Source organism: Oceanobacillus profundus (genome assembly GCF_003515705.1).
Classification (GTDB): domain Bacteria; phylum Bacillota; class Bacilli; order Bacillales; family Amphibacillaceae; genus Oceanobacillus; species Oceanobacillus profundus.
In genome coordinates this window covers 402537-460207 of record NZ_QWEH01000002.1, presented here as the reverse complement: position 1 = coordinate 460207, position 57671 = coordinate 402537, and the positions used below count along the sequence as shown (strand labels likewise).

Sequence of the window (57671 nt, the reverse complement as noted above, 5' to 3'; positions counted from 1 at the left end):
TGATTACCAATGTTATTCCTTTTCTCGGTCCGTATCTAGCTGTTATTCCCGCATTAATCGTAGGTGGATTTCAGGATCCGATGAATCTTATTTGGATTTCGTTAATTATGTTCATCGCCCAGCAAATTGAGAGTTCAGTCATCTCACCTAATGTAATGGGACAAGTATTGCAATTGCACCCGTTAACGGTGATAACAGTTATCCTTGCTGCCGGAAGCATTGCAGGCTTCCTCGGTATTTTGTTCGCGGTACCGTTCTATGCATTACTACGGACAATCATTATGCACTTCTATAATACGTATCGGGATTCTAAGAAAGATAAGGAAGATGCATTGATATAACGTTTCACTTCCACAAAACCGCAGAGAAATTTAATTTTCTCTGCGGTTTTTTTATGGATTCCGGTCACATGAAAGGTCACCAACAGACAATTTGATCGCTGCATGGATGCGCGGGCTATTTTTGTTGCTCTTCATTGCTGGTTTATCAGTTTTAGATTTATTAAAACTCTGATTTGTACTTACCTGCTCTAAATTAAGATTAATCAAAAATCAATTTGATAGTAATTCATGATGCTCCGCTATTCCTGGACATTTGGACTCGACTTCAGTGAACGAATAACACCACTCCTTCTATAATCAGGTCTTCATGCTGACTTTGAGTTACCGTATAAATTGAATATCTCTTCGCCCGGCTACTCATCACTACACCTGGTTTAAAATACTTATAGTTGTTGAACAAGATAATCAAGTACTTCTAGTTTTTAATAAATCGACAATAACACTTGCATTACAAGGTAATAAAACATATACTAAGCATATACCTTGTAATACAAGACTAATATTCCAGAAAACAAATATCTTGTTATACAAGATAAGGGAGGTTTGATTATTGTGTCGACAACCCAAATGATGAAAGGGATCTTAGATGGTTGCATACTCGCCATCATTAAAAACAAAGAAGTCTACGGCTATGAGCTAGCTGAAAAATTGGAAGGATATGGTTTCTCTAACTTCAGTGAAGGTACAATCTACCCATTATTATTACGCATGCAAAAAGAAAAATTAGTAACCTCTACATTAAAGAAGTCCACAGCAGGACCGAAACGAAAATATTATCGCCTGACAGAAAACGGAGAACAAGAATTGCAAGATTTTATAGAAAGATGGGAGAACTTACAGACGAACGTTAACCATGTCTTAAAACATGAAACGAAAAAGGAAAAGGAGATTAAACATGATGCCTAAAAACGTACCGCTATCCAAAAAAAGCAAACAATTTTTAGAAAACCTTCGCGTTTACCTTTTTTCAACTGGGAAAAAGGAAAAAGAAATTGATGAAATCGTCGAGGAATTAGAGAATCATTTAATGCAAGCAGAGAAAGATGGGAAATCAATTGAACATATTATTGGTCAATCGCCTAGAGCATACATGGAACAACTTGCTAGCGAAATGCCAATTGACCTTAAAGCTTGGATGAAGTATATTCCAATGATTCTATTTGGTGCTTTTTCGTTCACAGTTGTCAGAGATTTATTTGAAGGAACGCTTGCTTACTCCCTTTTAGAGATTATCGGATTTCTTATCATAGCCATCTTATTCTTAACAAGCATTTCACTTACATTTCGGTATGTTGCTGGAAAAAACCTGTCTACCGGAAAACAATTTGCTATACTTTATCCAGTTGCACTGTTACCGATGGCCCTTTTTATCGGTCTGATTTTCCTTAACCAGCATGTTACGACACCAGTCATTAGCTTTGGCATGATTGGAACCATTATCATTGCAATCGTAACATTGATTTTTATAATTGGGATTTCCATTTGGTCTAAAACCTGGGTACTTCCAATTGTTTTAACTTTCGTTTCCCTGCCAGATTATCTGCTCGGCTTTACATCATTAACAGAATCTGCCCGATTAATTACAGGCACTTGTATTACATTTGGCGGCATTTTCATTTATCTTTGGATCTCAAGTAAACTGGCAAAAGCCTAACACACATGAAGGGGATTACCGATTATTCTCTGACTTGGTAATTCCCTTCTTTATGTTACGCATCTTCCCCTGCTTCATTTGGATATTTCTCCTGTAAAAACTCCACAGATTGATTGATCAATGCTTTCAAAACATCCACATTAATATCAGCAAGTTTATTAATATACACACAAGCTTTTCCGGTTGTATGCTTTCCGAAATCTGTCAGCAGATCCTCTCTTCTGTCATCACCGGCTGCAAAATATAAACTATGCTTTGCCCTGCGTGGCGAGAATCCGACTAATGGCGCATCTCCTTCATGACCAGATGCATATTTATAATGATAGGAACCAAATCCAATAATGGTTGTTCCCCACATTTTAGCCGGATATCCAGTTGTTTCTGTAAAAATTTCAAGCAGCTTATAAGCATCCTCTCGCTTTTTGGCATTGTCAATATCCTCAATAAATGCCACAACATCTCGATCATTTTCTTTCATTTTTTGCTCATACATCTTTCATTTCCCCTCTCTTTCCCTCTGCTTTATAATACATACGAATATTCCAATTAAACATTTTAGCAGTAACTCCTCCGGCTTGCAGCAAAGCCTTTCGCATTTTATCACTATATGGAATTGTTTTTACTTTTTTATCACCTAAGTATAGGCCAATTAAGCCTTGATGGATCATTTCATGAAATTTCCGATCTGGCAAACCGCGTACATCTGTTTTTGTCTGTTTAATAAAATAAAGGAAACGCTCTTTCATTTTATTCCAATCCTCATAATAACTACAAAAGTTAAGATCTCCTTCGTCACGATCCTCTTGTTGATCAATATAGTAATCAAGCAAGATATGCAGCCCCTGCATGTAAGGAAAATAGCCATCATAAATAGCTTGCGCTGTATTTGATTTGAGTTTTCCGCCAAGTCCGTAAGATACAAGACAAAAAATTCCCAAGGTTGAACCACTCGCAGCAGAAAATTCATACCATGAGAGATTTTCATTCGTATCTTTATTTTTTTCAAACCATGACGTTAACCGTGGAATTCTTTCTCTTAACTGTACATGCTTATGAACCTGTAAATCTGCGTATAATCCTTGGAGTTTGAGAAGCTGATTCTGGATTTGTTCAAAGGATGCTACATCTCTTAATGTTTCTTGACATGTTTGAACTAACTCCGCAAGATAGCCTCCATCAGCTTGATCATCTCGCAGTTCATAATAATTTTTCATTGGATTCATAGGCGTTAAAGCATCCTTCATCGCTTCATGCAACATACGGAAATCCTTAGGATCAAGCGAAGTGCTTCGATCACAAAGATTATCCAAATAATCACTAATTGTTTGATACGCAACAATAAAACGAACTGCTTTTTTCTCTCTTTCTCCAGCAAGCAGTGCATAAACACTTCCACCTTGACAGTGAAATCGTTTATCTTTTATGCTAGCAAGAGCTTGGGTGCGCAACTCATCATTCGGTATCTGCTCTGCTCTACGCTTCCAGTAATTCATTTCCTCATCAACCATTGGAAAGATTCGTTTAAACACGATTCTTAGTAATGTAATCGCATTTTTTGGTACCTTTGTCAATCTATTTCCTCCATTCCAATTGATGAAATTTGCTATACTAATTATAGCATCATATACAATAGGAAAACAAAAAACAAGGGGTTGTAAACATGATTGAGCCTTACAAAAATATTTATCCAACCATTCACGAAACTGCTTTTATTGCAAAAGATGCTGTAATAAATGGAGACGTTACGATTGATGAGGAATCTAGTGTTTGGTTTAAAGCAATTATCCGCGGTGATGTTGCGCCAACTCGAATTGGGAAACGGGTTAACATCCAGGATTTTTGTATGCTGCATCAAAGCCCAAATAAGACACTTCTCATTGAAGATGATGTCACAATCGGTCATCAAGTTACCTTACACTCTGCTATCGTTCGGAAAAATGCCTTAATTGGAATGGGATCGATTATCTTGGATGGTGCGGAAATCGGAGAAAATGCATTCGTTGGTGCAGGAAGTCTTGTGCCACCCGGAAAGAAAGTACCTCCTAACACGTTAGTGATGGGGAGACCGGCAAAGGTTGTACGCGAGCTATCTGAAAAAGATTATGCGGAAATGGAACGGGTTCGTACATCTTATGTAGAAAAAGGTAAATATTATAAGGAAAATACAAATATGGGACATTAATCAGTTAGGGGCTTGAAATAATAGATCAAGCTCCTCTGTTTATCACCCTAAAAGACCAAAGAACCCAGACCTCAACGCTACAATGACAAGTGTGGAAATAAATATAACTTGACTGAGCGTAAATAGATAATCATTTTTCCCTTCTAGGTATTTCCACTCCATGTATGCTCGAAACAATTCCTGTATACCAGTGAAGATCATGCCAAGTAAAAATAAATACAGCGTAACATCAGAACTCGAGGAAATAGTTGTATAAATGAAATAAAATCCAGCACCTATGTATGCAATGACAGCTATTAATCGTAACCTTTTATCATACTTTTCATGTATATCGTTCACATAATTATTAGAAAACCATTTTGGACGCTTCACGTGCAATAATATTCTCATGATCGAATTAAATATAAAAATAATAAGTGAAAGCACACCTATTAATATGACAATATCCAGTAGTAGACCACTATTATCTTCATAATAGTACATGAGCATTCCTCTCTTTCTAGATTATAAATCGTATGCTAGCCCAAACTCCATCAGCTAAACAAAAAGCTGCACAACTCAATAAGAGCTGTACAGCTATAATATTATTTTGTCAATGCGATTAACTCATCAACTTTATCTGTTTTTTCCCATGAAAATGCAACATCCGTTCTACCAAAATGACCATATGCTGCTGTGTTTTTAAATATTGGCTGACGAAGGTCGAGCATCCGAATAATTCCTGCTGGGCGAAGATCGAATAATTTACGAACCGCAGCTACAAGTGTTTCCTCGCTTACCTTTCCAGTACCAAATGTATTAATCGCAATGGATACAGGCTCTGCTACACCAATTGCATACGCCAATTGAACCTCACATGACTTCGCAAGACCTGCAGCAACGATGTTTTTTGCAACATAGCGAGCTGCATATGCAGCAGAGCGATCTACTTTCGTTGCATCCTTTCCACTAAATGCTCCACCGCCATGTCGTGCATACCCACCGTATGTGTCTACGATGATTTTACGACCAGTAAGTCCTACATCCCCCTGTGGTCCCCCAATTACAAAACGACCAGTTGGGTTAATGAAATACTTTGTGTTTTCATCCAAGAGATCAGTAGGTACAACGGCACGAACCACATGCTCAATCATATCTTTTTCAATTTGTTCAGTAGTGGTATCTTGGTGATGCTGTGTAGATATAACGATTGTGTCGATTCCGATAGGCTGATCATTTTCATCATATTCTACAGTAACCTGTGTTTTCCCATCCGGGCGCAGGTAATCTACAATTTTTTCTTTTCTTACATCAGCAAGGCGCTTCGCTAATTTATGCGCTAATGAAATCGGTAGTGGCATAAGCTCTTCGGTTTCATCACAAGCAAAACCAAACATTAACCCTTGATCTCCAGCACCTATTGCATCAATTTCATCCTCGCTCATTTTTCCTTGGCGTGCTTCTAGTGCGGTGTCAACACCGCCAGCAATATCTGCTGACTGCTCATCAATTGCCGTCATTACAGCACATGTTTCCGAGTCAAAACCATATTTAGCTCGAGTATAGCCAATTCCTTTTATCGTTTCTCTTACAATAGCAGGAATATCTACATATGTGCTTGTCGAAATTTCCCCCGCTACTAACACTAATCCAGTTGTTACAGTTGTTTCACACGCAACTCGTGCATTCGGATCCTTTTTTAAAATTTCATCTAGGATAGCATCTGAAATTTGGTCTGACATTTTGTCTGGATGACCTTCTGTTACTGATTCTGAAGTAAATAAACGTCGATTTACAGCCATTAGGCTAAACTCTCCTTTATTGTATGTTACGGAACTCTAATTTAAATGTTCTACATATATTATTCAAAGTACCTTCAAAAGGTAAAACTTTTCCCACTGACCAGGTCAATCGCTTTTCTATGAATATCATTTTATATATAACTTCTCTATAAAAAACAAAAAAGCCTTTCCTTCAAAGACATGAGGAAAGGGTATACTGGCCTTTCGCTCTTATTGTTCAAGGAAGTGTTCCTTGCATCAGGTTAGCACCAATTCACATCATGTGATGGTTGCTGGGTTTCATCGGGTCTGTCCCTCCACCAACTCTGAATAAGAGTATCCGTTCAACCTTTAGATTAACGAAAGTAGCTGTAGGTGTCAACTATTTTCGGATGGTGGGCTATTATATATTTTTTATAATTTATTTTTAAATAGTATGGACTAATAATATAAATGTGTTATACTAATAAGCATCTTAAGAAAATAAAAGTTGTCATAAACGTATAAAATCCTTAAAAAGGCAGGAGATAATGACATGAAAACGGTGGAGAGATCATTAATTAAAGAGTTAAATGAACACAATAATATGCATATTAATTTGTCGGTAGCACAATTAGTAGAAAAAATTTTACGTTATCAAGAAGGAAGTCTTACTTCTACGGGTGCAATTCGAGCAACTACTGGAAAATATACTGGGCGTTCTCCCGAAGATAAATTTATTGTAAAAGATGAGGTTTGTGCAGATTTTGTTGACTGGGGAAAGGTAAACCGTCCAATCGAAGAAAAAGTATTTGATAATCTTTACAGAAAAGTAATAGATTATTTAAAAGAAAAAGATGAACTTTATCAGTTTCAAGGGTTTGCTGGTGCGGATAAAAATTATCGCCTGCCAATTCAAGTCATCAATGAATATGCATGGCATAATCTTTTCTCACGTCAATTGTTTATCACGCCAACAGATGAAGAGTTAGAAAATCACCAAGCAGAGTTTACTGTTGTTTCTGCTCCAAATTTCAAAGCAGATCCAGCTGTCGATGGAACAAATTCGGAAACATTTATCTTAATCTCCTTTAAGAAACGTGTTGTTTTAATTGGAGGTACTGAATATGCCGGTGAAATAAAAAAATCTATCTTCTCAGTGATGAACTACTTGCTGCCAAAGCGAGATGTTTTGTCCATGCATTGCTCAGCAAATGTTGGTCTAGAAGGTGATGTAGCCCTGTTCTTCGGCCTTTCCGGCACAGGAAAAACAACATTATCCGCTGATCCTTACCGCCGTCTAATTGGAGATGATGAGCATGGCTGGAGCCCGAATGGCGTGTTCAATATTGAAGGTGGATGCTATGCAAAATGTATTAACCTATCGGAGGAAAAAGAACCCCAAATTTTCAATGCCATTCGCTATGGTTCTGTACTCGAAAATGTCGTTTTAAATGAAAAATCACGAATTCCTGATTATGATGATACGACATTAACAGAGAATACGCGTGCTGCATACCCGCTTGAGAATATTGATAACATTGTGTCACCAAGCGTTGCTGGCCATCCAAATACAATCATCTTTTTAACAGCAGATGCTTCTGGGACACTGCCGCCAATCAGTAAATTAACGAAAGAGCAAGCAATGTATCATTTCCTAAGCGGCTATACGAGCAAACTTGCAGGTACAGAGCGCGGAGTAACAGAACCGCAAGCAACTTTCTCAGCATGCTTTGGTTCTCCTTTTCTACCTTTGGCACCAGCAAAATATGCTGAAATGCTAGGTGAAAAAATTGATATGTACAATTCAAATGTGTTCTTAGTTAATACTGGCTGGACTGGCGGATCTTACGGTGTTGGAAACCGTATGAAGCTATCCTATACGCGTGCAATGATTCACTCTGCTCTAGAAGGCGAGCTGAATTCAATGGAAACTGTAAAAGATGAAATTTTCGGATTAGAAATTCCAATGCATGTTCCAGGAGTTCCAGATGAAGTACTCATTCCGAAAAAAACATGGAATGATCAAACAGCATATGAGGAGACGGCAAAATCACTAGCATTAAAATTCCATGAGAATTTCAAGAAATTCAATAATGCAAGTGATCCAATTAAAGAAGCCGGCCCGGTTTACCAAGGGTAATAATTCTGTTTACTCATCCCAAAAGGATTTTATTTATATGAGTGGAGTCAGTATCAGCATCATGCTGATAGCCAGCCTGTTTTTATGGGCTGGCTTTTTATGTTCCTCCCTCCAATTTTTACTTATAACCGATAGATCGATTTCCCCCTTTGACTATCGGATTTTTGCTCCATTTTACACACGCTATTCTATTGCCCAGGTTATTAGTCCAGACCCATGCACTAAGGCTCTGTAACCTTAAATTCCCGCACCACTATACTTAAATCTGCAGTTTCAAAACCTTTACTATTCCCTCTCGCCCTCACCTCAACTAGGCATTCACACATTTTCCAGTTTCGCATAAACTGTGTTGATAAATGATCACGTATTCTGAAAGGAACGAAACGCATGAGAAAAATTAAATTGATTGCTGTTGTAACAGTTGTTTTCCTCATTTTCCTTTCTGCTTGTAATTCAGCGCAGACAACTAAAATCAGCTTAGCAGAGGTCACTCGCTCCCTCTTTTATGCACCACAATATGTAGCGCTCGAGAAAGGTTTTTTTGAGGAAGAAGGACTGGAGGTAGAACTTCAGACAACATGGGGTGGAGATACGACAATGACGGCACTTCTTTCTGGTGGAGCGGATATCGCGCTCGTCGGATCGGAGACTTCCATCTATGTGTATGCACAGGACTCTAAAGATTATGCGATTAACTTTGCACAGTTAACCCAGACAGACGGGACATTTTTAGTGGCAAAGGAGCCACAACCTGATTTTGAGTGGGAAGATTTAGAGGGTAGTAACTTTTTAGGACAGCGTGTTGGCGGGATGCCACAGATGGTTGGTGAATTTGTATTAAAGAATCATGGCATTGATCCACATGCGGATTTAGATCTCGTACAGAATATTGATTTTGCCAATATCCCTGGAGCATTTTCATCTGGTGATTATGAGTATGTCCAGCTATTTGAACCGACCGCTAGTATTTTAGAGAAAGAAGGTCAGGGACATATTGTTGCATCCTTTGGAGAAGAATCCGGTACAGTTCCATACACGGTATTCATGACGAAACAGAGCTTCATGGAAGAAAATGACGAGGCAGTTGAGAAATTCACCCGTGCGATTTATAAAGCTCAAGACTGGGTCGCGGAAAACAGTGCAGAAGAAATTGCTGAAGTTATTGAGCCTTATTTTGAAGACACAGATCTGGATATGCTTGCTGCATCGATTGATCGTTATAAAAGCCAGGATTCCTTCGCGGTCGATCCAATTTTAGATGAAGAAGAATGGGAAAATTTAAAATCAATTATGGATGAAGCTGGTGAGCTTCCAGCAGATGTTCCATACACTGATTTAGTGAACACAGATTACGCTGAAAGAGTTATGTCTGATTAAAGGAGGAGATTTTGTGTCATTTCTGACGTTGGACCATGTCTCCCATCATTACTTTTCTAAAGAAAGCTATACAAAAGCAATTGACAACATTTCCATAGCGGTTAAAGAAGGTGAGTTTATTTCCCTGCTTGGTCCGAGTGGCTGTGGTAAATCCACGCTCTTATCCATTATTGCAGGGATTATCCAACAAACAGAAGGTACGGTTTCACTTCAAGGGAAATCAACTGCCGAATCTGAGATGGAAATTGGCTATATGCTTCAGCAGGATTATTTATTCCCATGGAAAACAATCCTGGATAATGTCTTACTTGGACCGAAAGTCAATCATACGCTGTCAGATGAACTGAAGAAAAAGGCGATTCAGCTATTAAAAGAGGTTGGACTGAAGGATGTTGAGATGAAATATCCGAGTGAGCTTTCTGGGGGAATGCGTCAACGTGTAGCATTAGTCCGCACTCTGATTAATAATCCAAAGATTCTGTTGCTTGACGAACCATTTTCTGCACTGGACTACCAGACAAAGCTTAACTTAGAGGATTTAGTTTCCGATTTGTTAAAAAGCTATCATAAAACAGCGATACTCGTTACCCATGATATTGGCGAAGCAATTGCAATGAGTGATCGAATCTTTATGATGAATGCCAATCCTGGATCCATCGCAAAAACTTATGAAGTTCCAATCGAGCTTCGCAATGAAGTACCATTTCTAGTAAGAAGACATCCAAAATATCAACTTATCTTTGATAAAATATGGGATGCTCTTGAATCAAAAGAATCACAGCAAAAGGTGGTGGATATTCCAGATGAATGATCACCACTTATTTGAAAATTACAAACGTGGATTAAAACGAGAGAAAAAGATAGTGCTCTTTTGGCAGCTTACCATTCTCCTTTCATTTTTCTCACTTTGGGAAATTGCTAGTCGCCTGTACTGGATTGATCCGCTTCTTTTCAGTTCACCAAGCAGCGTATTTGAATTACTTGTCACACGATTTGCAAATGGTTCGATTTTCAATCACTTACAAGTAACCTTGTTTGAAACCATTCTCGGGTTTATTATAGGGACAATAGGTGGAATTCTCATTGCAATCTCACTATGGTCATCTGCACGATTTGCTAAAATTATGGGTCCCTATCTCGTCGTACTAAATGCAATGCCTAAGGTTGCATTGGGACCAATCCTCATTGTTGCACTTGGTCCTGGTTATTTATCCATTATTGCAATGGGATTTATTATTTCTGTTATTGTCACTACACTCGTCGTCTACTCTGCATTTAACGAAGTGGATCCAAATTATGAGAAAGTGCTCCGAAGCTTTGGAGCAACAAGATGGCAATGTTTTAAGGAAGCAATTTTTCCAGCGGCAATGCCAGCAATGATTTCTACCCTTAAAGTAAATGTGGGACTTTCTTGGGTAGGTGTTATTGTTGGGGAATATCTTGTTTCCAAGCAAGGACTTGGCTATTTGATTATTTACGGATTCCAAGTATTTGATTTCACCCTTGTTATGTCAAGTCTCGTTATTATTGCGATACTGGCAGCTATTATGTATAAGGTTGTGGAGAATTTAGAGCGATGGTTAATTCGCAATCGAAACACATAGCAAGTTTTGCTGTGTGTTTCTTATTTTTCGGAAAACTTGACGTTCGTTAAAGGGATTCTTAGAAAGTGTATTTTGCTTTCTAAGAATCCCTTTATATTTTGGCGTGCAAAGCTTTAGGCGAATGTCTTAGTTGCACTAATGCAGATAAGATCTGCCTATAAAAAGAAGATCAAACCATCAGATTTAATCTTCTTTTACTTGACTTTATGATGTTTCAAATAATCCATACAGTTTTCCAGTACGCCATCCTTCATTATAAAACTATATTTCTTCATTTGCTTTACTCTATTCGGGATAAATTTTAACAAAACTGGCCCTTCTGTTTCATAGTAGGTTTCTTGCTTTTTAAGCTCGTCCACAATCGCATAATAGACATTTTTTACGACAATATCTTTCCGACCATTCACCTTATATTGACCAATATAGCTTATCTCCTGAACTTTACCACCAGTTTCTTCCCTTACTTCTCGAATAGCAGCATCACACGCTGTTTCTCCTTCTTCTACCTTTCCACCCGGGAATTCCAATCCTCGTTCCCGATGCTTCGTCAGCAACCAATTTCCCTTGTATTTACAAATTACCCACACATGCTTAGGCTCCTGAGAAAAAGGATGATCGTCAAAGGAAAGCTTCACTTCATTGTTGTAGTAGTCTCTAAATGTTATCAAGTCATTCAACTGCCTTCTATTGTACGAAGTTCAAAAGTCCGGTAAAAATGACACATCGAGAACAGAGGACTCTCGACTAAAAACCGACACGTTCTGTGTTGTGTCGAACGCTGAAGTCAAAACATCCTGTGTAAGCCCGGTACGGATACTTCGTCTCCTCGAATTTCGAGGCATAGGATGTGCTAGCGCCAGCATTGCAACACAGCTTTTCAATGGGGCGAGTAATTACAGTCCCAAGACGAGACTATACCCGACCCCGGTCTTTTTATCCTTCTTTTGAACACGTTTATACGTAAAACTGATGATAGTTAACATCTGTTATTTTCCAACCGTTATCATAGGTAAATTCAAACTCCACCTTATAATCACCATAAAGTTCTGTTGTGTTCTCCTGTATAACCTTAACGGTCGAAGCATCTACTGGTATCATATCATAATCATTTTCTTCTATAAACCATGGTGGTGTTTCAGTTGGTAAAATATACATCCCATCCGATTCTTCCAAGTAATAAAATTCAACATAGTCTTGGGCTACTTCTTTTGTAGTAACTTGCTCAAATGCCCCTAATAACTCATCTTTTGTCTGGAACCCGATAACTCTATAATCGTTATCCACATCTTGAACGAGAATATCCATAAATGTATTGGTCAGCGAAACGACATTCTCATGTGTTAAGGTCGGTTCCTGCTGGGCAATAGGTTTCTCCTTCATTTGATAGGATATCATTTTCTGTTGGTTTTCAGCATTTACATGCTCTACTTCTATTGGATTACCGAACATAATAATACATGTAAGGATTGCAATGGTTAAGCTCCACTTTAATACGCTATGCCGCTTTTTTCTCATATAAAAAGCCTCCCTGTTTTATGAATAGATAAGTTATGAAAAAATGTTTCGTGGTAAACTATTCCTTTTTTTCAAGAGGCCTAAACACATTTATTGGATTGTTCAAAAAATCTGTTGAAAAGGACACTTTTTAAAATTATATTCCATTGCTTGTCTACATATGATTATCTCCTAAAACTCCCATTCCTTCAATATGAGAGCGGCTTTGTTCATCTCCAAGCTTATAAATCATTTCAAAAACCTTTGTCATGCTATCATCATAAGCGTCATTCGATTTATCATTGTGATAAAGCATGATTGGTACATGTGCACGTACATACGTATCCAATCCAGCCTTATCCATATTATCTAGCTTTGCTCGCAGCATTGTTACTTCCTCTGTTGTAGCATAAATTGTATAGTCATCATTATTCCCATAACGTACTTGTGAAATTTCACCTGCTGGTATACATACATAATACTTTTGTTTTTCCATAAGACACCTCCTACCATTAATTTGTCTCATCTAAAGAAAATTAAACAAAAAAAGAACATCTCCAATACGTGCAGATGTTCTCTTCGAAATCCAGCTTATGGTCGCTCCGGATCGGCGTCATCAATCGTTCCTTCTGTATATTTTGTTGGATTAACTTCTGTATCTACGATGTCATCCTCTGCTTGACGATTGCTTTTTTCTTTTACAATCGTTTCATCAATAGTTTTATCAAACTTGCGCAAGTACTTAGCAGCAAAGTCTTTTCCCCCTAAACCAAATGCAAGTCCGAATGCCAACGCAAGGCCACCAAGAATAAGGATAAACGCTGCATTCACAATCGCTGAGGCAATCCCTAATTGTGTTAATGCCATAAATCCTGCGAGCACAAGAATCGAATACTTCGCAAACGCAGCAAGCAGGTTAGCAGCTGGACCATCAAGTAGATTAACCAGCACTTTTTGAACGATGTTCGCTAAGATAACCGAAACACCTAATACGAGAACTGCTGCAAGCACATTCGGTAAATACGCTGTTATTGCTGCTGCAATTCCCACTAGGAAATGAAGCTCTATCAGATTTAGTGCTTGGACCGTTAAGAAAAAGACAATTAAAATTTGTACGATATACCCTGCAATTGCTGAAGGTGTCATTCTGTTGTCAGAAATGCTTTTTCCACCAATATGCAGTTGTGAAGCTAGCCGGTTGAAACCTAGACGTTGTAAGTAATTTTCAACAAATCCACCAATTAGTTTTCCTAACCAGATACCTACAAGAATGAGGGCAATGGCTATCAATATACTCGGAATCATCGTCATAACCGTATGCAGCATAGCAATTGCTGGGTCCGTAATACCTCTTAGCTCTAATTGTTCCAATGCAGCAATCGCAATTGGAATCATAATGACAATAAATACGACTTGCCCTACAAATGCTGCAAAGCTTGTTCCTTCAAAAAGCCTGGAAAGTTTTAAACGATTCATTAGCTTCTCTGAACCAACAGCTAGAAAGAGATTTGTAACAATGTTTTTCACTATTTTTGCGACAAACCAACCAACAGCAAAAATAATTGCAGCAGCAACTAACTTTGGAATGAATACAAGAATGGAAGATAGCAGCCCACTAAACGGCTCTGCAACTCCTTGAATATTTAGTGCATCCAGTACACCTGGAATGAAAAGTAATAGTAATAAGTAAAAGGCAATATTGCCGAGTGTATCTATATATTTTTTAATTTCCGATTCTGTTTTTGCGATTTTCAACTTGAAAAACAGATGCTGCAAGTTAAGCTTTTTACTGCCCTGAACAATAAGCCATCTAGCAATGCTAGCAATAATCCACGCAAACAGAAGAATTAACGCTGCAGCTAAAACTGCTGGGATTATACTCAGGAACGTGGATATCAAGTCAGAAAGTGGATTTGCAATCATATTCAGATTAAGCACATTAAAGAACAAGATAAATACAATCAAGAGAAGTATGTAATATACGACTTTCCCAATTACCTTCTCTGATTTTATTTCTTTATCACTCATACGAAACTTATGAATTAATTTATCGTCCCAATCGGTTTTGGAACATGCTTTTTCAACGGCATTTCCGATTGCTTTAGCAATAAGCCAACCGACCAGCAATATAATAAGAGCTACAACAAAATTTTGAAAACCCTGCATAAAGCTTGATGTAACATACTGATCCATAAAGTTATCCATAAAACAAATGCTCCCTTCCAGAATTTAATAATATATACCATAAGGGAGCAATCTTTAAACCTAATCTTTTATTAGTAAATTAATGGTTTAACTTGTTACGTACTAGTTTATTGCTTGCATTCCTTGGGAGATCATTGACAAAATAAAACTCCTTCGGTTGCTTATATTTAGCTAGACGTGTTTGGAGGTATTCTTTAATTTCTTCAATAGTTACATCCATCTCTTTCACGATAAAAGCAATCGGGACCTGTCCCCACTTGTCGTCCGATTTTCCAGTAACACCGGCTTCTTTAATTTGCTTCATCCCACTTAAAACACCTTCAATTTCCGAGGGGTAAATATTTTCCCCACCCGAAATAATTAAGTCCTTTCTACGATCCACGACATATAAATAGCCGTCTTCATCTAAATAGCCTAAATCACCTGTCGCTAGCCATCCCGCTTGAAACGATTCTTCATTTGCAGATTGCTTATGATAATATCCTTTGGTCACCATTGGACCTTTTACAAGAATCTCCCCAATTGAATCATCTGCTTGTGTTTCAATTTTAAGCTGGGCTGGAAATAATGCCTTCCCTGCAGAACCGAGCTTTTCCAGAGCATCCGTTGGACTCAGTGTAACGATTTGGGAAGCCGTTTCCGTCATGCCATAAGACTGAAAAACTGGCACGTTTTTTTCCTTTGCTCGCTCTAATAAAGCTTTTGGCGCTGGACCACCACCAAGCAGTATACAACGTAATTCCTTCGGATAGCTTGCTTTGCCAAGCACATCGAGGAGTCGTTGAACCATCATTGTAACGACCGAAACAATTGTCACACCCTTTTCCATTAATGCGTAGTGAACTGCCTTCACATCAAATTTTTCTAGTAAGTAAATCGGCATCCCGTATATTACACTCTTTATCGAGGTTGATAAACCACTCACATGAAAAATCGGCAGTGGAATTAACCATTTATCACGCTTGTCAAGGCCAAGATTTAGAGCAGAGCCCATTGCACTCCACCAATGATTCCCATATGTATGTACAACACCTTTCGGAAACCCGGTCGTTCCTGATGTATACATAATTGTAAAAATAGCATCTAAATTCAGTTCGGTCTCTAATATCGCCTTCTTCTCTGGCAATACATCAATATCGGAAAAGGAATGGATTTTTTCTACTTGCAGCATGGAAGCTTGCTCTTTTAACGAATCTGCTGTTAAAAGGAAAGTAGCATTTGCATCCTTCAGCTGATAATTTAATTCATCATTCGTCAGTCTTGTATTGAGTAGAACACCAACTGCACCAAGATAGCTTAATGCATGAATCGCATTCAACATCGGAATTTGATTCGTGGACAGGATCCCAACATGACTTCCTTTTTCAATTCCAAGATATGTTAATTTTCGAGCAAAACGCTGACTGCTTTCTCTTAGCTCATTAAATGTAACCATCGTACCGTCGTTCATTTCAATTGCTGGATGGTCTGGTGATAAGTCTGCTTGTTTCGTTAACCAATGCGGAATCGTATCCGTCATTTTTCATTCTCCTTAACTACATTATTTCAGCATGTTTCGCTCTCTGAACAACCTCTATCACATAAAGTGAAAAACCTTTGCCATTAGAAGCAAAGGTTTTGTACGATTAAACACCGATCAAGGGAAACGCGGGAACTGTTTGAAGTTTGGCTTTCTTTTTTCTTTGAAAGCATCGCGTCCTTCTTTTGCTTCATCTGTTGTGTAATAAAGCAATGTAGCATCTCCACCAAGCTGTTGTAATCCAGCAAGTCCATCTGTATCTGCGTTAAAGGATGCTTTTAGGAAGCGTAGTGCTGTCGGTGATTTTTCTAAAATTTCTTCACACCATTGTAATGTTTCTTCTTCTAACTTTTCAAGTGGTACGACAGTATTCACCATCCCCATTTCATATGCTTCTTCTGCATTATACTGGCGACATAGGTACCAGATTTCACGAGCACGCTTATGACCAACCATACGCGCAAGGTAGCCTGCGCCATATCCTGCATCAAAGCTTCCTACTTTCGGACCAGTTTGGCCGAAGATTGCATTGTCTGCAGCGATTGTTAAATCACATACAACGTGCAATACATGTCCGCCACCGATTGCATACCCTGAAACCATAGCAATTACCGGCTTTGGAATCGTACGAATTAAACGTTGTAAATCAAGCACATTTAATCGTGGAATTGTATCTGTTCCAACGTAACCGCCATGTCCACGAACGGATTGGTCTCCTCCTGAACAAAATGCTTTATCTCCTTCACCAGCTAAAAGTATAACGCCAATTTCAGAATCATCACGAGCATCCGAAAATGCATGAATCATTTCCTGTACGGTTAATGGTGTAAATGCATTACGCTTATGCGGGCGATTAATCGAGACCTTCGCAATTCCATTATATTTTTCATAAATAATTTCTTCGTATTCTCTTACTTTTTCCCACTGCACTGTCATATTAAATCCTCCTTGAAAATTACTGCTAAAAGTGTTTATCCCTTCCTTTTAATCTGTAACCGAATCGATAAAGTGAACCTTCATTCAGTAAGGACCCTTCACCTACTAAATGCTAGGTACGACCTAAAGATCCTTGAACAGAGCCAGGAATTTACGGGCTGTTTTACCACCATTTTTACGCTTTGTCTCTCCAACACTTAAAGTTGGCGTATTACAGTCTGTTATGCGCGATAAACTTCCTTACTAGTTTACCAAAGATTTCAGGTTTTTCCACATGAACTGCATGTCCAGCATTATCACATATATTCATCTTACTTGATTTTAAGTGCTTCTGCATCTTTTTATTCATTGCAATAAACTTTGGATCAAGTTCTCCAACAATCAGTTTCACTGGACATTCAAAGCTTTCTAGATGACTCCACCACGGTTCTTGAGCCCCTGTTCCCATTGCACGCAATGATTGCGCCAAACCTTCTGTTGTTTGTGAAAGACGCTCACGCCGAATATCTTCCTGCACTTTGGACGGGAGGCTTTTTTGAGATACAAATAATGGGATATCCTGCCAATAATCAACAAATGCTTGTACGCCATCCCGCTCAATTCGTTCGGCTAACTTTTCATCAGCCTCCATTCGCAGACGTCGCTCTGATTCGTCTGCTATGCCTGGTGAAGCACTTTCCAATATTAACGATTGAATCATTGCAGGGTAGTTTAATGCATAGGATAATGCCGTTCGTCCTCCCATTGAATAACCAACTAAATGGATTTTTTCTAATCCAAGAAATTGAAATAACGCATGTAGATCTGTACAGCACATTTCCATTGTTCTAACGTGGGAAGCCTGTGTCTTTCCATGCCCTGGCAGATCAATGGCGATAATTTGATAGCCTGTTCCGAAGGCGCTTTTCACATGCTGCCATGTCTTTGTGCTCCCTGTAAATCCATGAAGCATGACGATCGGGGTCCCTTCTCCATCTACTTCATACCAATACGTTGCTTGACCAATCGTGTGATACAATTTACCCATCCCAATCCTGCAAGATTTCCTTTTCAATTGCATTCCATTTTTCTCGATGCCATGTCACATTTTCTGTACGATCTGTTTTAATTTCAATAACAGAAAGTCCTTCATGCAGGTAACTTGCAGCAAGCAGCTCCTTCAAGTGGTCTTCTGTCATTGCTTGCATATATTCACCACCATACATTTCAATCGCCTTTTTAAATTCAATATCGACTGGTGTTCCAAATAACGCTTCAAAATGCCGCTTATCATTGGACTGTGGTAAAAACGAGAAAATGCCGCCACCATTATTGTTAACAAGTAAAATCGTTATATTTAATTTGTAGTGCTTCGCTGCAAGCAACCCGTTCATGTCATGGAAGAACGAAAGATCACCAATTAAGAGTGTCACTGTTCTCCCTGTTGCAGCAGCTCCAACACCACTAGATACGACTCCATCGATTCCATTCGCGCCTCGGTTAGCGAGAACCTGCACCTGCTTCGGTGTTGTCATAAAAAAGGTGTCAACATCGCGTATTGCCATGCTGTTTCCTACATATAGCGTGCTTTGATCCGGTATAACTTCACAAAGACCACGTACGGCCTCTCCCTCTGTTACCTGTGACTCCTTGCCGCTTAAAAGATGTTTCTTTGAAATTTGATTCATTTCCTGCCAACGATTTAGCCAGCTCAACTCCACCTCATTTATAGATGAAGTTGCTTGTATTGCACGACAAAGCATTACTGGATCAGCAAAGATAAACTCCGTCCTATTTCCCGCAGGCTCTCGATAACCGCTGCTTCCCTCAACAATGTATTGTTTCACATGTGCATGCTCTTTCACATAAAAAAGATATGCCTTCGAAACTGGCATTGCACCGAAACGGATAATATAATCAGGTTCCAACTGTTCTCGTATCGTTTTGTTTCTTAGAAAAGCATCATATGCTTCAATCACATGATCCTTCTCATGGCTGCCAGCGCGGACTTGAGACAATGGATCGGCTAAAACCGGAAGCCTCCATTTCAATGCGAGTTCCGTAATCACTTGAGCAAATCGCTTATCTGTTTGTGGACCACAGACAATAAGTCCTTTTTTTCCATCAGCCAGTTTCTGAACAAGCTGTTCTATCTGCTGCTCGGATAAACGCTTCTCACCGTCCATAAAAGTATTAACGGTTTGCATTTCATCTGTCGCATTAGGGTTTTCCCATATGTTTTCCAATGAAAAGTCGGGTGTAAGCGGCTCACGAAACGGAAAATTCAAGTGGACAGGGCCTGGGTTTCCCTCGTTTGCCATATACACTGCACGAGCCGCTTTATTACGTGCGTAACTGAGCATATTTGGTGTTGCTTCAGGAAGTGCCATCTCATGAAACCACTTTGGATAGTCTCCGTAAAGCTTTAATTGCTCAATTGCTTGTGGTGCCCCAACATCACGCAACTCATGGGGGCGATCTGCTGTTAAAACAATTAATGGCACCCTACTATAGTAAGCTTCAACAATTGCTGGAAAATAATTCGCTGCTGCTGTACCGGACGTACAGACAAGCGCAACCGGTCGATCCAATTGTTTCGCAATTCCCATTGCAAAGAAAGCAGCTGACCGTTCATCAACGATAACCCATTCTTTGATATCAGGATGCTCTGTAAAGGTTAATGCAAGCGGAGTAGAACGCGATCCCGGCGAAATAACCACATCGATTACTCCACTTTTTACAATTTCATCAACTACATTAGCTGTATAACGTGTTAATTTTTCAATATGATCCATTGACTTTTATCCTCCTAAAACGGTAAGCATAGGAAGAAGCTTAATTTTTGTTTCTTCATACTCACTTTGTGGATCTGAATCTTTCACTACTCCACAACCTGCAAAAAGCGATGCCTGATTCTTTTGGATTAGTGCCGAACGAATTGCAACCGCAAATTCTCCATTATTAGAGCTGTCCATCCAACCGATTGGCGCGCCATACCAGCCACGGTCGAGTAATTCATGCTCCCTAATAAATGCAAGTGACTCTGCTTTTGGACTTCCGCCAAGCGCTGGAGTCGGGTGCAGTTGCTTAATAATATCTAATATTGTAAAGCCATCCCTTAGTTGTGCGGTAACCGGAGTATAAAGATGTTGTAAGTTTTTAAAAGGGCGAACAACTGGAACTTCCGGAATCGTCATCTCTGTACAATAGTCTTTTATTCCATGCTTAATCATCTGCACAACAAAATCATGCTCCTGACGATTTTTTTCATCATTCAGCAGCGCTTCACTAATTTTCATGTCTTCTTCTTCCGTTTTGCCACGTGGTGCAGTTCCTGCCAGACAAGTTGATAAAAGCTTGTTTTTCTCCACTTTAACAAGTCTTTCTGGGGTAGCACCAACAAAGCAATCATCCCCGATTTCATACGCAAAAATATAACTATTTGGCTGTGTCTTTAATAAATTATTTAAAATCGATGAAATCTCAGCGTGACGGTTGAATGTAAGGCGTAATTCACGAGCAAGCACGATTTTTTCCACGTGTTGGTTACGAATCTCATCTGTGGCCTGTCGAACAATATCCATCCATTTTTCAGGGTCCATTTCGCTTTCATCTACAATATGCAGTATATCATCTGGAACCTTCTGCCCCAGAAGCAATTTTTGTTCAATCTGCCTTAGTTCTTCAGCTAGTTGTTTCGCATGATCATTTTTTCTTACACATACATTTATCGTTAAATAGTACGAACTATTATATTTTGTAAGTAAAAATTCAGGAACTCTAAATTGACTGGGTCGAAATTTCTTCCATAATTCTGTCTGCGCATTTATTGGGTCAAAGGACATGCCACCAAGGGCAACAATCCCGGTTCCAGGAACCTCATATGGATTATGGATATATGCTTCGTTTAGCATCTTGTTCCAAGCTGCTTCAATCACTTCAAATCGAGATTTATCTGCTCCCATTTCAAACGCATTGCCAACGCCTGTAAGCCAAAGCATTTGCGATGAGCTTGTCCAAAACGTACGATTTTCAAAAATATGCTTTGCCGCTTCAAAAAACTGCAGCGGATTTGTGGTCGCTATTTTTTTAGTAAAACTAACAAGTCTACGATCATCTTCTGCCTGAAGCTGCTCGATTGCTCCATTAAGCAATGATGCAAGTTGATCCTCTTTTATTTCAATCATTTATATAAACCTCCACAATGATGCTTTAAAGGTGTCATCCTTTCTATTTTATGCTATGCTCGCCAGTTTCTCAAGGAAAGCATCTAGATTTAGTTAGAAAACTTGACTTTCACCAAGCTTTAATGAATGCCTTTATACAAGACGTATAGGAATAAATCCTCCCCATCTTGCCAATATATGACACGAATAACAACTAGATGACATTGACACCCTTCTTTTATTTGCTAAAATTAGTATGATATCTATTGATAATTTGCAGGGGGAACTATTTGATGCAATCTACAGAAAAAACAACGATTAAACATGCTTTAAATGAACGTGAAGGATTTCACGTCTGGTGGAGACTTATGCGTCCACATACACTGACAGCCTCATTTGTCCCAGTATTTGTCGGAACAATGATTGCTTTTAATGAAGGTGCGATCAATTGGCTGTTATTTTCAGCAATGCTTATTGCATCCTTGCTTATTCAAGCTGCGACGAATATGTTTAATGAATATTACGATTTTGTACGAGGGCTAGATAACGACAATTCTGTTGGTATTGGCGGGACGATCGTTCGTGATGGTATTGCTCCCAAAAAAATACGCAACTTAGCTTTCATCTTTTATGGGATATCCATTCTTATCGGAGTTTATATTTGCATCGCTTCCAGCTGGTGGATTGCCGTTATTGGTTTAATATGTATGGCTTTCGGTTATTTATATACAGGAGGACCTATTCCAATATCCTATACACCATTTGGTGAATTATTTTCTGGTGTTCTAATGGGCATGGTTATTATTGGTATTACCTATTTCATTCAAACGGGAACAGTATCACTATCCATGATTTGGATTTCAATTCCCATTACGATATTAATCGGAAACATTAATTTTTCCAATAATATTCGTGATCGTGATGGCGATAAGCTTGGCGGCAGAAAAACAATAGCAGTTCTTATCGGCAGGGAAAAATCAATCACATTGCTTGCTACATTAATGCTCGTTGCATATGGTGTTACAGCATTGCTCCTTATTACGGGTATCTTACCATTATGGTCATTATTAACATTTTTAAGTGGCTTGAAGGCGCGTGAAGCAATCCGTAAATTCCGTGGAAAACAGACAGCAATTGAAATGATGCCTGCGATGGCAGCAACTGCGAAAACAAATACCATTTATGGATTTTTATTAGGAATCTCACTGCTTCTTGCAGAGCTCATCTAACTTAACCCGTAACCATCCCATCTAGAAAACTTGGTAGCCATAAGCTCTCAGGCTGATACCATGGTTAAACTTACACAGATAGGAATGGGATATACTTGCCTCTCTGCCAACGAAAGGAAGGATGTACATGAGTAACCCACTAAGCAAAGAGAAATTGAGTTATTTTAAAGAACAGCTATTACAGCTAAAGAAAGAAACAGAAGAAGAAATTAAAGCCGAAAATAATACCGGTCCGAATGAATCGGTCGGGGAACTGGCAAATTATGATAATCACCCAGCAGATATGGGTACAGAGCAATTTGAACAACAGCTTGATGCCGGATTCGACCTCATGCTTAGAGATCGCCTCCAGGAAATTAATGATGCACTTCGTCGAATTAAAGATGGAACATATGGAATTAGTGAAAAATCAGGAAAACCGATCCCTGTTGAACGATTAGAGGCAATGCCGACTGCACGGAATTTAGTGGAGGAAGAATAATCACCCTCACCCTTCAGATATAATATCCATTAAAAGGCTCAGAGATAAAGTTCTCTGAGCCTTTTTATTTCGTTCGTCACTTCCAACTTTCCTCTCTAACATCCAGTCATCCGATGTATACACTTTCACATGTTCCAGGTGCTGGTTCATAAAAACAATGTAATTTAAACTGTCCAGAAAAAGGCTGATCGTACCATGTTGGAGGGCATGGACCATATGGGTTAAAATACCACAGCGCATATTTCGCCGGGTGTTGTCTCCAATGCTTCAGATTTTGTTCCGCTAACCGTCTTTCAGAATCTCTTGCTCTTTGATAAAACATATTCCCTTTTTGAACGGCTTCAAAAGAATAATTACCACCTTGCACTTGAAAAATAACATCCTCAACGTTTCTTAAATCGTTAAAATCCGGACAATCTGCCACAACACGGTTAACGATAACATTCCCTACATAGAGCATTCCCTGTTTTCCTTCACCTTCAGCCTCTGCTCTCATCATCCTTGCCATTAAGTCAACGTCTGCATCCCGGTAAGCGATTCTTGCCATTTTACCACCTCTAGAATAAAGTATGATAGAAATGCTTGTATTAATGTCATTGTTTTGAAGAATGTTTAGGAAAATGAGGGTCATTCTGTAAAAGCAACGAATGTAATATTCAAATCATGTGGACATACTGATCGCTTTTTTGTAGATAATAAGACTATTTCACAATATAATTAGGAGGCTCAATATGCCACAAGATCAACAAGCTAATAAGACGTTGCATTCTAGTACGAAACCAGGTTTTGCCGGGACTGACACTAAAAAAGTAAAACAAGAAATCCAAAAGGATTTGAGCGAAGGACAAGGTGCAATGACTGCCCGTGAGGCCGGAGCGATGAGAGATTAAACGTAAGTGTCGTCTCTTCTACTAATATGATTGTCCTGCAAATAATTTGCTGCTGTTTTTAGATTGTCTGTCTCCCCCTAGCGATTTTACTCGTTTGCAATCAAATATACCGGGACGATGAGGCACCACTTTTCCTTATTTTTAGGTTCACCTATTTCTCAAACCTTCTAGCATGTTCTGTAAAACAATCATTGCTTCTTCTATCACGTCTTTCTGATTAAGGTGGTCCGAAATCCACAATACCACTTCATTCATTGCTCCAGAAAGACAATGCGACATTGCCTCTACAGAAAAAGGCTTTATTAGATCCTGCTTCTGCATAAACTGTAATTGTTCCTTCAGTGATTTCATCGAATATTTTTCGTCCATTATTCTAAAGGTATCCCAGCCTAAAACGGCCGGGCCATCAATTAAAAGAATGCGTTGATTATGCGATTGTACTGCCCCTTCCAGAAAAGCCCGGCACCCGTTGATTAATTGCTGCCAGCTATCATTATTTTTTGCTGCCTCAGATTCTACATACTCCCTTATCTCTATTTGAACCATTTCAAATACGGCAAGAAAAATCCCTTTTTTATTTTTAAAATGATGATATAAGGCACCCCTCGTTACATTTGCTTCTTTTGCAATCTCTTCTAAGGTAACGTTCGCATATCCACACGCTATAAAATGCTGTCTTGCTATTTCCAATAAATTTTGTATTGTTTGTTCTGTTTCCGTTTTATTTTTTCTCATGCTGTCTACACTCCTCACTCCACCTGACGCAATAACTCCAACGCATGTTCATCCTTTGATTTTATCAATGTTCTTAATCCGTTTTTAATAATTTTAGGGTTTATACCATTACTATCTGATATAAGCCTTTGTATCCATTTGAGGACTGCTTCGGGATTTTCTTTTGTTAAATCATTCATATGGTTTGCTACAGATTTTTGAACATAGCGGGAGCTGTCATGCATTAAATTCTCTAGCAAACGTAAATTGTATTGGACATTATCCTTTAACGGAGGAATCTTTTTAGCCCATGGGAGTCTTGGTCGAGTTCCTTCACTCACCAATCTTCTTACATGTGAATTAGGATCCTTTATCCAATCTTGAAAATAGGCCATACAGCGATCAGTATCTGCATGTAAATAAGGTCGGATAGCATACTCTGATGTATGCCGTTTTGTTATTTCATATATTGCATTTAAGGATAAGTCAAAATGCTCCAGTCCGTAGCTTTCGACAAATTTAGCGATCGGCATTAGAAAATAGCCCTTGGTAAACATGCCTTCTTCTGTATTATTTTCTGGTCCCAAAATCTTTAACAAGACAGCTAAAGCTTCTTTGTAATCAGTAGGGAGATGTTGTTTTAATGTGTCCGCAATTACCTCAACGCGAGCCTTTAATTCTATATTTTCAACTTCTATGGCTACAGTATCCACAAAAGACTTCTTGGTAAAATGAGGATACTGCGCCTGAATTAAATATGCCAGCCGAAGAGCCAATTCCCTATCAAAGTAATATTTTAATGGCGTATATCCACTCATAATGACTTCTACTCTCTCACTTCCTCTAAGTAATGATCTTGAAAGGACTGATCTGCAGTAATAACGGTAATGACATCAATCAATACCCCATTTGGGTCACTTGTAATAAAATGCCTTTGACCAAATGCCTCGTTACGTAAATCGAGATGTAATGGAAGCTGTTCTTCCTTAATCAATTGCTGATACACTTCGTCTACATTTTCTACTTCAAAATTAAGAATTAATCCTTGTACAGAATTTCCAAAAGAAGAGGGCACTGTTTCATGAGTAGACTGCAGGATTGCTAATTCATCACCAGTCTCTTCTTGCTTCAAACTCATGTACCAATCCGCTTCAAAAACACTTGAGAATCCAAAATACTGTTGATAGAATGCACTTGTTTCCTTTACTTTCTGTGTCATCAATACGGGGTAAAAACTACTTAGTCTCATTCACTTCACACCCTCATCATAAGTTAAGTTTATTTTAACATACATACAATATGTATGTAAATGTTTACATTTATAGATTATTGTAACTATAAAGTTTGATAAAAACTTCACGCGATCATTGAATCCTTATGGTTTAGCCCATATCAAATATAGGCAACCCGCCATATAACGCTCTTCCTTAATAAGTTGTAAACTAGATTTTTTTACAATTTCACTAATATTTCTGTCCTGGTGGCACCCTACAAATTTTAATGCCAACGGATCCAATGATTTTTGTAGCCATGATAATGGTTTGTTCGTACTGATTCCATGCTCCATCATAAGTATTTTCCCTCCTGGCTTACACCATTTTTGAAAGTTGTTTAAGACAATGACAGGATTTTGATACGCGCATAAAGTTGTTGAAGATACAATCGTATCAAAAATGCTTTCGTTAAATTTCACAGACTCAACATCTTCTTTTATGAATGTAGCTTTAAAAGGAAATTCTTTTGCGGCCAATTGCGCTACCTTCATCATTTCACCACTGAAATCCACCCCAGTCAATTCAACGTCTTTATTATAGAAGGGAAAATTAAGACCAGAACCAATACCAACCTCTAAAACCTTTCCTTCTACATCTTGAAAAATCCGCTCACGAAACCGATAAGCACTATCGTTTTTGCGGCGTTTGTTATACTTATTTGCTTGTTTATCAAACTTTTTAATTAAGGATTTACGCTCCATATCTTATCCCTTTCTCGTAGTAATTTATGTGAAGATACATCATAATTTGAAACTTTATAATATTCCATAATATTTTAACATATATAACCAAATGCTTTCGTTAATTTTATATCAATGCGCATCTCAGATCACAAAAAATCACACGACTGAAAAGTTTAGTTCTATCCTTGTGAAGTTATTTATTACCAAAGAAAAATCAAACCCTAAAAACTTTATGATGTTTCAATTAACCAGGGGTCAAGTTCTGTTTTCTCCGTACAAAAAAAGCTAACCCCCTAGTCAGAGATTAGCTTTTAATATTTATATAAATTTCGTTTGCTGCTGTGTGATCCAGCTATGCATTTTTATAAATAATGGCACAAATAATAGTGCTACGATAATACCTTTTATAATGTTGAATGGCAGTACACCTGCTAAAACAGATGCCCAAATCACTTGATTTGTCATTTCCCATCCCATAAACCATCCATATGCAGGGAGGATGATAAAGTAATTTAATACACTCATTCCAATCGCCATAATAAGTGTTCCGGTAACCAAACCAGAAACAATGCTTTTAACACCTTTATATTTATGATATAAAATCGAAACTGGCACGACAAACATTACTCCTGCAAGGAAATTTGCTGCAACACCAATTGGATCGCCCGCTCCAGACACCGCAAGATAAAGTAAATTTTTCACCGCTACAACAATTATACCGGCAAGTGGTGAGAAAATGAGTGAAGCCATTAATGCTGGCACATCACTAAAATCAATTTTTAAATATGGTGGTAAAAATGGCAGTGGGAAATTCAAGAAAAATAATAAAAGTGAAATTGTCCCTAGTAAAGCCAAAATAATAAGTTTTAATAAATTTGATGATTGCTTGCTTGTGTTACGCATCATCTATTCCTCCTTCATCTTTATATCGATTCCACTCTCGTGATGAAGGACACTAGCCTAACAGACACAAAAACCCTAAAGCATAGAGGGGCTTTAGGGTTTAATTAATTGGTAGTCAAATAATGGCGCATAACGGCACCAAATCCGGCTCGATATCTTCTCCCATCCAGACTGTAACTGTCGGTCCTGGAGTTGCACCAGGTCAACCGCATGGCAATCAACCATGCAGTTCGCGGACTTAAAGCATCTCTGCTTATTACCGCCGGTCGGGAATTTCACCCTGCCCCGAAGATTGGAATCGATTATTTAATTGTTAAATTTATTATACACTATTTTTCTATCAATGCAAGTTAAAAAACTCGGAATTAAATGAATGTCACATAATAAGAGATTATAAAATGGGGTACTTTATTGATATGGATTTTAATGCGTCGGTGCCTTTGACGAGCAGGATTGACGTTTGGGCAAGCAGCCATAGAAAAAATGCGGGGACCAGAGCCCCGCATTTTCCTTATTCTGCATTAATGAATAGCTTGCCTTCTGCTTGTTCGCGTGTTTCGTTACCAAAAGCATCTACTACTTTTACTTCAATAACTGCTCCTTCAGCAACAACACTGCTTGTAGCTGTCCAGTAGCCTTCATAATGACCTTCAGATGTTTCCATCATTGGTAGCTCTGTTGCGTTAGCCGTTGTATTTGTTAATGGCATATGGATAAAATAGGTTGCTTTTAATCCAGGCTCACTATCAAATTCAAACTTAACACTTTCACCAGCATTGATATGGACATCTTCTGTAGGTGTTAGATTTTCAAGTGCAGGCGCTGTAAAATCAACCGCAATTGTTACAGATTCAGTTGTTGTATTTCCAGCTGAATCGCCTGCAGCAACTTCAATTGTGTTCTCACCTTCGTCAAGTAAAATTCGCTTCGAGTAGCTGCCATCTTCTACCGACGCTTCTTGGCCATTTACTTCGACAAATTCAAGATTTTCATCAGCTACTGTACCTTCTACTGTTACACTTTCACGATTTACTTTATCGCCATCAGCTGGAGTATCGATTGTTAATTCAGGTGCTTCTGTATCCAAGGTTACCGTAACAGTTTCAGATTCCCCAACTTGAACACCATCAAGTAATGAGACAGCTTGGAATTCATTTTCACCTTCTGTTAACGCTACTGGTAGAGAAAAAGTACCGTCTTCACCGATTTCTTTAGTGCCTGCTTCTTCCCCATTATTCAATAATTGAACCGTGGTGGTATCAGAAGCAGTACCTTCTACTGTTAGTTCTGTTTCATTTGTAATGAAATCTTCTTCTGGTGAAGTAATCACTGGATTTTCTACACCATATGCTACACGTGCGCGAATCATATAGTTACCTTCTGCAGCTGGTGATGGTGACCAAGCTCCACCAACATATTGGTAACTGCGCTCAGCATTTGGTCCATTTTCATCGGTTGCAAGTCCTGGTACATTAGGATTTGCTCCTGTTTGAATGTAAACCATATAGAAATCGCCATCAACCTGAATTGCATGCTCAGATAAATCAACTACTGTCCATTCATCCAGACTTCTGATTGCTTCGGCATCAACTGGACCGGCTAGCCGCTCACCAGGCGTTCCATCAGGCCCACTAGCATCCCATACTTCAACGGCGAACTCTGTTCCACCTGGGCTTGGCCAATCCGTATCATGGAATTGGAAGACACCTTCTGTAACAAGTGCAGTTTCTTGCCCTTCAGGTAATGACATTTTCACAGCCCAGCCATTTCCCGCATCATAGAATGCACGTGCATTCTCTGCAGTACCATCATCGTAACCAATTTCTCCACCCGGAACCGTATAGAAAGGCTCAAGTTCTACATTGATTTCTGCATCTGATTCATTTAGGTCCACTTCAACTTCTTTACCATGGTAACCTGCAGCTAGAACCTTCAAGGTATACGTACCTTGATAAGCAGTAAGTGTGAAGCTGCCTGAAGCATCTGTTTCTACCGGTGCAATATTTGCATCCTCAACGATCAGAACTGTTGCTCCTTCTACTGCTTCACCAGTGTTTTCATCCGTGATTGTACCGCTGACTGAATACTGGTCAATTTCTTCGAGTGTAAAGTCTGTTGTTGCTACACTATCATTTTCAATTGTTACGGATTGCTCCTCAGAATGGAAGCCATATGCTTCGGCAACTACTGTGAAGTCACCAGCTCCGTGAAGCAATGAATAGCTTCCAGTTGCTGGATCCGTATTTACTGTACGTCCACTTTCAAGCACACTTACTTGAGCACCTAGTGGAAGCAATGTCGGATGAATTGATTCATCTTTAATTGGTGCACTTTTTTTCGTTGATTGTTCTGGTGTTATTTTATTCGGGTCTACTTTTTCTTTTTTCAATGAATCTTTATCTGCTTTTGCATTGCCCGCTGCTTTTCCTTTAGCAGGGACAACATCGAGTGATGCACTGCTGCTGTTTGATGTATCAGCTAATGTGACATCATCAATATACCAGCCATCCCGTTGTACACTGCCATCCGTTGTAAGATTAAACCCTATATAGACACGCTCGCCACTATATTCAGAAAGATCAATTTCAGCAGCTTCCCATCCGTCAGAGGTATTGGTAATGCGTGCTAATTGTGTCCACTCTTCTTGATCAGTGGAAATAAACACATGACCAAAATCCCAGTTGTTTTCAATGTTATACCATTGATTGAATTGTAGATAGGAATCTCCATCTCGTAAATCAACCGGCGGCATCATAAGTGTCCCATTTTCATTGTTGTTATAGGTTCCTTCTGGGTTTGTTGCATAAACATACTCTCCAGAAGCTGCTTCTCCAGGTCCAGAGGTTGGTACACCCCTTTCCCAGCTACTATTGTTTCCAAAAGTTGTCCAGCCTGCTGGAGCTGTTTCAAAATCTGCCGAATACCCTGCTGTAATTCCTGGCAAGACCGTTACCTCGTAGCTATCACTTGTTACTTCATTATTTCCGAAGTCATTTATAACTAAATGGTAGGTAAACGAATCACCTGAAATTGCTTCACCTGGAATGGTTGCAACATATTCTCCAGATTTGTAATCACCTGACACACGACTAGCCTCTACTGTTTCTCCATCACCATAGACGACTTCAACCGAAGCAACACTGATATTATCAGATACGTTAATTGCAAGATCTAAATTCATTCCTGCATACGTTTCACTTGGTGCCTCGTGTTCAAATGTTGGTGCTTCCGTGTCTTCTCCCTCTTTTGTAACTTGCCCTTCTAATGTGCCAAGACCAGTCACGATAGATGACACAGCATCATAAGCATTAACTAATCCATAGCCATATCCCATATTTGGTGATTCTGAGAATGTGCCGTCTGTTAATGGCGTTGCGGTTTGCATTAAAATTTCTTCAAGCTCGTCCACCGACAGGCTTGCATCTGCTTGAATTAATAACGCTGCGACTGCAGATACAGCCGGACCCGCCATCGAGGTTCCATTCCATCCACCTTCATAGCCACTACCTGGAACGGTTGACCGTATATTTACACCTGGAGCAGAAATATCCGGTTTTATATCGCCTTCATATGGTGAAGGACCTTGTAATGAAAAGTTCGCTAAAGCATCATTTATATCCGTGGCACCAGTTGCAAACGATTCAGGATAGTTCGCGGGTGTTGCAATTGACCCTGGACCACCGGGGTTAAATAGCGTTGTATTTCCCGCTGAGAACTCTGGGAAAATTTCAGCAGCTCTCCAAGCAGTAACAACATCACGATACCATTCATCTAAGCCTGGTCCTCCGCCCCAAGAGTTATTGACAACATCGGGTGCCATGCTTGCATCACCATTTGGAGCTAGAATCCACTCGGCTGCATTTAATAAATCGACATCGGTTCCACCTGCTGCTGTAAATGCTTTAACAGCAATCCACTGGGCACCTGGTGCTACACCAACCTGATTGGCTCCATCTGGCTCACTACCTACCATTGTTCCAGTTACATGTGTACCGTGACCTTGGTCATCATATGGCACATCTTCACTTGCAGTTGCATCATACCAGCTGTACGTGTGATCTACATCACCGGTTGCAGCATCATAACCGCGATACTTATCTTGTAAACCTGGGTGATCCCACTGTACTCCTGTATCGATACTAGCTACAACAACACCACTTCCATCAAATCCCATATCCCAAACTGCTGGAGCACCAACACGTTCAACATTCCACTCCACATTTGCAATTTCAGATTTAGGTGTCTCTGCATCTTTTGTAACGGTTGTATACAGCTCACGCGTTTCATTCGGAAGAATTTTCTCTACTTCAGCAAATGTTGCTATTTTCTCTGCAACTTCCTTTGTCGCTGTAACTGCTATTCCATTAACAATATGATACGATTTAAGATTTTCCGCATTTCCATTCTCTATTTCCTGCTCTAAATAAGTTTTTACATTTTGCTGGGAGCTAAGAGCAGTTGCTTTTAACTCAGAGATAACTGCGGATCGGCTGATATGTTCTACCTTTTGTGCGGATAGATTCGCCTTCGCAGCATTTGCTTTCGCTTCTGAAGCAACTTTTTTTACATCTGCGATTTCATTGAACTTCACAAGGAATGTCTGTTTTCCATCATCTTTAAATTCTGTTAATAAACGTTCACTTACTTTTGCTTCTGCAACCTTATTGGAATCATTTAGCGAATAATGCGGTTTGTTTTGCGACTCAGCTAATGTCACACCTGGTGTAATTAAAGAAAATGCCATTAAAAAAGTTGCTGCCATACTGAACGCCTTTACCTGCCTCTTTTTCTTTGTTCTCAAATCTTTTCCTCCCCTCAATTTTCGAACAGTACATTCCCTTAACTTTTCTAAAATCTCCTGCCCTCCTTTTCAAGAAACTTGTCGATCCCCTTCAATTTCCGATAGTTGTAGAATCTCGCTGTTAATGTCAGTATAGTAGATTGATAGAATGTTTTTTGTCGATTATTGTCATAATTAATCCGAATTTTCATAATTGAATAATTAGTACTAATTTTTCCTATTTCATGTCAATAACTATTTGCTCTCTTTTTACAAGGAAGATAAATAAACCTTTTATATTAAAAGGTTTTTTGAGGTAGAACGTTTTAATAGATTCATTTTCATATGAAAAATAAATCTAATTTACTACGGAAATGAGGAGGCGTATGGTATTTTTTTCTATAAAGCGGAAAACAGGGACTATATACCAGATTAGGATTTGTAATAAGAGGTATTTTGGAACGGTTATTCATAACATATAGGACTTTTTAATTTATCTGTTTTTTGGTTTAAAAAAGCCGACTGCTCCTCGTATGAGGGCAATCGGCACTTTTAGGAAACAGTTATATCTTCCCTACTCATTGTAAACTCAATTATCCAATGGATTTAGGCTCTCTTCTCCTGTCATATCAGCAATCATCGTTACAATTAATTCAATTTCTTGTTCGATGTCTTGGATACTCGCTGTTTCAACAGGAGAATGCATATATCTCAACGGGAGTGACACCAAGGAAACAGGCACTCCTTTCCCTGTAAGTCGCATTTTATCGGCATCCGTACCTGTCATACGAGGTGTTAACTCATACTGCACATCCATATTTAACTTCTTCGCTGCTTTTTCGAGCAACTGATTAATCTTAATGTTGATTGGTGCCCCTTTTGCAAAAACAGGGCCTCCCTCTAATGTTATATCTCCGTGCTTATTTTGATTAACTCCAGGGTAATCTGTTGCAAATGTCACATCACAAGCTATTGCCATTGTGGGTTCAATACCTGCAGCGGCAAAATATGCACCGCCCATATTCGTTTCTTCATTTACCGTACTTGCCGCATATACCCCAACATTAATATCTTTTTCGGAAAGCTGTCTCAGTACTTCCGCAACAATAAATGCACCAGTCCGATTATCCAAGCCACGTCCAGCAATATAGCGATCCATTAAAATTTCAGGTTCTGTTTTATATACACAGAGATCTCCGATTTGTACGTGCTTTACGGCTTCTTCTTTGGATTTATAGCCACAATCAATGAACAAATCGGATAGGTCAAAGTCATTTTTCAGCCCGCCATGATGTTGTGCATTCACACCGATTACACCGGTCACGCTATCGTTATACCCAAGCACAGTTACACGCATACCAACCGCAGCTTTTGGATTAATACCGCCCATTTTATCGAAATGCAAATAACCATTTTCATCAATCCGGTTAATAACAAGCGCAATCTCATCGCAATGCCCTGCAAGCAAGATTTTAAAAGGAGCGTTCGCATTTAATACACCAATAGCATTTCCTGCATTATCCGTACGTATTTCATCGGCAAAATCCTTGACATAGTTTATCCATTTCTTCTGAATTTCCATTTCCATACTTGATGGAGATGGCGTGTTTAATAATTCCAGTAAAAACTGCTGATTTATTTGTGTCATCTATACTACCTCCTCAGGCTATTCATCCAACTAATTTCCATGATAGCAAAATTTGGATCAAAGGCGCAAGCGCCCATTTAGCAACGTACGAACTGGTGACTACGGCGTTCGACACATGACATGTCGGTTTTTATTTGAAGATCCATGTTCTCGATATGTCATTTTATCGGACTTTTTGAACAACCTCTCTAAATAAAGTTTACTGTCAAATTTTTATAACTTACCACCAAAAAAGAGCACATTTGTTTACGTATCATCATTTTAGCCTTACAATTTTACTCAGTACAAATTCGTAAAAGGAGTGATTGCTCATGCATCTTAATCAATGGTTTGAAAGAGGTATGAACCCAGACGCTTATATTGAATCCATGGAAAAGAACAAGGAAGATTTATTGCATATTTATGATCATTTTTCTTTACCAGTTGAAGACGCATTTTTTAATGAAATCCGAGAAAAAAATCTTCGTGCTATTGTGTTGACGGAAGATTGGTGTGGGGATGCGATGCTGAATATCCCAATTTTATTAAAACTATCCGAGGCAGCTAATATGCAAGTTCGGATGCTTTTGCGTGATCAAAATTTAGAATTAATGGACCAGTACTTAACAAATGGTAAAGCGCGTTCTATTCCGATTTTCGTTTTCATTAATGAAAATGGAGAAGAAGTCGCTAAATGGGGACCGCGTGCAGCAGAACTCCAACAATTTGTTGATCATTCTCGTGCTTCCCTTCCCCCACAGGATGCGCAGGATCACGATGAAAAAGCAAAGGAAATGTATTTATTTATATCTAAGTCCTATCGGGATAACCAAGATTTTTGGCTTGCCGTTTATAACAGTTTAAAAGAAACATTAGCGAAAGCATAGATTCTAGTGAAGCGAGTACTGACAAAGAATAAGTATTGTCAGTACTCGGGATTTTCTTCTTGATAAGTTTGAATAACCCTGCCCTCTTAGCTCATACTAAACTGTAAATACATTTCGCTTAAAGGTGATGCTATGAGTATTCGCTTTCTTAAATATATTTATTTTCGTTTACCGACAGCCGTTAAGCTCCTGGTTACCATATTTATTCTAATGACATTCTTCGGAACAATGATTCACTTGTTTGAGCCGGCCCAATTCCCAACAATATTCGATGGTATTTGGTGGGCTTTTGTTACAGGGGCAACTGTTGGCTACGGTGATTATGTTCCCCTAACTCCGACCGGGAGAATCATCGCGATCCTACTTATTCTTTCCGGTGGTGGTTTAATTGCCTTTTATATTAGTTCATTATCTACTGCTACAGTAAAACATGAGCAGGACCTTGAAAGTGGAAGACTCCCATTTAGAGGGAGGAATCACTTTATCTTTATCGGTTGGAATGAACGCACCAAACAATTAATTCATATTGCCTCTGAAAATTACCCAACAACGCGTATCGTTCTTATTGACCGAACGTTGCGCCACCTTACCTTTCAGGAATATCCTGTTCATTTTATTCATGGGGATGCTAGCGAAGACACAATATTAGAAAAAGCCAATATTGATTATGCTGACTGTGTTCTAATAACATCGGAATTAAATAAAAGTGAGCGTCAAGCAGATAACTATACGATCCTAGCAACAATTGCTATTCGTGGAAATAATAGGAAGATACCAATCGTTGCCGAAATCTTGTCCAAAATCCAAATTGAAAATGCTTTGCGAGCTGGTGCAACGACAATTATCCGCTCGAATGATTTTATGAGTGGTTTATTTTTTCATGAGTTAAGCCATGCCAAAACCGCCACCCCGTTTGAAGATGTAATTCAATTATTGACACAGCAGCAATTTTCCCATTTACTGCTGCCTCGTGAGTTAGAAGGCAAATCATTTCATCAGATTTCCAACCATCTGTTAAAAAAAGGATACTTAACGCTTGGATTTATTCGTGATGAAAAATACCACATACATCCTGATGCAAACCAAACCTTAAGAGGGAATGATACATTAATCTCCATCACACATTGGTAACCACTTCTATCATTTCTCAAATATTCTTTTGCTAGAATTAATAGTTTGTGCTATAATCGTATATTGTGTAAAAAGAAACGAATTTATATATAGGAGTTGTTCAGCATGACAAACAAATTTGAAGCTGGTCAAATTATAGACGGAAAAGTTACAGGAATACAGCCATACGGAGCATTTGTTGCTTTAGATGAAGAAAACCAAGGTTTAGTTCACATTTCAGAAATTACACACGGATATGTGAAAGATATCAATGAGCACTTAACTGTTGGTGACGAAGTGAAAGTAAAAGTAATGAATGTAGACGAAGCAAAAAACAAAGTATCCCTTTCAATCCGTGCTACAGAAGAGGCACCAAAGAAGCCTGCGAAAGAGAAAAAAGCACAACCTACTTTCCAACAAGACAATGATACAGCAGGATTTAACACACTTAAAGATAAGCTGCAAGAGTGGATCGATCAATCAGCAAAAAAATAAGAAACAAATTAAAACATACACATTGAAGGATTTAACTTCGTTGTGTATGTTTTTTGTATGCAAATCCAAATTGCATCATTCTTGATTTCACTATCCTTATCGGATAAAGTTAAGTTATGCAGTTGATTGCAATTAAAGGAGGATGTCAATGTCACACGTTTCATTTACCTATGATAAAGCTCTAAAATTTTTCGACCAGCACGAGGTTGATTACTTAAGCCCATTTGTGGAATCAGCACATCATATGCTACATGAAAAAACTGGCCCGGGTAACGATTTTCTTGGCTGGATTGATTTACCCGAAAACTATGATAAAGAAGAATATGCACGTATAAAGAAAAGTGCAGAGAAAATCAAAAATGATTCCGACATATTGCTTGTTATTGGTATTGGCGGGTCTTATCTTGGCGCACGTGCAGCACTAGAGATGCTCAATCATTCTTTCCAAAACCTACTTACGAAAGAGGAACGAAAAGTACCACAGGTTATCTTTGTTGGTCATCATTTAAGCTCAACTTATATGAGTGAACTATTAGAGCTATTAAAAGATAAGGACTTTTCTATTAACGTTATTTCTAAAAGTGGAACAACAACAGAACCTGCTGTTGCTTTCCGTATTTTTAAAAAATACTTAGAAGAAAAATATGGTGCTGAAGAAGCAAAAACGCGTATTTATGCTACTACAGACCGGGCAAAAGGCGCTTTAAAAACTTCTGCAGACCAAGCTGGTTATGAAACATTTGTAATTCCAGACGATGTTGGTGGCCGTTATTCTGTTCTTACCGCTGTTGGATTACTCCCAATTGCAGTAAGTGGCATTTCCATTGATGATATGATGCAGGGTGCTAAGGATGCAATGCATGACTTAGCTGAGCCAACACTGGCTAACAACCCAGCCTATCAATATGCAGCGGTTCGCAATGTTTTATATAACAAAGGCAAGGTTACAGAGCTTCTGATTAACTATGAGCCAAGCTTACAATACTTCTCCGAATGGTGGAAGCAATTATTTGGCGAAAGTGAAGGAAAGGATCAAAAAGGGATTTACCCTTCCTCTGCTAACTTCACAACAGACTTGCATTCACTTGGTCAATATATCCAAGAAGGGCGTCGCAATATATTTGAAACAGTTCTTCACGTGAATGCTGCGAAAAAGAATTTAACACTAGAAGCAGAAGAAAATGATTCAGATGGTTTGAATTATCTAGCTGGAAAAACCATTCATGAAATCAATGATAAAGCATTCCAAGGTACAATGCTCGCACACACGGATGGAGATGTTCCAAATCTCATCGTGGAATTGCCTGCACTTGATGCTTATACATTCGGTTACATGGTTTACTTCTTTGAAAAAGCATGTGCTATTAGCGGCTACTTACTTGGTGTGAATCCATTTGATCAACCTGGTGTAGAAGCGTATAAGAAAAATATGTTTGCACTGCTTGGCAAGCCTGGATTTGAAGAAGAAAAAGAAGCATTAGAGAAACGCTTGTAATTAATATTTGAAAAGCACCGTCGCCTCAAATTAAGAGTGCGAACGGTGCTTTTTTATTGATATAATTCGACGCTTGAAATCTTCCACATATTTCCTTCCTTGCTCAACCGCACCTCTTCTAGTATCTTATGGTTGTCCCCCCCTAGTAATTGATAGGTTTCTTGATTGGTCGCATGATCCGTTCGAATAATATAGCTCAATTCATTAGAATTTACTTTACTTAGGTTAAAATCAAGATTAATTACTATGTCATTAACAACTTCTTCTGCTTTCCTTTCGACTGCATAATAATAGAGTGAGATAATCTCCATTGATGAGAGCTTTTCAAGTAATGAGATATCTTGTTCCTCTACATATTCCATATATGTCTTTGGTGTAGAACTTAATATTGGCCAACCATTCACCTCATGAATATCCTTTAACTGTAACTCTTCGAATTTTTCGTCAAAAATAAGGAATAGTTTATTTGTTAAAATCCAAAGACGATCTCCTTTTTCCCAATCGTTTGCTTCATATAACTTTACAGCTCCGTTCACAATCTCCCAATACTTAGAGTCCCTATGCTCGTTAACAAAATGTAATAACTCATCCCTTGCATCTTGATTTAGGGTAGCAGGATACGAATACTCACCAGCTTCGATATAGCCCTCTAAATACCAATGTACAACATTTCGCAAAAATGTTTCTTCAAATAAAACATTTTGCGCCTCTGGATAATCATTAAACAGATCCTCAATTTCCAATAAGATTGTGTCAAACTCATGCCAAGGAATTTGTTGTTCATTATAGATACCAGGTGCATACAGATCAATTTTTGTTTCTACTAATTCTAAATAGCGTTCAAACCATTCCATTTTCTGTAACCTTTCGTTATTTCCGATAATCCAGAAATAGTCCATTTGAACCTTTATTGCTGGCGATTCAAATTCTTCAGGTTTGAGGACAAACCCTTGTTCATCCAGCAACTTTAAAAATGCCTTTATATCAGAAGGCCCTGAATAATTTAATTTATCATGCTGTACTTCTAGTAAAGCCTTTTGTTCATCATTCGTAAACGCATATTTTTCAAATAATTCTTGTATATATGCTTGTAGTGAAGCTTCCATCTCTAACATTTTATTACCGAATTCTAAGTTTTGCCCGATTGATTCTCCAGCTTCATTCAATTGTTCAATTGCTTGCTCGGGAGTTGTAAATAAATAATCGATTTCCGACTTTATCTGTTCAAACGACTCTGCTTGACTTGTTAATTCAAACTGCTTCACAAGACGTTCTGCCTGTTTGACCTCCCGAAACGATTCCACACTTTCTATCCCAAGTTCCTTGCGAAAAGTTTCTTTCTTTTGCTGAAAATAAAGTTTCAAATATTCAGCTTCTCTATCCCCTTGATGTTCATCATTAATAAAAGGAAGTGCAACAACCATAAACAAAAGCATTCCCGCTATTATCGCAACAGTTGGCAACAACCGTCCCCACTTTGACCTTTTCCTAGCAAAAATAGAATGCATAACTGTTTTGGTATTTGTATATTCCGGCAATTTGTTATAGTCATCTTTCATTTCGTGAAGCATCTTTTCCAATGGCTTATCATCCATTCTGGTAAACCTCCTCTCCAATCGATGTTTCAAAAATCTCCTTTAATTTCGCTTTGCCTCGATGAATTCTAGTCTTCACAACGGATAGTTTAATATTTAGAATAAGCGCGATCTCATCATAGGATTTATCATGGAAATAATATAAAATTAATGGGATTTTATATTTCGCATCCAGTTTTTGTATACATTCATGCAAAAATAAATGCTCCTGTTTTTCGAAATAATAACTATTTTTTATTGTTTGCAATTGGCTTTGCCTCGCCTTATCTATAAGCTTTCTGTCTCGTTTTTGCTTTCTGTATTGGTCTCGAACTACATTTAATGTAATTTGATAGACCCAGGTTGTAAATTTCCCTTTATGAAACTGATGTGATTTTCGATGAATTCTAATAAAAGTTTCCTGCACAATATCTGGAATATTTTCTTGTTTAACACCAAATTGATAAGCAAATCGTTCAATAATTAGTTCGCGGTTTATATTTTTCACATAAAAAAATTTAAAAATCCCTGTTTATATTTTTTATTTCGGGGTAATACTATAACTGTAAGACTTTCTCGTATTCCCCCTGTAAGCAAGGCGTTTAACGCTTTGCTTTTTTTTTCGTTTCCTCTAAGCTTTTTTAGCAAGTAAGAAAGTAAAAACTTCCTGCTTGCACAATTGCAACTAGCATCGCCGAAAAGCTTGGCAAATGTCAAGATTACTAATTATAATAGCATTAACGACTTTATAGGAGGCATTTTATGAGTATTTTCGAAGAATTATATGACCGTAAAAATACAAGATCTGTTAAATGGGATATGCTGCAAGCAATGTTCCAATCAGAGGACGTACTACCGATGTGGGTTGCTGACATGGATTTTAAAGCTCCCGAAGCTGTTAATGAAGCATTAATAAAACGCGCTCAGCATGGAATTTACGGATATACTATTATCGATGAGACAGTGTCAGGCTCAATCGTCAATTGGTTAGAAAAAAGACATAACTGGAAAATTGATCCTGCCTGGTTATCTTACAGTAACGGTGTTGTTACAAGCCTACATATTGCTGTACAAGCTTTCACAGAGCCACAGGATAAAATTCTCATTCAGACTCCTGTCTATCCACCATTTTATAATGTAATCGAAGCCCATGATCGTGAAGTAATCAAGAATCCACTCGTTAATAAGGATAATTACTATACAATCGATTTTGCAGACTTTGAAAACAAATTAAAACTTGGTGTGAAAGCATTCATCTTATGCTCCCCACATAACCCTGTTGGTCGTGTGTGGAGACAAGATGAGCTGGAAGAAATGGCAAGGTTATGTTTGAAATATGATGTTATGATTCTTTCGGATGAAATTCATGCGGACCTTGTGTTCCCAGGGCAGAAGCATATCCCGATTGCTTCACTTTCTGAAGAAGTTGCCAATCATACTATTACGTGTATGGCTCCATCGAAAACATTCAATCTTGCTGGACTGGATGCATCCTATGTGATTACAACCAATACCGAAAACCGAAAAAAGCTTGATGCATCATTTAATAAACAAGGCTTTCATAACCAATTAAATACAATGGGAAATACCGCAATGGAAGCAGCATATACACATGGCGAGCCTTGGCTTGAAGAATTAAACAGCTTGCTTGAAAGTCATACCAATTATGTAACTGAAATGTTCGACCAGCATATACCTGAACTAAAAGTTGTGAAAACGGAAGGTACTTACCTTCTTTGGATTGACTGCAGTGCACTAAATATGGATAGTAAGTCTTTGAATAAATTTATGATTGAAGAGGCAAAGGTTGGCTTGAATACTGGGGCATCTTATGGAGAAGCTGGCGAACAATTCATGCGTATGAATATCGCCTGTCCACGTGCAACTTTAGAAGAAGGTGTCAAACGGATAATCGGTGCCGTACAAACATTAACTAAATAAATACGATAAAACACATGATCACTCCAGTTGATCATGTGTTTTTTGCTAAAAAAATGGCGATCATTTTTTCCACCGCACCCAAGAAACAATAGAGAATGGAAGCGAAAGAATCAAAAAAAACACTAATAAAATCCATGGATACTCGATCACTACATCAGACTGCCATGGCCAGAGAAACCTGTTCATTCCATAACACTCCTTTATTTAGATGAGACTTTAGTAAATATCCTTCGTATGACAGTCACAACCAGCAATAGAAATGGTAAAACAATTAACAATGGAACCCATAAATGAAGGGGAAAAATATGAATACCGACATAGATATGTTCACTTAAATTTGTTGACATCGTCATTCCTAACATGTAGGTAATGATAGCTACAGGTAAAATTAGATATCGGCTCGAACTTAGATTCAATAACAATTGCATCGAACGAACTGCCGCAAAAAAATAAAGCGTTAATTTAGCAAAAGCAGTGAGAACCATAACTAAGCTTACGATTGCATCTAGGTTGTCAAGGAAATCAGCAATCGATATTTGTTGCATTAATGTATAAACGGGAAATAGGGTACGTTCTAAAATACTTTCTCCGAAGACGAGCGATTGCATCAGACTAAGTATAGCAATCGTTATTCCGGATACAATTGCTGCGATAATTGTTACCTTCATTACCTTTTCCGTTTCTTTGACTAATGGCCAAATCATTGCTAATGTTAATGTCTCCGCAAATGTTTGCGTGATACCTGTCGGCCATACGGCTGTCCAAATCTTTCCCCAACCTTGTCCAACCACGGGAAGGATATAGTTAATATTCACAACATCTGAAAAAAACAGTAGAATAACCTCAATCATGAAGATTATTAACACCATCGGTAACAAGTATTCGGTTAGTCGAGCGATAACTTCAATTCCAGATGAAACCCCATACAAAACAACTAATAAAAGCGAGAGAACAATGAACCATGATGGTGTCTGTGGAAGAATCGTAACAGGGATAATTGACTTTACATCGGCTAAAATTCGCCCTGCCACATACAAAAACAAAAGTGGATATAGCCAAGCAATCGGCATACCGATCCATTTTCCAAGTTGTGCCGGAAACCATTCCACAACTGTTAAACTTGGGTTCATTTTCATTAGAGCAATATACATTAAAATCAGCATAATTCCCAATGCAGTAGAGATTAGAATTGCTAGCCACGCATCTCTGCCAGCAGATGAAGCAAACCCAAATATTACAGATGAACCAAGCTGGAAAAACACTGTAATTGTAAAAAGCTGATACACCGATATTCGTTCCATAAGATCCTCCTAAGAACTTGACGGTAAAGGATTCTCCTTAATCTTTCTGATTTGAGAATATTATTGACTGGTTAGTAAACCCGGTACCCTTTATCTTGATTTCAGTTGCTATTACGATTTCAATTTCAGGAAAAACTTCTGCCCACTTACTTTTATACATATCATTCCACAGTTTGGGATTCGAACGATAAACCGCATGTCCAATGCCAAAGACATCTGATTGTAATTCTTTTTGAGCTTTATTCACCGTTAATTCAAGCCTTTCTTTAACCTCATCTTCAAACATTTTTTTAACCTTTTGAATATTTTCTGGATCATTCAAATCGAACGTTGAGGAGTTTTCAAAGATTTCTACTTCTCCATAGCTATCGACTTTTATTTTCACGTTATCCTTCGATACAGTTGGCTTAATCTTAGATGATACTTGCAGTATTTCTGCCCCTATTTGCCCTCCGCCTTCATTACCTGGAACTGTCAGAGATATCGCTCCAGATACAAATTCATCGCGCATCCATAAAAGACCTCGAGATTCTTTATCATCCATCCATCCTACTAATTTATCTCCCTTAAAGATTGCTGCGCCATTTAGCGACGGAACCATATCTGAGGAATTATTCTCTTTTTCTAATGGCTCACTTGAAACTTCTGAAGCAAAGGGTTCATCACCATCAGCTAACATGCGGGTCAAAAAATCCCTTACCTTAACTTCCAGCCCCGCCCCTCTTTTTTCTTGTTCTCTAATTTCCTCTGTCGTCATACTTTCAATCTGAGGTTTTAAGTTTAACTTATCATTTGCCTTTCCCTTCGCAAATAAAATTGTGCTACCTAATTGCGGTTGCCTGAACCTTGTGAAGAAATCAAGTACAGAAGAAACACCTTCCGTTGCCAACTCTTCCCCTATAATAAGCACATTACTCTGACCAAAGAAAACCTCTCTGGACAACTTCAACTGAATTTGTCGATATGCTTCCATAATATCTTGCCCCTCTTCCGAGACCACTATTGTTGTTTCAGATCCCCCAGATCCTTTACCAGCTTGAGGGCCAAGGTTTTTTGGAACTGCAATTTGTAAGCTAAGCAGAATATTTTTATTTTCCCCTTTATCAATTGCAATACCAGTGACTAAGGCGATATCAATTACCTCGGTCCTACCCCAGCAACTCGTAAGGAGTGGTATCATCACGATAAGTAAGATTAACCTACATTTTCGTTTCATATACGTTTCCTTTCCGCTTCGACATAAGTTGTTAAATGGTTAGAAAACTTGGCATTTGTCTATTTAGGCGAATGCCTTAGTTGCACTTATTCAGAGAGGCTTCCCTCAAAGTTGGATAGAGGTTTTGAAAAAAAGTCGGTTTTTTCACCGATTTCTTCCAATCTGATCTACTACATCTGGAAAGCCGCATTAGCGTTTTTCTTATTGATTCGGACCAGGACGTGAATTATGCTTAATACGATTCGCTTTATTTTTCCCTAGATAGCCTGGGCGCTTGTTCATCGCCCACCATGGTGCCCTAACAAATATATCCTTCAAATTAGTTGTATCCAACGGAGCAACTGGTGAAAAGTATGGAACGCCAAACGACCGGAGTCGTAAAATATATATTTGTAACGTTATCACACCTAAAAAAACTCCATACAGACCCATAAATCCAGCAAGAAACATCATTGGAAAGCGAAGAATTCGAATAGTGTTAGCTTGTTCATATCCTGGAATAATAAATGAAGCAATCCCAGTTGTTGCGACAATAATGACCATTGGACTAGAGACAATCCCAGCGTCAACGGCAGCTTGCCCAATTACTAATGCCCCGACAATACTTACAGCCGATCCTACTGCTCGGGGTAGGCGAACTCCAGCTTCTCGCAATCCTTCAAAAGCAACTTCCATAATTAACGCTTCAATAAGTGCAGGAAAAGGAGTGGCCTCCCGTGCAACAGCTAAACTAAGTAATAAACTGGTTGGAAGCATTTCCTGATGAAAAGTTGTCACAGCAACATAGAGCGATGGTAACAATAGGGAGATAATTAAAAACAAATAGCGTAACATTCGAATAAACGAAGACGTAATATAACGCTGATAATAATCCTCAGGACTTTGAATCAATTGAAAAAACGTTTGTGGAGCAATTAGGCAAAAAGGCGTATTATCAATGATAATGCCGACGCTCCCTTCTAATAAGCTTCCAACTACTTTATCCGGACGCTCGGTATGACCAACTAAAGGAAAAACAGAAAATGGGTTATCGTCGATTAACTCTTCGATATATCCACTTTCTAAGATAGCGTCAATATCTATTCGATCAATCCTTTCATGAATCTCCTGAACTAACGAATCTTCCGCAATGCCTTCGATATATGTAATGACGAGATCAGTTTTCGATAATCGTCCTACTTTTTTTTGTTCCATTTTTAACCGAGGTGTTTTCAACCTTCTACGGATTAAACTCGTATTTGTCCTTAAGTTTTCTGTAAATCCATCCCGCGGCCCTCGAACTACTACCTCCGACTCTGGCTGTTCAATTGCTCGTTTCTCCCATCCCTTTATACTAATAAATAATGCATCTGGCATTTTATCAATTAATAAAACCGTATTTCCCGATAAAATATGATCGGTAACATCTTGCAGTTTTTGACTACTAGTAACATCAGCTGTAGTAACAACTCGTTCTAACAGCTGTTTAATTGAAGTAATTCCCGCATTTAACTCCTGTTCATCCCAATTCAATAACGGTTTCAATACGTCGGAATCCATTAATTGTTGGTTGACAAGCCCATCTAAAAAAATAAGCATTCCTTTTTTATTCCCGATATGCAGCTCACGATAGACGATATCCGAAGATTTTTCGAACACCGCCTTTAACTCGTTTACATCATTCTCCAATTCACCTTTAAGTACTTCGCTTTGAAATGGACTCGACTGTTCTTCAAGAGGGTGTTCACTGTTAAAAAATTTAAATAGCTTATTAATACTTTTAATGATAATATCCCCCCTCTATCAATCATACAAATTATTCTTACCTGTTTTTGGGGTATTATGTATGGTGGTGTAACATTTATCCTGTTCAATATTTGTCACATTTCAATTGCTCATTATTTGTAGCCAAAAAAAACGGCTTGCTAATAAAATGGATAACAAGCCGATCGATTCTTTAATTTTTCTCATTCAATTAATATATTTCTACTATTCCTCTTGTTCCTCATTAAATTCTGTCGGGTCTGTTGGAGCATCTTCTGACTCCCCCGCTCCATCTTCTTTTTTAATCACACCACAAATAATTCTTGCTCCAGAATTCCCACTAGGCTGACTTACCCCATCATCTTGATTTTCTGTAACAATTAATGAGGTCCCACCTTTTTCAAAAAGCGAATTCTTCCCATCTAACAATGTCGCCTCTGCGAGCATTAGCTCTACATCAACAAGTCCTGCACCATCTGCTTCAATGTTCGGCAAATCACCAAGATGTGCACCATCCGGGTGCATAAGCCCATGCTCTTTCCCTTCCGGATCTAAATGATTTCCAGAGCTTTTAAAGTCCGGTCCTTTACAAGCCGGGTACTCATGAACATGAATTCCGTGAAAACCTGGAGCCAGCCCTTCAAGTGTAAGTTCGATTTGCACACCCTCTGCAGCTTCATTTAACAAAGCTGTTCCAACTCTATCTCCGGTGCCATTATACATTTCAACTGACTTACTCGTAATTTCATCGGAGGATTGGCAAGCAGTTAACAAAAGTAAGGTAATGAAAACAACCATAAAACGCATGTAAAAAATCTCCTTTTGCATTCCTTTATACTCAGTATTTGCAACAAGGTATTAATCTAAACAAAAAAGCCTCCTATTTTTAAAGAATAGGAGGCCTTGCTTTTACTTAAGTATGATCTGTCGTGTGTCGATTATTTTCCAATTGTTGCTGATACTGCTTATTAAATTTTCGTTCATCTTTTCTCGATTTTTTAACCATCAGGTACATTGCAACGACTGCTAAAATGATAAAAATTGTCAATGCAATAACAGCTGGAATATATTCCGTCTTATCTTCTGGAAAATAGAGAAACGGCATCATCAATCTTCACATCCTTCTCCATCAATTATAACAAACTTCTACTATTAGCCAACTAACAGAATTAAATATTCGCAAATTCGCCCTATTTTTGGCAAACTAGAGCTAAGGAAGGTGATTTGATGTCTGAAATTACAACTGGAAGTTTGGTAAAGGCGCATTACCGTTCAGGAACATATCTTGGTGTTGTAAATGAGCTTAGGGGCGAGAACTATCTGGTTGAAGTTCTAGCTGTCCAAAAACATCCATTACAGGGAGACCTACACAATTACGGAAAGCTAGATGACGTGTTTTTTCATGAACGAAAAGCATTAGCCTTTCACGAAAAAATGAACGTTAAAAAAGCAGCAGTTAAAAAGTATGAGGGTGAAATTCCAGACTACGGTAAATCTTTAAAAGAAGCAGTAGAGGAATATATGGAAAAACTAGCAGCAGAGGATATTCCATTTAACAAGTTGGCACGTCAAAAACTCGATAGTTTGGAGAATACGTATTACAGAAAATTGTACAATCAAAAAAATAAAAGCTAGAGATTAATATCATCTAGCTTTTTTCTGTACACTGTAAGCACCATACCTGTACAGTTTGTAGTCGCTTACCTTGTTTTCATCTTATTCACCTAAATGTTCTTTAATTACTTCAGCAACACCGTTTAATGCTTCTTCCTCATCATTTCCAGTAGCACTGATTTCGATTTCAGATCCTTTTGGTATACCTAGTGACATAACACCCATAATTGATTTTAAGTTAACTTTCTTACCTTTATATGAAATTTCAACCTCAGAGTCATATTGGCCAGCTTTATTAACTAATAAAGTTGCAGGTCTTGCATGTACACCAGTTTCAGCAGTAATTGTAAATGTTTGTGATTTCATTATAAATCATCCTTCCAAATCTATTTTATACTATTTTTTCAAACATTTATGTTATGTGATTCACATAAACCTACATCTATTATATACAATTACAGAAATTAATGAAAGAAATAAGCTAAAAAAAATCGTACACTGCCGAAATTTGTCTTTCATTACCTGTTATGATAACGTTATTTTGAAACGAAATGCTTCAGATACAAGGAGGAAATTAAATGAGTGTTCACATAGGTGCAAAACAGGGTGAAATTGCCGATAAAATTCTGTTACCAGGAGACCCGCTTCGCGCAAAATATATTGCAGAAACTTACTTAGAAGACGCTAAAGTTTACAACGAAGTACGTGGGATGTTAGGTTATACCGGAACATATAAAGGGGAACGTGTTTCTGTACAAGGTACAGGAATGGGAGTACCATCCATTTCTATTTATGTTAATGAGCTAATTCAAAGCTATGATGTCAAAAAACTGATTCGCGTCGGAACATGTGGAGCGATTCAAAAAGATGTCAAGGTTCGGGATATCATTTTAGGACAAGGCGCAACAACGGATTCACAAATGAACCGATTAATTTTTAATGGCATTGACTATGCGCCAATAGCAGATTTTGAGCTACTTAAAAACACGTATGATGCCGGCATTGAAAAAGGCCTTAACCTTCGTGTTGGTAACATTTTTACCAGTGATACATTCTATCGTGATAATGCAAAAGAAGTAAATGAGTTGCTTGCGAAGTATAATGTTTTAGCAATTGAAATGGAATCAACAGCACTTTATACTCTTGCAGCAAAATACGGACGCAAGGCTCTGTCTGTACTTACGGTGTCTGACCACATCTTAACTGGAGAAGAAACAACAGCAATGGAACGTCAAACAACCTTTAATGACATGATGGAAATCGCCTTGGAAGCAATTATTAAATAAAGCTATTTATTAGGACAGTCTTACCACAGGCTGTCTTTTCCATTGTCACCCAAACCTTTTATTGGTTGACAGTATATAAAGCTGCCCTTATTATTTTCTTATAAGGGGGGAATATCCATGAGATTACGTCCAATTGACTTAACGTTTGGTGCCATGTTTGTTTGTTTAATGGCAATCGGGGCGAATATTACTGTTTGGTTTCCATTTTTGGCGATTCCGATTGGAGGAGCAACCGTTCCTGTATCCTTACAAACATTCTTCGCTATCTTAGCTGGAATGATGCTGGGGAGAAAGCTCGGGTCCATTTCAATGGTAGTTTATGCCTTTCTTGGGGCAGCAGGCTTACCGATATTCGCTGGTTTAAAAGGCGGATTCTTTCAATTCATTAGTCCAACCGGAGGGTTTATACTTTCCTTTATTTTAATTGCCTTTTTCGTTGGCTGGATGACAGAGAATCGAAAAGCTCGTTCGATTCCATACTTTATCTTTGTTGCAATTATTGGTTTAGCGATTAATTACGGTGTTGGAACTACCTATATGTATTTGGCAATGAATACATGGCTTGATTTATCGATCTCCTATCCCATTGCGTGGGCAGGGATGATTCCGTTTATGATTAAAGATGCGATATTATCAATTGTTGCAGCTCTTTTCATGCTTAGTCTTGCCAAACGGATTCCTTCCACTTTAAGGAATGTAAATATACAATAATGTCTATGCTATAGACATCCGTTTACCTAGTCAATTCTCTATGGTAAAATAACAGCAATATGGCACCAGCGAATATGCAGGTTTGATCAGTAAATTGCAGTAGGAAGGATGTTTTATAGCTTATGGAGTTATTTTTAAATTTCCCTTTATGGGCAGCTTTAGCAGCAATTGTTTTTGCTCAAGTAATTAAAATTCCAATTAAATTGATTTTCACAAGAGAGTTCCAACCAGGCCTTGCATTTAGTACTGGGGGAATGCCAAGCAGTCATTCCGCTGCTGTCACTGCACTGACAACTGCTATCGGTATCATTGAAGGTGTCACATCCAGTGTATTTGCGCTTGCATGTATATTTAGCGTGATTACGATGTTTGATGCTTCCGGTGTACGCAGACAGGCTGGGGAGCATGCAGCTTTGCTCAATCGATTAATTAAAGACTTTCAATACTTTACAGAAAGTGCGAAGGATTGGAATAAAAAAGAAGAATATGAAAAGCGCAGAGAATTGAAGGAACTGTTAGGACACCAGCCGATTGAAGTTTTTTTTGGCGGGTTAACTGGAATCGGTATTGCTTTCTTACTCTATCCGTTCTTTCAATGACACATATTAATAGAGGATGCTTTTTGTGTTAACAATAAAAAACTCCCGCTCGTTAGATTTCGGGAGTTTTTTTGTAGTTCATTAATCTTCGTTAAATTGTTGCCTGAATACTTGCATGGCTTCATCTTCATTTAATTTAATGAGTTGTTCTTCTGTCAACTCACCATTACCCATTTCAACAATATAGACTTCTAATTCCTTTTTCCCCCACTGTGCGAATACATCATCCACCGTGTGGTAAAATAAGTCAATTTTATTTCCTTTTATTGCACTACCTTTGTCAGCAACAACACCATATCCGTAATCCGGAATATAAAGAATTGTTCCTATTGGATAAATCGTCAAGTCAGCAGCAATGGTAGAATACAAGTCTCGCTTTACTTTTACTCCTGAAAACGTAATTCCATATTCTGGATGCTCTTCCGTTTTCCCGGTTGATTCGATTCCGGCCGTATAACCAGTTGCTACTACTGTTGCAACAGGATATTGGTCAAAGTCAATTGCTTCCTCAATCGTTTGCTGCGATGCAATTTCATCGCTTGAAATATAACGTTGCTTCGTTTTTGAAACGTTTAATCCCTTATGTTTTAATGTTGTTTGTCTGAGCTCTGCTGCCTTTGCCGTCATCACATTACCCGACTTCGGATGTTCTTCCCCAGCATTTGAAATGATTGTCACAGCCTGAACAAGCAAAATCATAATTAATGTCAACATTCCAACATGCAAAATAAAATTTTTGATTTTCATAATAACACCTCTTGGATGTCATCATTTCCAATCTAGTAAAATTTTATTCATCAACCTATTAGAAAACTACTTAGCATGTCACAAACTTTTGAAAAGATTTCTTCATTTTAACTATGTACATGGGATTAAATTCATTTTATAAACAGTTGCTTAGTGGATTGTTAAAACATTTGATAGCCGCTTTTACGCAGGATTTTTATAACAATCCCTGAGACAATTGCTCCAGCAAGTCCGGAAGAAAGGATAAAGATATCAGCGATCTTTAAGCTCAACAATTCTTGTCCTAATTGTGAAAATGCAGCACTTGTATTTGTAAAATATTCCATTGTTGATAGTTTATCAATAATCATAATTACAACAAACGGATAAAGGAATGCCATTAGCCATGTCCTTCTTAATAGCATGTTTAATATGAATGCGATTCCGAAAAAAATGACAAAATATAAAATAATGGAAACGATTAATTGTATCAATCCAGTAACTCCCCTCATGTAATCGATGTTAGCATACAACTGTCATTTTATACTAAAACAGAACAAAAGCGCAAGCATCCGGGGACACTGGAGCTAGACGCAACAAAAAAAGCAAAGGTTCTGCGCTTCCTTTGCTTTTTTTTGTTATAGCTTACCTTATTTAATTCTAGTAAAAAATGTTAAATTTTCCTTTTTTCATTAAAAGACCAATACCGCCTAATTTAAGAAGGTAACGATTATCACTCATTTTTTTCATAACCGTTGCTTTCCAACCAAATAATTTGCGTCCTAGAACTTCAGCAATTGCATCATCATGACCAAGTGAAGCAATCGTACCTAATAGATTTGGCTCAAAAGATTGTAGCTGTTCTCCACGTACTGCCGCTCTTACATTATGCGCAACTGTGCCCGATTGCTGAATGGCAATTTGAGCTGTTGGAGGGAATGGTCTCCCTGTTTGCTCATTCATAATTAACGCACAATCACCAATGACAAACACATCATCATAATCTGGAGTACGCATATCTTTCCGAACTTCTACTTTGCCACGATTTGTTGCAAATCCAGACTGCTCAACAATTGAATTTGCCTTCACCCCCGCTGCCCAGACCGTTGTCATTGTCGGAATCTCGGTAATCTTTCCATCTTTTTCATATACAATACTATCTTCCTTACATTCCTTCAGCATTGCACCATTAATAAATTCAACACCACGAGCGGATAAGGAATTTACTGCATATTCTACAAGCTCTTCATCAAACCCTGGTAGAATTGTTGGTGCTCCTTCTACAACAATAACTCTGACTTGAGTTTTTTCAATGTCATATTCTGCACATAGTTCTGGAATTCGATTGATTAATTCACCGGCAAACTCTATTCCTGTGAATCCACCGCCACCAACAACAATATTCAGGCGTGCATCGTTTTTTTCGGCTTCATTATGATAATTCGCAAAGTTAAAATCCAGATGCTCTCTAACTAAACGAGCACTATTAATGTTATTAATCATTAATGCATGTTCTTCAAGTCCAGGAATACCAAATGTAGCTGATTCAAATCCTAAGCCAATAACGAGTACATCATATTTTAATTCTGTATTCGATAGTTTCACAGTTTTTTCTTCAGGCTTAATGCTAATCACCTCATCTAAAACAATATTGATTTTTCTTGAATTGATAACATCTTTTATTTTAATCTTTGTGCGGTCCGGGTGAAGTGTTCCTGCAGCATTTTCATGTAGCCAAGTTGCTTGATAGTGGTAATCATTTTTATTTACAAGGGTAATTTCAGCTTCGTTCATATGCATCGTTTTCTGTAGTTTCGAAGCTGTCATCATCCCACCATATCCTGCACCTAAAATTACAATGTGTGGTTTATTCATTCTTATTCACTACTCCATTATTTCAATTTACGTAGTCACCATAGGTCAATAAAACCTATGTGACATATTTCACTATTTACTCTTTGAAACATTGACATTCGTTAAAAGGATACTGAAGAAGGCGTTCTTACTTTCCTAGAACCCTCTTACTACATTGAAGTATAAGCCTCTTCCTGTTTGAACGCCTTAACTGAAAGACTATACTTTATTATTTGCCTATATAAAACCCGGGTTCAATCCAGATTCTCTTTTTCTATAATTATATTAAAACTAATTTGTCATCATTCTGTAATATTCCCTCATTTATATTAGCTTTTTTCAAGAATGTTTTCAACCCTATATGTTATTTTCCTAATTGTATATTTATTAACTGTTTTTCTTAAATACTCATAAAAACATTCTCAATTATACACTTCACGAACCGGTTGTGGTACGATAGAAATGTTGATATTTATCGAAATAAATCGGGGGTTTTTTTATCATGTCTGAACAAATCTATGATGTCACAATTATCGGATCGGGCCCTACCGGATTATTTACGGCTTTCTATGGTGGCATGCGCCAAGCAAGTGTAAAAATAATCGAAAGCTTACCACATACTGGTGGGCAGCTTACAGCCCTGTATCCGGAAAAATATATATACGATGTAGCTGGATTTCCAAAGGTTCGCGCTCAAGAGCTTGTCGATAGACTAGAAGAACAGGCAAACATGTTCAATCCTGAGATTGTGCTTGGCCAGGCTATTGAAACTGTTGAAAAGCTTGAGGATGACTCATTTAGATTAACTTCCAATACAGGTGAAGTGCACCTTACAAAAACAATTATCATTACAGCAGGAAATGGCGCATTCCAGCCACGTCGTCTGAATATTGGTGAAAGCGAACGTTTCGAAGGTATTAATTTACATTATTATGTAAAAGATATGAATCAATTTAAAGATAGAAATGTCGTTCTCTTAGGTGGAGGCGATTCTGCAGTGGACTGGGCACTTATGCTCGAAAAGGTTGCCAAGAAAGTGACACTCGTTCACAGGCGTGATGAATTCCGTGCACACGAACATAGTGTAGAGCAGCTAAAAGCTTCAACTGTTGAATTATTAACACCATTTACTCCTTCTGAAATTGTTACATCTGATAAAATCGATCAACTTATTTTCCAAGAGGTAAAAGGCGATCGAACAGTTGAATTAGAAGCAGATGATGTTATTTGTAACTATGGCTTCATCTCCAGCTTAGGACCTATCAAAAACTGGGGGCTCGAAATTGAGAAGAACAGTATCCTAGTTAACACGAAAATGGAAACAAATATTCCAGGAATCTATGCTGCAGGTGATATTTGTACTTATGAAGGAAAAGTAAAACTAATTGTTACTGGTTTTGGAGAAGGACCGACAGCCATTAATAACGCTAAAAATTACATCGATCCAAAAGCGCGTATTCAACCAAAGCATTCAACAGCAATGTTTTAATCTATATAAGTCACCCGAATTTGGGTGGCTTTTTTATGTGTTAGGCAGGGATTCGAGGGAGGGTTAGCGAATGAGCATTATATCTGATTGTGAGATGCGTTCTTGTTTAAAAAAGCTTTTACGACTCTATTTTCCATTTATACGAAAGATGCTTTGCTGAGAAGATTGCCTGCTTCCCATCCCCAAAGGGAGAGAATCGAACAAAATCTGAGTATCGCTTATGCAGGCAATCAAGGCGAACGTTCATTAGAATTCCATTTGAACTTTACCCGGATGATTATTACGCGATTTTCATCACCTCCGGCTTCCATGGATAAACGGTTACCATATCCAAATCGACCTATTGCTTGTTCCCCCTCCGTATATTTATTTTAGAAGTCAAGGATATAACGGGTGAGCTTTACTTCGACGATACTGCACAACAATTAATCCAGCAAGTCATCTTCTATATTACAGGCACCAAAAAATGCATCCCATATCTTTGAGTTTGTTGTTCCATCAGCAAATCTACCATTTAAAAATCAACAGCTTGAAAAGCCGCTTTCCTCCAAAAATTCTTCCCATCACCAGTTTGATGAACTAACCTCTCTACTGCTTAAAAATCACACAGCCTTAATCACCATTGAATTAGCGAAGTATCATATTCGCGATACGCAGTCAATCAAAGGTATTCTATGTAACCAACGTCCGTTGAAGCGAGAATGGGGAACTTGGAAATGCAATCGCTGCGGCTCAGAAAACAAGCTTGCACATATCCAATCCCTGATGGATTATCTGCTTCTAATCGTTCAGGAAATAAAAAACAAAACAAACACTTTAGAGATTTCGCCCTGCTGACGTCTAGGTCGATAACGTCGAAATTACTGAACATACTACCACTAAAGCATCGTGGCACCTATAAAAACCGAACCTACCTGCTTTATTTTGTGACACTATCAAGGCTAATCAACATGTAGAAGCATGCTTAGTTGGGCTTGGGATGTATTTTATGCGCCCCTTTATTGGCGTGAGTGGGTTGTGTTTTGGTGTTTGTGGATTTGGATCGTATTTGGTGATTGGATCATATTTTACTTTATTCAGATTGTATTCTCTCCTATTTGGACTGTATTTCATCCTTGTTCGATCGTGAGCAAAGAGAGGCCCACGTACCCTCTCCAGTCCACAAAAAACGGAGCACCAGTCAGCGCTCCGCAATCTTTAACAATCTCCTGGTGTTCCGACTTTATCCTTCGTACGGAAAGATGAACCACATCCACAGGATACAATAGCGTTCGGGTTATCAATTGCAAACCCGCCACCCATCATGTTTTGTTTAAAATCAATAGTTGTTCCTTCAATAATCGGAATGTCCTGATTGAAAAAAACTACTGGAATTCCATTTATATCTTCTACAACGTCTAATTCTTCATTTATATCATATTCAAACCCTAGTGAATAAGATAATCCGCTACATCCTCCACCCTTAATTCCAAAGCGCAGATGTGCACCCGCGGATTCTTCCTGCATCATCTCTTTGATTTGGGCGCTGGCATTATCTGTCAACGTAATGACCATTTTGACGGACCTCCTCATTTCAGACTATATATTAAGTATACAAAGAGAAATCAAGTTGTTCAACTATTTCTGCTCGGCATATTGGAATACGCCTGTAGCAATGACCTGTGCATCACCAGTCATCCACACGTTTCCAGCCTCATCCCATTTAATCGATAGATCACCGCCAGCTAAATGAACGGTGATTGTTTCGTTCTGATTACAATAATGATTTAAAGTTGAAGCAACCACAGCTGCACACGCTCCTGTACCACATGCTTGTGTTACACCAGAGCCTCGCTCCCATACACGAAAATTCAGTTCATGAGGAGAAACAACCTCAACAAACTCCACATTAACACCCTCTGGAAAACGCGAATCTCTCTCAATAACAGGACCAAGCTCATACAATGGTGCTGCATCAATTGCATCTACAAAAAACACTGCATGAGGATTCCCCATCGATACAGCTGTCACCTCTAATTTTTCACCATTCACGTCAAAAGGCTCCGCAACTACTTTAGGATCATCACTTCCCATCATAGGAATATTCACCCGCTTCAATTGTGGTTGCCCCATATTAATTGTTATTAGTTCTACCTGTTCTGCGTCATTTTCAGTCACTTCAGCTGTCACAATATTTGCTCGCGTTTCGATTGTGAATTTTTCATTTGACACAATTCCATGTTCATATGCATATTTCGCTGTACAACGGAGCCCGTTTCCACAGCTTTTCCCTTCCGAACCATCCTTATTAAAAATCCGCATCCCAACATCAGCCTTTTCGCTGGGATGAATTAATATCATGCCATCTGAACCAATGCCAGTATTGACATTTGCTAGCTTTTGAGCAAGATCGGAAAAGAGATTTTCTTCTATGTTAAATTGGAATAAATCGATATAAATATAATTATTTCCAAGCCCATGCATTTTGATAAAAGGTATTTCCATTAATACTCCTACTTTCTATGACTGTAGTTGTACACCGTACTTATCTAAAGATTGATAAATTGTTTTCAGGCGCGGAATTCCCTCTGCAACCATATCATCATTTACAAATACAATCGGATAAAATAAATCTTCTGAAAAAATTTGCTCTACGAATGTCTTATGTTTATCCACATCCTGTGGCTGATTAATATCAATGTATTCATATGTAATTGGGTCAGCAACATATTTTCTAGCAATCGCTGCTTGAAGCCATTCGTACGTATCCTTTGAGCCAGGAGCTCCCACACAGCTTGCACATATCTGCTCTGCTCCATAAACCGTTATGGTCACTTTTTTTGCATTCATACTCCCCCACCCCTTCTATATTATAGAGGTTGTTCAAAAAGTCCGGTAAAAATGACGCAAATCGAGATCAGGAGAACTTCGACTAAGTACCCACACGTCCTGTGTCGAACGTCGAAGTCACCACATCCTGTGAAGCTCGTTGGCTAGCTTTTCCGTTCCTCACATAATAATTGCATACGTTCCGGTACTCAAAACTTCGCCGCCTCGAACTTCTCGGTCCTTTTCATCTTCCTTTTGAACACTTACTTATAGTTTATCTTAGTTTCTTTTATTTTACAAAAACCTCGTAAAAAGATAAAATATAAATAACTGGATCTAACTTAATAAATTTTTAGATAGATTTTTATAGGTAGTCATTCTATAATAAGAGTATGGAAAGGGGTTAGATGGATATGCATGAACAAGTACAAGAAGTATTAAATAAATTACGTCCATTCTTACTACGTGACGGTGGAGATGTTGAATTAGTTGATGTAGATGAAGACGGTGTAGTGCTCGTTCGTCTTATGGGAGCGTGTGGTAACTGCCCAAGTTCTACAATTACATTAAAAGCAGGAATTGAACGTGCGTTAATCGCAGAAGTTCCTGGCGTTAAAGAGCTTGAACAAGTATTCTAATAATATATCCTTTAAGGCAGACTGATGTCTGCCTTTTTTTATTTGATTGGAGTTATCGGCTTACTCCCACGCAGAACTGCGCTGATGTTGTCCAAGCAAAGCTGAATCATCGTCGTGCGTGTCTCCACACTTGCAGATCCAATATGTGGCAGGCAGACGACATCATCTCTTCCAACGAACGGATGGTCAGATCGAATTGGTTCTTCACGAAAAACATCAAGGCCCGCCGCTCGAATTTCACCTTTATCCAACGCCTCTAGTAAT

At 38.4% G+C, this 57671-nt stretch carries 58 protein-coding genes and 2 riboswitches (2 of these 60 cut by a window edge); of the genes, 22 read left to right on the top strand and 36 right to left on the bottom strand.

Annotated features, from left to right (window positions below; translation table 11 throughout):
• The 3 genes from D1B32_RS05455 to D1B32_RS05445 all read left to right on the top strand — a co-directional run.
• A protein-coding gene (locus D1B32_RS05455; RefSeq protein ID WP_095309133.1) for an AI-2E family transporter crosses the window boundary here: on the top strand, positions 1-341 show its final stretch. The gene continues 754 nt to the left of window position 1, outside the view; only the last 341 of its 1095 coding nucleotides appear in the window; its start codon lies beyond the left edge, outside the window; its stop codon occupies positions 339-341.
• Between the two features lie 549 nt (positions 342-890).
• Complete coding sequence (locus D1B32_RS05450) at positions 891-1247, top strand: PadR family transcriptional regulator (protein ID WP_118888843.1); 357 nt, start codon at positions 891-893, stop codon at positions 1245-1247.
• On the top strand, positions 1237-1995 hold the full coding sequence (locus D1B32_RS05445) for an HAAS domain-containing protein (protein WP_118888822.1): 759 nt from the start codon (positions 1237-1239) through the stop codon (positions 1993-1995). Before D1B32_RS05450 ends, D1B32_RS05445 begins: the two co-directional genes overlap by 11 nt.
• Positions 1996-2050: 55 nt before the next feature.
• On the opposite strand, the gene D1B32_RS05440 is transcribed toward D1B32_RS05445, so the two are convergent.
• Together D1B32_RS05440 and D1B32_RS05435 are read right to left on the bottom strand one after the other, a co-directional pair.
• Positions 2051-2488 carry a DUF1801 domain-containing protein gene (locus D1B32_RS05440; protein ID WP_095309139.1) on the bottom strand — a complete coding sequence of 146 codons (438 nt, stop codon included), beginning with the start codon at positions 2486-2488 and terminating at the stop codon, positions 2051-2053.
• Positions 2481-3503 carry a tetraprenyl-beta-curcumene synthase family protein gene (locus D1B32_RS05435; protein ID WP_095309284.1) on the bottom strand — a complete coding sequence of 341 codons (1023 nt, stop codon included), beginning with the start codon at positions 3501-3503 and terminating at the stop codon, positions 2481-2483. The genes D1B32_RS05440 and D1B32_RS05435 overlap by 8 nt, the downstream gene beginning before the upstream one ends.
• A gap of 152 nt (positions 3504-3655) precedes the next feature.
• Here D1B32_RS05435 and D1B32_RS05430 point away from each other — a divergent pair, with 152 nt between their 5' ends.
• Positions 3656-4177: a gamma carbonic anhydrase gene (locus tag D1B32_RS05430; RefSeq protein WP_095309141.1), complete on the top strand. Its 522-nt coding sequence runs from the start codon at positions 3656-3658 to the stop codon at positions 4175-4177.
• Between the two features lie 42 nt (positions 4178-4219).
• On the opposite strand, the gene D1B32_RS05425 is transcribed toward D1B32_RS05430, so the two are convergent.
• Together D1B32_RS05425 and metK are read right to left on the bottom strand one after the other, a co-directional pair.
• Positions 4220-4660, bottom strand: a complete 441-nt coding sequence (locus D1B32_RS05425; RefSeq protein WP_158586209.1) for a DUF4181 domain-containing protein — start codon at positions 4658-4660, stop codon at positions 4220-4222.
• Between the two features lie 101 nt (positions 4661-4761).
• Complete coding sequence (gene metK, locus D1B32_RS05420; protein ID WP_118888821.1) at positions 4762-5958, bottom strand: methionine adenosyltransferase; 1197 nt, start codon at positions 5956-5958, stop codon at positions 4762-4764.
• A gap of 207 nt (positions 5959-6165) precedes the next feature.
• Positions 6166-6274: riboswitch (SAM riboswitch) on the bottom strand.
• Between the two features lie 198 nt (positions 6275-6472).
• Between metK and pckA the strand changes: the two genes are divergently transcribed.
• The 4 genes from pckA to D1B32_RS05400 all read left to right on the top strand — a co-directional run bounded on the left by pckA (position 6473) and on the right by D1B32_RS05400 (position 11040).
• Complete coding sequence (gene pckA, locus D1B32_RS05415; protein ID WP_118888820.1) at positions 6473-8059, top strand: phosphoenolpyruvate carboxykinase (ATP); 1587 nt, start codon at positions 6473-6475, stop codon at positions 8057-8059.
• A gap of 387 nt (positions 8060-8446) precedes the next feature.
• Complete coding sequence (locus D1B32_RS05410; RefSeq protein WP_118888819.1) at positions 8447-9436, top strand: ABC transporter substrate-binding protein; 990 nt, start codon at positions 8447-8449, stop codon at positions 9434-9436.
• 13 nt (positions 9437-9449) lie between these two features.
• Positions 9450-10247, top strand: a complete 798-nt coding sequence (locus tag D1B32_RS05405; protein WP_118888818.1) for an ABC transporter ATP-binding protein — start codon at positions 9450-9452, stop codon at positions 10245-10247.
• A complete protein-coding gene (locus D1B32_RS05400) occupies positions 10240-11040 on the top strand; it encodes an ABC transporter permease (protein WP_118888817.1) in 801 nt (266 codons plus the stop codon). Before D1B32_RS05405 ends, D1B32_RS05400 begins: the two co-directional genes overlap by 8 nt.
• Before the next feature lie 194 nt (positions 11041-11234).
• Here D1B32_RS05400 and ytkD read toward each other — a convergent pair whose 3' ends face one another.
• From ytkD to D1B32_RS05355, 9 genes are all read right to left on the bottom strand, one after another.
• Positions 11235-11708 carry an RNA deprotection pyrophosphohydrolase gene (gene ytkD, locus D1B32_RS05395; protein ID WP_095309155.1) on the bottom strand — a complete coding sequence of 158 codons (474 nt, stop codon included), beginning with the start codon at positions 11706-11708 and terminating at the stop codon, positions 11235-11237.
• 286 nt (positions 11709-11994) lie between these two features.
• Positions 11995-12555, bottom strand: coding sequence for a hypothetical protein (locus tag D1B32_RS05390; RefSeq protein ID WP_095309157.1), 561 nt, complete (start codon positions 12553-12555; stop codon positions 11995-11997).
• Between the two features lie 154 nt (positions 12556-12709).
• Positions 12710-13030 carry a hydrolase gene (locus tag D1B32_RS05385; RefSeq protein ID WP_118888816.1) on the bottom strand — a complete coding sequence of 107 codons (321 nt, stop codon included), beginning with the start codon at positions 13028-13030 and terminating at the stop codon, positions 12710-12712.
• A gap of 95 nt (positions 13031-13125) precedes the next feature.
• A complete protein-coding gene (locus D1B32_RS05380; protein WP_118888815.1) occupies positions 13126-14739 on the bottom strand; it encodes a mechanosensitive ion channel in 1614 nt (537 codons plus the stop codon).
• Positions 14740-14818: 79 nt separating this feature from the next.
• Positions 14819-16258, bottom strand: coding sequence for an o-succinylbenzoate--CoA ligase (locus D1B32_RS05375; protein ID WP_118888814.1), 1440 nt, complete (start codon positions 16256-16258; stop codon positions 14819-14821).
• A gap of 117 nt (positions 16259-16375) precedes the next feature.
• Positions 16376-17194 carry a 1,4-dihydroxy-2-naphthoyl-CoA synthase gene (gene menB, locus D1B32_RS05370; RefSeq protein ID WP_095309165.1) on the bottom strand — a complete coding sequence of 273 codons (819 nt, stop codon included), beginning with the start codon at positions 17192-17194 and terminating at the stop codon, positions 16376-16378.
• A 211-nt stretch (positions 17195-17405) separates the two neighbouring features.
• Entirely contained in the window at positions 17406-18221 is an 816-nt protein-coding gene (menH, locus tag D1B32_RS05365) for a 2-succinyl-6-hydroxy-2,4-cyclohexadiene-1-carboxylate synthase (protein ID WP_118888813.1), read from the bottom strand.
• Complete coding sequence (gene menD / locus D1B32_RS05360) at positions 18214-19968, bottom strand: 2-succinyl-5-enolpyruvyl-6-hydroxy-3-cyclohexene-1-carboxylic-acid synthase (RefSeq protein WP_118888812.1); 1755 nt, start codon at positions 19966-19968, stop codon at positions 18214-18216. Before menD ends, menH begins: the two co-directional genes overlap by 8 nt.
• 6 nt (positions 19969-19974) lie before the next feature.
• Positions 19975-21360 carry an isochorismate synthase gene (locus tag D1B32_RS05355; protein ID WP_118888811.1) on the bottom strand — a complete coding sequence of 462 codons (1386 nt, stop codon included), beginning with the start codon at positions 21358-21360 and terminating at the stop codon, positions 19975-19977.
• A gap of 272 nt (positions 21361-21632) precedes the next feature.
• Here D1B32_RS05355 and D1B32_RS05350 point away from each other — a divergent pair, with 272 nt between their 5' ends.
• Together D1B32_RS05350 and D1B32_RS05345 are read left to right on the top strand one after the other, a co-directional pair.
• Positions 21633-22568 carry a 1,4-dihydroxy-2-naphthoate polyprenyltransferase gene (locus tag D1B32_RS05350; protein ID WP_118888810.1) on the top strand — a complete coding sequence of 312 codons (936 nt, stop codon included), beginning with the start codon at positions 21633-21635 and terminating at the stop codon, positions 22566-22568.
• A gap of 127 nt (positions 22569-22695) precedes the next feature.
• Positions 22696-23049 (top strand): TraR/DksA C4-type zinc finger protein, encoded by a 354-nt coding sequence (locus tag D1B32_RS05345; protein WP_118888809.1) that lies wholly within the window; start codon positions 22696-22698, stop codon positions 23047-23049.
• A gap of 106 nt (positions 23050-23155) precedes the next feature.
• Here the strand turns inward: D1B32_RS05345 and D1B32_RS05340 are convergent, their stop codons facing one another.
• Positions 23156-23596 carry a cell wall hydrolase gene (locus D1B32_RS05340; RefSeq protein ID WP_095309180.1) on the bottom strand — a complete coding sequence of 147 codons (441 nt, stop codon included), beginning with the start codon at positions 23594-23596 and terminating at the stop codon, positions 23156-23158.
• Between the two features lie 184 nt (positions 23597-23780).
• Here D1B32_RS05340 and D1B32_RS23995 point away from each other — a divergent pair, with 184 nt between their 5' ends.
• Positions 23781-23939 (top strand): hypothetical protein, encoded by a 159-nt coding sequence (locus D1B32_RS23995; RefSeq protein WP_168927280.1) that lies wholly within the window; start codon positions 23781-23783, stop codon positions 23937-23939.
• Between the two features lie 147 nt (positions 23940-24086).
• On the opposite strand, the gene D1B32_RS05335 is transcribed toward D1B32_RS23995, so the two are convergent.
• The 7 genes from D1B32_RS05335 to D1B32_RS05305 form a co-directional block, all read right to left on the bottom strand.
• Positions 24087-24674, bottom strand: coding sequence for a TetR/AcrR family transcriptional regulator (locus D1B32_RS05335; protein ID WP_118888808.1), 588 nt, complete (start codon positions 24672-24674; stop codon positions 24087-24089).
• 14 nt (positions 24675-24688) lie between these two features.
• A complete protein-coding gene (locus D1B32_RS05330) occupies positions 24689-25471 on the bottom strand; it encodes a DNA alkylation repair protein (protein ID WP_118888807.1) in 783 nt (260 codons plus the stop codon).
• An 8-nt stretch (positions 25472-25479) separates the two neighbouring features.
• The gene (locus D1B32_RS05325) at positions 25480-25902 is read right to left on the bottom strand and encodes a VOC family protein (RefSeq protein ID WP_118888806.1); all 423 of its coding nucleotides are present in this window, start codon (positions 25900-25902) and stop codon (positions 25480-25482) included.
• Positions 25903-26028: 126 nt separating this feature from the next.
• Positions 26029-26628, bottom strand: coding sequence for a class I SAM-dependent methyltransferase (locus tag D1B32_RS05320; protein WP_118888805.1), 600 nt, complete (start codon positions 26626-26628; stop codon positions 26029-26031).
• A 300-nt stretch (positions 26629-26928) separates the two neighbouring features.
• A complete protein-coding gene (locus tag D1B32_RS05315; RefSeq protein ID WP_095309203.1) occupies positions 26929-27513 on the bottom strand; it encodes an ECF transporter S component in 585 nt (194 codons plus the stop codon).
• 150 nt (positions 27514-27663) lie between these two features.
• Positions 27664-27810: riboswitch (FMN riboswitch) on the bottom strand.
• Positions 27811-28024: 214 nt separating this feature from the next.
• Positions 28025-32314: a S8 family peptidase gene (locus D1B32_RS05310; protein ID WP_118888804.1), complete on the bottom strand. Its 4290-nt coding sequence runs from the start codon at positions 32312-32314 to the stop codon at positions 28025-28027.
• 568 nt (positions 32315-32882) lie between these two features.
• Complete coding sequence (locus tag D1B32_RS05305) at positions 32883-33941, bottom strand: M20/M25/M40 family metallo-hydrolase (RefSeq protein ID WP_118888803.1); 1059 nt, start codon at positions 33939-33941, stop codon at positions 32883-32885.
• Positions 33942-34252: 311 nt separating this feature from the next.
• On the opposite strand from D1B32_RS05305, the gene D1B32_RS05300 reads away from it, so the two are divergent.
• From D1B32_RS05300 to D1B32_RS05285, 4 genes are all read left to right on the top strand, one after another.
• Entirely contained in the window at positions 34253-34807 is a 555-nt protein-coding gene (locus tag D1B32_RS05300; RefSeq protein ID WP_118888802.1) for a thioredoxin family protein, read from the top strand.
• A 132-nt stretch (positions 34808-34939) separates the two neighbouring features.
• Positions 34940-35938: a potassium channel family protein gene (locus D1B32_RS05295; RefSeq protein ID WP_118888801.1), complete on the top strand. Its 999-nt coding sequence runs from the start codon at positions 34940-34942 to the stop codon at positions 35936-35938.
• A 105-nt stretch (positions 35939-36043) separates the two neighbouring features.
• A complete protein-coding gene (gene yugI, locus D1B32_RS05290) occupies positions 36044-36412 on the top strand; it encodes a S1 domain-containing post-transcriptional regulator GSP13 (protein ID WP_095309214.1) in 369 nt (122 codons plus the stop codon).
• 148 nt (positions 36413-36560) lie between these two features.
• Positions 36561-37907 (top strand): glucose-6-phosphate isomerase, encoded by a 1347-nt coding sequence (locus D1B32_RS05285; protein WP_095309216.1) that lies wholly within the window; start codon positions 36561-36563, stop codon positions 37905-37907.
• Positions 37908-37960: 53 nt separating this feature from the next.
• On the opposite strand, the gene D1B32_RS05280 is transcribed toward D1B32_RS05285, so the two are convergent.
• Together D1B32_RS05280 and D1B32_RS05275 are read right to left on the bottom strand one after the other, a co-directional pair.
• Positions 37961-39502, bottom strand: coding sequence for a hypothetical protein (locus D1B32_RS05280; RefSeq protein WP_118888800.1), 1542 nt, complete (start codon positions 39500-39502; stop codon positions 37961-37963).
• Positions 39495-39989: an RNA polymerase sigma factor gene (locus D1B32_RS05275; RefSeq protein WP_158586208.1), complete on the bottom strand. Its 495-nt coding sequence runs from the start codon at positions 39987-39989 to the stop codon at positions 39495-39497. The genes D1B32_RS05280 and D1B32_RS05275 overlap by 8 nt, the downstream gene beginning before the upstream one ends.
• A gap of 254 nt (positions 39990-40243) precedes the next feature.
• On the opposite strand from D1B32_RS05275, the gene D1B32_RS05270 reads away from it, so the two are divergent.
• Entirely contained in the window at positions 40244-41422 is a 1179-nt protein-coding gene (locus D1B32_RS05270; protein ID WP_118888798.1) for a MalY/PatB family protein, read from the top strand.
• Between the two features lie 200 nt (positions 41423-41622).
• Here the strand turns inward: D1B32_RS05270 and D1B32_RS05265 are convergent, their stop codons facing one another.
• The 5 genes from D1B32_RS05265 to D1B32_RS05245 form a co-directional block, all read right to left on the bottom strand.
• Positions 41623-42723, bottom strand: a complete 1101-nt coding sequence (locus D1B32_RS05265) for a GerAB/ArcD/ProY family transporter (protein ID WP_118888797.1) — start codon at positions 42721-42723, stop codon at positions 41623-41625.
• Between the two features lie 37 nt (positions 42724-42760).
• Complete coding sequence (locus D1B32_RS05260) at positions 42761-43939, bottom strand: Ger(x)C family spore germination protein (RefSeq protein WP_118888796.1); 1179 nt, start codon at positions 43937-43939, stop codon at positions 42761-42763.
• A gap of 201 nt (positions 43940-44140) precedes the next feature.
• The gene (locus D1B32_RS05255) at positions 44141-45577 is read right to left on the bottom strand and encodes a spore germination protein (RefSeq protein ID WP_240033738.1); all 1437 of its coding nucleotides are present in this window, start codon (positions 45575-45577) and stop codon (positions 44141-44143) included.
• Between the two features lie 330 nt (positions 45578-45907).
• Positions 45908-46489 carry a superoxide dismutase family protein gene (locus D1B32_RS05250; protein ID WP_095309232.1) on the bottom strand — a complete coding sequence of 194 codons (582 nt, stop codon included), beginning with the start codon at positions 46487-46489 and terminating at the stop codon, positions 45908-45910.
• A 106-nt stretch (positions 46490-46595) separates the two neighbouring features.
• Complete coding sequence (locus D1B32_RS05245; RefSeq protein WP_095309234.1) at positions 46596-46790, bottom strand: hypothetical protein; 195 nt, start codon at positions 46788-46790, stop codon at positions 46596-46598.
• A gap of 119 nt (positions 46791-46909) precedes the next feature.
• Between D1B32_RS05245 and kapB the strand changes: the two genes are divergently transcribed.
• Positions 46910-47317 carry a kinase-associated lipoprotein KapB gene (gene kapB, locus D1B32_RS05240; protein ID WP_095309237.1) on the top strand — a complete coding sequence of 136 codons (408 nt, stop codon included), beginning with the start codon at positions 46910-46912 and terminating at the stop codon, positions 47315-47317.
• An 81-nt stretch (positions 47318-47398) separates the two neighbouring features.
• On the opposite strand, the gene D1B32_RS05235 is transcribed toward kapB, so the two are convergent.
• The gene (locus D1B32_RS05235; RefSeq protein ID WP_095309239.1) at positions 47399-47662 is read right to left on the bottom strand and encodes a phosphocarrier protein HPr; all 264 of its coding nucleotides are present in this window, start codon (positions 47660-47662) and stop codon (positions 47399-47401) included.
• A 212-nt stretch (positions 47663-47874) separates the two neighbouring features.
• On the opposite strand from D1B32_RS05235, the gene deoD reads away from it, so the two are divergent.
• The 3 genes from deoD to D1B32_RS05220 all read left to right on the top strand — a co-directional run bounded on the left by deoD (position 47875) and on the right by D1B32_RS05220 (position 49892).
• Positions 47875-48582 (top strand): purine-nucleoside phosphorylase, encoded by a 708-nt coding sequence (gene deoD / locus D1B32_RS05230; RefSeq protein ID WP_095309241.1) that lies wholly within the window; start codon positions 47875-47877, stop codon positions 48580-48582.
• Positions 48583-48699: 117 nt separating this feature from the next.
• Positions 48700-49293, top strand: a complete 594-nt coding sequence (locus D1B32_RS05225; RefSeq protein ID WP_095309243.1) for a biotin transporter BioY — start codon at positions 48700-48702, stop codon at positions 49291-49293.
• 122 nt (positions 49294-49415) lie between these two features.
• Positions 49416-49892, top strand: coding sequence for a divergent PAP2 family protein (locus tag D1B32_RS05220; protein WP_095309245.1), 477 nt, complete (start codon positions 49416-49418; stop codon positions 49890-49892).
• A gap of 81 nt (positions 49893-49973) precedes the next feature.
• Here the strand turns inward: D1B32_RS05220 and D1B32_RS05215 are convergent, their stop codons facing one another.
• The 3 genes from D1B32_RS05215 to D1B32_RS05205 all read right to left on the bottom strand — a co-directional run bounded on the left by D1B32_RS05215 (position 49974) and on the right by D1B32_RS05205 (position 52493).
• Positions 49974-50639, bottom strand: a complete 666-nt coding sequence (locus tag D1B32_RS05215) for a stationary phase survival protein SpsC (protein ID WP_118888794.1) — start codon at positions 50637-50639, stop codon at positions 49974-49976.
• A 161-nt stretch (positions 50640-50800) separates the two neighbouring features.
• On the bottom strand, positions 50801-51112 hold the full coding sequence (locus D1B32_RS05210) for a YuiB family protein (protein ID WP_095309249.1): 312 nt from the start codon (positions 51110-51112) through the stop codon (positions 50801-50803).
• A gap of 166 nt (positions 51113-51278) precedes the next feature.
• Positions 51279-52493 (bottom strand): NAD(P)/FAD-dependent oxidoreductase, encoded by a 1215-nt coding sequence (locus D1B32_RS05205; protein ID WP_095309251.1) that lies wholly within the window; start codon positions 52491-52493, stop codon positions 51279-51281.
• 481 nt (positions 52494-52974) lie between these two features.
• On the opposite strand from D1B32_RS05205, the gene D1B32_RS05200 reads away from it, so the two are divergent.
• Complete coding sequence (locus tag D1B32_RS05200; RefSeq protein WP_118888793.1) at positions 52975-53961, top strand: NAD(P)/FAD-dependent oxidoreductase; 987 nt, start codon at positions 52975-52977, stop codon at positions 53959-53961.
• 1197 nt (positions 53962-55158) lie between these two features.
• On the opposite strand, the gene D1B32_RS05195 is transcribed toward D1B32_RS05200, so the two are convergent.
• The 3 genes from D1B32_RS05195 to D1B32_RS05185 form a co-directional block, all read right to left on the bottom strand.
• Complete coding sequence (locus D1B32_RS05195; protein WP_095309255.1) at positions 55159-55515, bottom strand: HesB/IscA family protein; 357 nt, start codon at positions 55513-55515, stop codon at positions 55159-55161.
• Positions 55516-55578: 63 nt separating this feature from the next.
• Positions 55579-56445 (bottom strand): diaminopimelate epimerase, encoded by an 867-nt coding sequence (dapF, locus tag D1B32_RS05190; protein WP_095309257.1) that lies wholly within the window; start codon positions 56443-56445, stop codon positions 55579-55581.
• Between the two features lie 15 nt (positions 56446-56460).
• The gene (locus D1B32_RS05185) at positions 56461-56790 is read right to left on the bottom strand and encodes a YuzD family protein (protein ID WP_095309259.1); all 330 of its coding nucleotides are present in this window, start codon (positions 56788-56790) and stop codon (positions 56461-56463) included.
• Between the two features lie 392 nt (positions 56791-57182).
• On the opposite strand from D1B32_RS05185, the gene D1B32_RS05180 reads away from it, so the two are divergent.
• Positions 57183-57407, top strand: coding sequence for a NifU family protein (locus D1B32_RS05180; protein ID WP_095309261.1), 225 nt, complete (start codon positions 57183-57185; stop codon positions 57405-57407).
• A 38-nt stretch (positions 57408-57445) separates the two neighbouring features.
• Here the strand turns inward: D1B32_RS05180 and D1B32_RS05175 are convergent, their stop codons facing one another.
• A protein-coding gene (locus D1B32_RS05175; RefSeq protein ID WP_118888792.1) for a 2-hydroxyacid dehydrogenase crosses the window boundary here: on the bottom strand, positions 57446-57671 show its 3' portion. 740 nt of this gene lie beyond the right edge of the window; 226 of the gene's 966 nt are visible here — the last part of the coding sequence; its start codon lies off the right edge, out of view; its stop codon occupies positions 57446-57448.

Coding starts and splice junctions, on each gene's coding strand:
- D1B32_RS05445 (WP_118888822.1), top strand. CDS start 1,237: ATGATGCCTAAAAACGTACCGCTATCCAAAAAAAGCAAACAATTTTTA.
- D1B32_RS05440 (WP_095309139.1), bottom strand. CDS start 2,488: ATGTATGAGCAAAAAATGAAAGAAAATGATCGAGATGTTGTGGCATTT.
- D1B32_RS05435 (WP_095309284.1), bottom strand. CDS start 3,503: ATGGTTGATGAGGAAATGAATTACTGGAAGCGTAGAGCAGAGCAGATA.
- D1B32_RS05430 (WP_095309141.1), top strand. CDS start 3,656: ATGATTGAGCCTTACAAAAATATTTATCCAACCATTCACGAAACTGCT.
- D1B32_RS05425 (WP_158586209.1), bottom strand. CDS start 4,660: ATGTACTATTATGAAGATAATAGTGGTCTACTACTGGATATTGTCATA.
- metK (WP_118888821.1), bottom strand. CDS start 5,958: ATGGCTGTAAATCGACGTTTATTTACTTCAGAATCAGTAACAGAAGGT.
- pckA (WP_118888820.1), top strand. CDS start 6,473: ATGAAAACGGTGGAGAGATCATTAATTAAAGAGTTAAATGAACACAAT.
- D1B32_RS05410 (WP_118888819.1), top strand. CDS start 8,447: ATGAGAAAAATTAAATTGATTGCTGTTGTAACAGTTGTTTTCCTCATT.
- D1B32_RS05400 (WP_118888817.1), top strand. CDS start 10,240: ATGAATGATCACCACTTATTTGAAAATTACAAACGTGGATTAAAACGA.
- D1B32_RS05390 (WP_095309157.1), bottom strand. CDS start 12,555: ATGAGAAAAAAGCGGCATAGCGTATTAAAGTGGAGCTTAACCATTGCA.
- D1B32_RS05385 (WP_118888816.1), bottom strand. CDS start 13,030: ATGGAAAAACAAAAGTATTATGTATGTATACCAGCAGGTGAAATTTCA.
- D1B32_RS05380 (WP_118888815.1), bottom strand. CDS start 14,739: ATGGATAACTTTATGGATCAGTATGTTACATCAAGCTTTATGCAGGGT.
- D1B32_RS05375 (WP_118888814.1), bottom strand. CDS start 16,258: ATGACGGATACGATTCCGCATTGGTTAACGAAACAAGCAGACTTATCA.
- menB (WP_095309165.1), bottom strand. CDS start 17,194: ATGACAGTGCAGTGGGAAAAAGTAAGAGAATACGAAGAAATTATTTAT.
- menH (WP_118888813.1), bottom strand. CDS start 18,221: ATGGGTAAATTGTATCACACGATTGGTCAAGCAACGTATTGGTATGAA.
- menD (WP_118888812.1), bottom strand. CDS start 19,968: ATGGATCATATTGAAAAATTAACACGTTATACAGCTAATGTAGTTGAT.
- D1B32_RS05355 (WP_118888811.1), bottom strand. CDS start 21,360: ATGATTGAAATAAAAGAGGATCAACTTGCATCATTGCTTAATGGAGCA.
- D1B32_RS05350 (WP_118888810.1), top strand. CDS start 21,633: ATGCAATCTACAGAAAAAACAACGATTAAACATGCTTTAAATGAACGT.
- D1B32_RS05345 (WP_118888809.1), top strand. CDS start 22,696: ATGAGTAACCCACTAAGCAAAGAGAAATTGAGTTATTTTAAAGAACAG.
- D1B32_RS05340 (WP_095309180.1), bottom strand. CDS start 23,596: ATGGCAAGAATCGCTTACCGGGATGCAGACGTTGACTTAATGGCAAGG.
- D1B32_RS23995 (WP_168927280.1), top strand. CDS start 23,781: ATGCCACAAGATCAACAAGCTAATAAGACGTTGCATTCTAGTACGAAA.
- D1B32_RS05335 (WP_118888808.1), bottom strand. CDS start 24,674: ATGAGAAAAAATAAAACGGAAACAGAACAAACAATACAAAATTTATTG.
- D1B32_RS05330 (WP_118888807.1), bottom strand. CDS start 25,471: ATGAGTGGATATACGCCATTAAAATATTACTTTGATAGGGAATTGGCT.
- D1B32_RS05325 (WP_118888806.1), bottom strand. CDS start 25,902: ATGAGACTAAGTAGTTTTTACCCCGTATTGATGACACAGAAAGTAAAG.
- D1B32_RS05320 (WP_118888805.1), bottom strand. CDS start 26,628: ATGGAGCGTAAATCCTTAATTAAAAAGTTTGATAAACAAGCAAATAAG.
- D1B32_RS05315 (WP_095309203.1), bottom strand. CDS start 27,513: ATGCGTAACACAAGCAAGCAATCATCAAATTTATTAAAACTTATTATT.
- D1B32_RS05305 (WP_118888803.1), bottom strand. CDS start 33,941: ATGACACAAATAAATCAGCAGTTTTTACTGGAATTATTAAACACGCCA.
- D1B32_RS05300 (WP_118888802.1), top strand. CDS start 34,253: ATGCATCTTAATCAATGGTTTGAAAGAGGTATGAACCCAGACGCTTAT.
- D1B32_RS05295 (WP_118888801.1), top strand. CDS start 34,940: ATGAGTATTCGCTTTCTTAAATATATTTATTTTCGTTTACCGACAGCC.
- yugI (WP_095309214.1), top strand. CDS start 36,044: ATGACAAACAAATTTGAAGCTGGTCAAATTATAGACGGAAAAGTTACA.
- D1B32_RS05285 (WP_095309216.1), top strand. CDS start 36,561: ATGTCACACGTTTCATTTACCTATGATAAAGCTCTAAAATTTTTCGAC.
- D1B32_RS05280 (WP_118888800.1), bottom strand. CDS start 39,502: ATGGATGATAAGCCATTGGAAAAGATGCTTCACGAAATGAAAGATGAC.
- D1B32_RS05270 (WP_118888798.1), top strand. CDS start 40,244: ATGAGTATTTTCGAAGAATTATATGACCGTAAAAATACAAGATCTGTT.
- D1B32_RS05265 (WP_118888797.1), bottom strand. CDS start 42,723: ATGGAACGAATATCGGTGTATCAGCTTTTTACAATTACAGTGTTTTTC.
- D1B32_RS05260 (WP_118888796.1), bottom strand. CDS start 43,939: ATGAAACGAAAATGTAGGTTAATCTTACTTATCGTGATGATACCACTC.
- D1B32_RS05250 (WP_095309232.1), bottom strand. CDS start 46,489: ATGCGTTTTATGGTTGTTTTCATTACCTTACTTTTGTTAACTGCTTGC.
- D1B32_RS05245 (WP_095309234.1), bottom strand. CDS start 46,790: ATGATGCCGTTTCTCTATTTTCCAGAAGATAAGACGGAATATATTCCA.
- kapB (WP_095309237.1), top strand. CDS start 46,910: ATGTCTGAAATTACAACTGGAAGTTTGGTAAAGGCGCATTACCGTTCA.
- D1B32_RS05235 (WP_095309239.1), bottom strand. CDS start 47,662: ATGAAATCACAAACATTTACAATTACTGCTGAAACTGGTGTACATGCA.
- deoD (WP_095309241.1), top strand. CDS start 47,875: ATGAGTGTTCACATAGGTGCAAAACAGGGTGAAATTGCCGATAAAATT.
- D1B32_RS05225 (WP_095309243.1), top strand. CDS start 48,700: ATGAGATTACGTCCAATTGACTTAACGTTTGGTGCCATGTTTGTTTGT.
- D1B32_RS05220 (WP_095309245.1), top strand. CDS start 49,416: ATGGAGTTATTTTTAAATTTCCCTTTATGGGCAGCTTTAGCAGCAATT.
- D1B32_RS05215 (WP_118888794.1), bottom strand. CDS start 50,639: ATGAAAATCAAAAATTTTATTTTGCATGTTGGAATGTTGACATTAATT.
- D1B32_RS05205 (WP_095309251.1), bottom strand. CDS start 52,493: ATGAATAAACCACACATTGTAATTTTAGGTGCAGGATATGGTGGGATG.
- D1B32_RS05200 (WP_118888793.1), top strand. CDS start 52,975: ATGTCTGAACAAATCTATGATGTCACAATTATCGGATCGGGCCCTACC.
- D1B32_RS05195 (WP_095309255.1), bottom strand. CDS start 55,515: ATGGTCATTACGTTGACAGATAATGCCAGCGCCCAAATCAAAGAGATG.
- dapF (WP_095309257.1), bottom strand. CDS start 56,445: ATGGAAATACCTTTTATCAAAATGCATGGGCTTGGAAATAATTATATT.
- D1B32_RS05185 (WP_095309259.1), bottom strand. CDS start 56,790: ATGAATGCAAAAAAAGTGACCATAACGGTTTATGGAGCAGAGCAGATA.
- D1B32_RS05180 (WP_095309261.1), top strand. CDS start 57,183: ATGCATGAACAAGTACAAGAAGTATTAAATAAATTACGTCCATTCTTA.